Raw genomic sequence first — 57,671 nt, 5'->3', positions numbered from 1 at the left:
TCGTAGTGTAGGGCAAAACTATTGGGTAAAACGGCAGGGCAAACACCACGCGCACCCAACACCCAAACTCTTCACTCACTCAACTTCAAAAGGACTGAATCATGGCTACATGGCTCTACCGCATCGGTGAAGCCGCCGCCCGCCGTGCCTGGGCTGTCATCCTTGCCTGGGTACTCATCATTGCCGGTGTAGCGGGTGCCTACACCGCGTTCCACGGCAAGCTCAGCAACACCTTCACCATGCCCGGAACGCAGACCCAGCAGCTCTCCGACGAGCTCGCACAGCGCTTCCCGAGCGCCAACCGCGGCTCCGGCCAGATCATTATCACCACCGGCGACGGCACCGCCCTCACCGAAGAACAGAAGCAGGCATTCTCTACCGCGCTGAACAAGCTCACCACCGAGGTGCCCGCCGTGGACGCGGTCACCGACCCGTTCACCACCACCTCCAAGCTTGCCGAAGCGAAAACCCAGCTCGACGAGGCACACACCAAGCTTGGTGCTGCACCCGCCCAGATTGAGGACGGCAAAAAGCAGCTGAACGCCGCCGCCTCTCAGATTGAAGACGGCACCAAGCAGATTGCTGACAGTGAGAAGAAGCTCGACGACTCCCAGGCGCAGATTACCGCGGGCCGAAAGCAACTGGATGAGGCGCAGAATCAGCTCGATGACGCCCAGGTACAGCTGAAGGAGGGCTATGCCCAGGCGGAGGCGGCAGGCTCACCCGCCGCCATGATGGAGCAGCTCAATGCCCAGCAGGCGCAGCTGACCGAGCAGCAGAACGCACTCAATCAGCAGCACGATACCTTGATCGAGAGCCAGAAGCAGGTTGACGCGGGTCGCGCAGAAATCGCCTCCAAGAAGGATGAGCTGGCTGAGGGCAAGAAGAAGTTGGACGAGCAGCGCAACCAGCTGCAGAAGACCGAGAGTGAGTTACCGGCACAGCGTGAGCAGCTTGAGCGTCAGCAGAAGCTCTACGACTTTACCTCCGGCTACCGTATGGTCTCTGAGGATCAGTCCACGGCGATTGCGACTGTCTCGTTTAAGAAGAAGATTTACGAGGTGCCTTCCGCTGAATTGCAGAAGGTTATGTCCGATCTCGAGTCGGCGAACCTGCACGGGGCAACTGTCCAGTTCGACGCGAACCTGAGCGAATCTGCGCTTGGCGGCGGCTCGCACACCGGTGAGGTGGCGGGTATGGTCATCGCCTTCATCGTGCTGATGGTTATGCTCGGCACCCTCGTGGCTGCAGGCCTGCCGATCCTGATGTCTCTGGTAGGCGTGGTGGTGGGTGTGCTCGGCACGCTCTCGCTGTCTTCTGTTATCCAGATGAGCTCTACCGCCTACACCCTGGGCCTGATGCTCGGCCTGGCGGTCGGTATCGACTATTCGCTGTTCATTCTGAACCGCTACCGCACGAACCTGCTGAACGGCATGCCGAAGGTCCAGTCGATTGCCCTGGCGAACGGCACGAGCGGTAACGCCGTGATTTTTGCGGCGAGCACCGTGATTATTGCGCTTGTGGCGCTGAATGTGACCGGTATTCCCTTCCTGGGTGTGATGGGTAATGCCGCCGCGTTCTGCGTGGTTGTTGCCGCCCTGATCGCGGTGACTCTTACCCCGGCGGTGCTGTCCCTGGCGGGTACCAAGATTATGTCTAAGAAGCTGTGGGCTTCCATCGATACCCCGCAGAAGATTGCGGAACGCCGCGTGCAGGATGCCGAACGCACCGAGAAGCCGAACGGTTGGTTGCGCCTCGTGTTGGCGCGTCCGCTACTGACTCTGGTGGCCGGTACGCTGGCGCTGCTGGCGGTTGCCGCCCCCATGTCTCAGATGCGCCTGGGCCTGCCGGACGCCTCGAACTACCCCTCCGATAGCGCCGCGTACAAGTCGTACGCGCTGGTCAAGGACAAGTTCGGTGAGGGTATGAGCGCCCCGCTGGTCGCGGTCGCGCACACCCCCGCGAACATGAGTGAGGAGCAGGCTCAGCAGGCGCAGATTGATATCGCCTCTGCAGTCAAGGAACGCGGCGGCGCGAACGTGCAGGCTGTGGTTCCCGGCGGTATGACTGATGATCGTACCCTCATGATTTTCCAGGTGATTCCTGCCCACAGTGCAAGCTCCGTGGAGACTGAAGAGCTTGTCCACGAGCTGCGAGCCGTGACCGTTCCGGTTCAGGGCTCTGAGGTGTCTCTCGGTATTGCGGGTCAGACCAGCGGCAATATTGACGTCTCCGAGGTGCTCGCGCAGAAGCTGCCCCTGTACCTGGGCGTGGTGATGGGTCTGTCCTTCCTGGTGCTGATCCTGGTGTTCCGTTCGATTATGGTTCCGCTGGTTGCCTCAGTGGGCTTCCTCTTCTCGGTGCTGGCGAGCTTCGGTGCCGTGGTGTCGATTTACCAGTTGGGCTTCATGAGTTCCCTCTTTGGCGTTGATCACCCGGGTCCGGTGTTGTCGTTCTTGCCGACCCTGCTCATCGGTATTCTTTTTGGTCTTGCCATGGATTACCAGATGTTCCTGGTGACCGGCATGCGTGAAGCGTACGTGCACGGCAAGGACGCGGCGACCGCCATTGTGAGCGGCTACAACCATGCGATGCGTGTGGTGGTGGCTGCTGCGATCATCATGATTTCGGTGTTTGGCGGCTTCATCTTTGCTGATTCGACGATGATCCGTCCGATGGGCTTTGGTTTGGCGTTCGGTGTGCTCGTGGATGCGTTCATTGTGCGCATGACGCTGACCCCGGCGATAATGGCTCTGCTGGGGGATAGGGCGTGGTGGATGCCGAAGTGGCTGGATCGCCTCACTCCGAATATGGATGTTGAGGGCGCCGCTCTGAGCGAGAAGATGAGCGAGAAGATTCAGCACGAGCGTGAGTCTGCTGCCGCCGACTCGGGTAGCAAGCTCGGGTCAGAGTAAAGTATTAGTGTGCGTTTGTGCGCTACGGCGCACTCTGAAGACTAATACGAGACGAAAGGGCAGGTGCACGGCGATGAGGAACCGCGCGAGTATCCGACAGTGGATAGGAGGCGTTCTGAACCGTGTGCCTGCCCCTTTTCTTGTCTTTTTGGGAGGCGGCACGGGGGCGCTGTGCCGCGTGTACACTCCCGGTGGCGTGCTGGTGGCGAACCTGCTGGGTTCGTTTACGCTGGGCCTGCTAACGATGGTGTGGAACGCCTACGCGCGCCGTGACGGTGAGGAGCGGATTCATTCGTTCCGTCTGCTCTTTGGTGCCGGCATGATGGGTGGCTATACGACATATTCGTCGATTGCGGCGGTTTTGGCGCAGACGATTTTTCTGCCGTACACCATCAACTACACGTACATGATGCTGGCTGTGGCGGTGCTGCTGGTGGGTGGTTTGGTTGCCGCCGCGGCGGGCATGCTGACGGGTCGTTTTGTGGCGTCTCGCTTGGTGCCCGCCCGTGATGTTGAGGAGGGCCGCTAATGTTTTTTGCTCTGATGGTTTTCCTGTGCGGCGGTTTGGGTGCGATGACCCGTTTCTTCTTGGATAAGGCGATGTCGCCTCGCCTGCGTACGGAGTCGTCGATTATTAGCCCGGTGTTCGTGATTAACCTGGTGGGCTCGTTCCTGTACGGCCTGCTGATTATGCCGGTGTCTAATCCTCGCGCGCTGGGGGTGCACTATAACGCCACGGATCAGGTGGCGTTCTGGTGCACAGTGATTACGACCGGTCTGCTGGGTGGGTTTACGACGTTTTCGACCGCCATGGTGGAGGCGCTGACCGCCCGTTCTGAGGGCAAGATGGTGAAGTTTCTGATGCTGTGGCTGGTGCAGGTTGTGGGTGCGATGGTGGCAGCTCTGGCGGGTGCGTTGCTGTTTGTGTTGCTATTTGGTCGGTATATTGCGCCGGTGTTCCCGCCGGATGTTCTGTACTGACGGCACCGGCTGCGGTGGTTCTCATGGCGTGTTTGGGTGCGTGTACAGCTTTTTCACAGTTTCGCCTAGGGTGAGCCATAGAGCGGTCTTTTACACTGGTGGTGAACGATATGCGGCGGGCATGAACTGTAACCCGCTATGTACCACCAAGAATATATGTTAGAACAGGCATATATGCAGGTGGGGTTCATATAACTCACTCTCACGACCCAAGGAACACACGGCATGCAGGAACTGCTCAATAAACACATGATTGGCACCTTCGTCATCGAGATTGCGGCACTCACAGTCGCACTCTCCATCATTGGCTTCATTGGTATGCGCCTGCGCGCCAAGAAGACCGGTCGAGCGCACAGCATCCGCCAGTACTTGCTGACTGCGTCCTTTGCGCTGTTCCTTGCTTCTATTCTTTCTCTGACGCTGACCCCGATTGGCTCTTCCAATAGCGTCACGAACCCCGAACTCTACTACCCGCGCTTCTATGTGGGCTGGAGCTGGCAGCAGGCGTGGGATCTGACTGCCGGCATGGGTCTGCGCCGCTTCGCAACGACCGTGTATGCGCAGCTCTTTTTCAACGTCGCCATGTTCATCCCCCTGGGCTTCTTTACTGCGGGCTGCCTGCGCTGGGGTCTGCGCGCCACGGCGCTGAGTGGCTTCGCGCTGTCGACCTTCATTGAGCTGAGCCAGCTGACCGGTAACTGGGGCCTGGCAGGCTTCACCTACCGCACCTTCGACGTGGACGATATCGTGAACAACACCACCGGTGCGGTCCTTGGCGCGGTCTGCATCTGGACGGTGCGCGCAATTCAGAAGCACCGCGCGGCCAAGCATGAGCGGGCGTTGTCGGTGTCTGCCGCCTCGGCGTAGCAGATTCTTGGATTGCCAGACGTTTTCATAACATGATTGATATAATTCATGTTATGAAAACGTCTGCTCCTAGCCTCCTTCCCATCTTGCGTAGTGACCTGCAGGGTGAAGTGATGGCATTGCTGTTCTCTCACCCTGAGCAGCAATACACGGTGTCACAGATTGCTGATGCGACACGTGCATCGTTGCCGACTGTTTCCCGAGAGGTGAATCGTCTAGAACAGTCCGGTTTGGTGACTGTCCAGAATGTTGGTAGGACCCGTATGGTGCAAGCCAAGGTTGATAATCCGGTGGGCCAGGCGATGCGTCAGTTGATTCTGGTAACGTATGGCCCCGTTCCGGTGCTCCGGGATACATTGCAGGGCGTTTCCAATATTGAGGGTGCTGCTATTTATGGTTCGTGGGCTAGCCGTCGTTCTGGGGTGGCGGGGCACGTGCCGAATGATATTGATGTGCTGGTTGTGGGCTCCCCTTCACGGCAGAAGCTGTATGAGGCTATCGATGATGCTGAGCAGAAGCTTGGCTATGAGGTAAACGTGAAGCGGCTATCTCCTGAGGCTTGGAATTCGCAGGATGGCTTCGTGCAGACTGTGCGGTCGCGTCCTATGGAGGTTCTCTTTGGGCAGCTGGAGGTAAACGATGTCCACGCTGAAGCCTAAGCTGGGACCTTTTTAAGGTGCACTTCTCATCATCACCTCCGAAGCTTTTCCGTGAGGTAGACGCAACGAACCCCTCATTTTCATAACCTGACCGATATTGTGCAGGTTATGAAAATGAGGGGTTCGCCGTTTTTAGATGAAACCCTAGACAGGGAAGTTCTCGGGCGGGAAGACTAGTCGTCCTCAATCACCTGGTTGACGACGCGGGTGCTACGGTTGCCCTTCACCTCTTCGGGCAGCAGAATCGGCATGGAACCGGTCGGCGTGTAGGTTGCCGCGCGTGCCGCCGCGGTAGCGTGGGTGTCCTCAAACTCGGGGATGACCTCGGAGCTGGGTGCGCGGTACAGGTGGCTATTAGCCCACCACGCGAAGAGCAGAACCACAAGTGCCAGAGCACTGGAAACGAACAGCCACGGGCTGACCTGACCCTCGTAGTAGAGCTTGAAGAATGCGCCACCCATGAAACCGCCGGCAATCGGGCCGCAGATCGGAACCCACGCGTAGAACCAGCGCGAGGAGCCCTTATCGTGGATGGGCAGCAGGGCGTGCATGAGGCGCGGACCGAAGTCACGGGCGGGGTTCAGGGCGTAGCCGGTCTGACCGCCCAGGCCGATGACGAGTACGGTGACCATGAAGCCGAAGGCGAGGGGCTTGAGTACGTCGTTGAGGTTGAGAGAGAGTTCCACACCGCCGCTGATGGACGGCTTGAAGTTCACGCCGGTGTACAGTGCCGAGAAGACCAGCATGAACGTGCCGATCATTTCGGAGAGGGCGTTGGTGAAGTAGTTGTGAATAGCGGGGACGGTGCCGAAAACGCCGAGCTTAATCTTCTTGTCGGCGGTTGCTTTCCAATGCGGCAGGTAGTTGAGGTAGACCAGTCCGGCGCCGACCATTGCGCCGAGTACCTGGGCGATGATGTAGCCGGGGACCTTCTCCCAGGAGAACTCGCCGAACGCTGCCAGGCCGATAGACACGGCGGGGTTGAGGTGGCCGCCGGAGTAGGCGTGGGAGGCGTAGACGCCGAAGGTGACGGCGAAACCCCAGCCGAAGGCGATGGTGAAGAAGTTGTCGCCGTGGCCTTTGGATCGGCGAAGTTCGACGTTGGCGATGACGCCGCAGCCGATGGTGCACATGATGAGCGTGCCGAGGAATTCGGCGAGGTAGGGGCTGATGGTGTACACGGGGTGTCCTTCAGGTAGTGAACTGCGGGTGGTAAACCGGGATTCGGTCGGGTGCGCAGTGCCGAGCGTGAGGGAGGTGTGGTTTTGTGTGGGTTATGCCGCCCGAGTGGCGTGTTTAACCTTTGGCATCTATGGAACCCTGAATACCCTAGAAGGGCAATACTTTTGTGTTATTTCACCCTTAGACATAAGCGGTTTTTCGGGTTTTTCGTTTAAAAATAAATGTGGCGAATGAGGGGAAAATCGGTCATAGTCCACACCTTGGACTCATTCCATAAACTCGCGGTTGAACCCATGGAGAAACTCACGAATAAACCCGCGATCAAACCAACACTCACCCCCGCCATCAGCACCCGCCCACACCACTTGCCATCAGCATAGAATGCCCGGGCACCTCACGGGGTACCCGGGCAGTTTCTGTAATTTTTTATGCGGCTCTAACTGCGGCTCTTGCGAACCGCGGTGGACTGGCTGTTACGCCGCTACACGGCTACTACTTGGCGCTCGCCCAGTCGAGAATCGCCTCGAAGAAGCGCTCGCATTCGCTCAGCTGCTCCAGCTCAATCCACTCGTTCGGGGAGTGCGCCTGGGCAATATCGCCGGGGCCGCAAATGATGCTCTGCACGCCGGCGCGCTGGAACTGGCCCGCTTCGGTGCCGTAAGTGACCTTCTGCGGTGCGTCATTGGTGCCCAGCCACTCGTGGGCGAGGTGCACGATGGGTGCGTCGTCCTCGGTACCCAGGCCCGGCACGGCTGCGAGCAGTTCGTGCTTCACACCCACGCGGGAGGTGAGGCTACCGGGCTCCGCGCCGGTCAGCTTTTCGGCACGTGCGGCGCGCGCCTGCAGGTCGGGCAGGATGACCTCGGAAAGCTCGCGGTCAATGCGCTCCACGAAGGATTCGGTGGTCACCTGCGGTAGGGTGCGCACATCGTACTCTACGACCGCCTGCTCAGCGACGATGTTGTACTGCAGGCCGCCGGTTGCCAGGTTCACGCTGCCGGTGGAGTGGGGAATGATGAACGACTCGTCGAAGGGGCCTTCATCTTCCCACTGGTCCGCCATGTCGGTGAAGAAGGTGATGAACTCGCCTGCTGCGGCAACCGCGTTCACGCCATGGGTGGCGAGGGAGCCGTGCTTGGGCACGCCGGTGAAGGTGATGCGACCGCGGTGCGCACCCTTGTGCGCCGAGATAATGCGCATGCTGGAGGGCTCACCAACAATCGCGTAGTCGGGGGCGAGGTCGCGCGCCACGAACTCCTCAATGAGGGAGGGTGCACCGACGCAACCGATCTCTTCATCGTAGGAGAACGCGAAGTGCAGGGGAGTGCGCAGCTTCGCCTCGGCAACGCGCGGCAGCAGCCAGAGCGCGACGGCGAGGAAGCCCTTCATATCGCAGACACCGCGGCCGTAGGCGCGGGTACCCTCCACGCGCAGGGTGAACGGGTCGGCGTCCCACGCCTGACCGGCGACGGGTACGACGTCCGTGTGGCCGGAGAGGATAACGCCGCCTCGGGTGGTGCCGTCAGCGGCGGGGATGGTGACCAGCAGGTTGGCGCGGGTGCGGTCCTCGTTGTAGGTGCGCACGCCGCTGTAGCCGTAGCGGGCAAATTCGGCTTCGATGAGCTCAATAAGTTCCAGGTTGGAGGTTCCGGAGACGGTGGGGATCGCGATGAGCTTTTCGAGCCAGGGGAGGGATGCGGGCTGGGTGGTCTGAGCCGTCATAACTATTCCTTCTGCAATGTAATGCTGTGCGCTTTTATGTTCAGGGTACGCCGCGGGGCGGTATTCGTCGCCTCATGGTCGTCGAATACCGCCCCGTGACCCCTGCGCGGGGTTAGATGCTGTAGTTGTTCACGTTCGAGTGGTCGCCCAGCGCGTGGAAGTTACGCGAGTGGTAGACCAGCGGGGTGCCTTCGCAGTCGTTGCGGATGAACTCTTCAACCTGCGCGGTGAAGACGAGTGCGGGGCCTGCCTCAACGCGGCTGAGCGGGGTTGCGCGCAGTACACGGCGTACGCCGTGGACGAGGGGCTCGCCGGTGTGGACGAATTCCCAGGTGCTGGGGTCGTCGAAGCGGGGGTAGTCGTGGGTTGCGAAGTTCTTCGCGAGGGTGACATTCTCAGCGTCGAGCATGTGCACGAGGAAGGAGGAAGCAGCCGCGATCTTTGCTGCGGAGCCGCTGTTTGCCTTGAGGGAGAAGGCGATGATGGGCGGTTCTGCGGCGACGGAGGTCAGCGAGGAGGCGGTGAAGCCTGCGGGGTCGCCGTTTTCGTCGGTGGCGGTGATGATGGCGACGCCGGCGGGCTGGTGGCCGAAGGCGAGCTTGAACTGCTCGGTGGTGTCGGCGAGGGGTGCCGGTGCTGCAATGGTTTCGGTCATGATCGACCCTTTCTTCTGCGGCTGCGTTTGAGGGTTCGTCCTGATGTGTATGCGTTGGACGACCCTTTGTATAAGGGGAGATATGTTTCAGAGTAAAGCTAATGGGTGCTGAACACCTTATTTATTGCCCTATGTTTCTTAGGTGCACCTTTCATGACATAGGGCGCGAAATATTACGTCATATTCTTCGCCGTTCGGGGGCTTGCCGGAGGTGTTCTGCGGGATGTTCCGCGGGGTGCCCCGTGAAAGGCTCCGAACGGTCGGTTTTGGGTGCTGTCCCTCTCTATTCCGCGGGGTTTCGCGGGGGTGATGAGGGCTCTAGGGTATCCTTGCTTGGTACGCGAAAGCGCACCGCTCCCCGTATTTGAGGGGTTTTCGGGTGCGTGAACTGTGGGGAGAAGAGGGTTAATGAGCTGGTTGGCAACTATTCCGCTGCTACTTTTTGCGGTCGTGTTGGCTTTTGGCCCCGGCTATGCAATGGGCTGGGCGCTGCGTGTTCCCGCACGTCTGCGCGTCTTCCTCTCTCCGCTCCTGTCCTTTGCCCTGATTGCCGTCTCGGCAATTGTGCTGGGTAAGATCGGGATTGCGTGGAACCTGATTTCCTTCGTAGTGGTCGCGGTCGTGTTGGTGGCTACGGCAGCGGGCCTGATGTGGCTAGTGGGTCGCCGCTGGCCCGCTCTGACCTCCGCAGAGTGGCCGGGTAACGATGTTCCGGTGACCTGGCCCGTGATGGGTGCGGTGCTGGGCGGGTTCCTGGTGACGCATATGACCGAGGACATGGTGTATGGTCCGGAGGCGTTCTCGCAGAGCCTGGATAATTCCTTCCATATGAATGCGATTCGCTGGATTCAGGAGCACGGCGATGCCTCCAGCCTGACCCTTGGAGCAGTCGCTGCTGCGAACCAGGAGCCGACGTTTTACCCGGCGGGTTGGCACGATTTTGTGTCCCTGATTTATAGCACCACGGGTACGAGTATTGCGACCGCCACCATTGTGACCGTGCTACTGGCTTCCGGCATTTTGTGGCCCTGCTCGCTGGTGGCGCTGAGCCTGAGCATCCCGAAGCTGCGCCGCCTGCAGGCCCTAGCTATTCCGGCGATGATTTGCGGTTTTGCGGCTTTCCCGGGCCTGCTACTGCGCTGGGGTGTGCTTTTCCCGAACCTGCTGGGCTATGCCCTGCTACCTTCATTTGTGGCACTCATGGTGTACCTGGTACAGGTGATGGTACGCCGCGAGTATTCGGCATCCCTATCGCTGGGTTTAGCCTCCCTGGTGGGTCTTGCGGGTCTGGCGCTGGTGCATCCGAATGCGGTGGTTTCTGCCGCAGCCTTTGCTGTACCCCTGCTACTGGCTGGTGTGGCGCAGGTCCTGCGTTCGCATGAGTTGATTGCTCGACAGAAATGGGTGGGTTCCATCCTGCTACTGGCTTTCCTGGCTGGTTGTGTAGGGGCCTGGCGTGTATTACGTCCCGCTGAGTTTGCAAGTAATACTTGGTCGCCGATTCTGACCGAGGGTGAGGCCCTCTATCAGTTCCTCTTCCTGGGCCTGGAGAATGGTAATCAGCTGGGTGATAAGTTTAATCCCTCCTACTTGGCGGGTTTCCTGGTTCTGTGGGGTGTGGGGTACCTGCTGTACAAGCGCCGTAACCTGTGGCTGATTGCCAGCTGGGGGCTGATTGGTTACCTGTGGATTGTATCCGCCTCGGTGCCGCGCGGTGAGTTCCGCCTGCTGATGGTGGGCCCCTGGTACACCGACCACTTCCGCCTGGCGGCTCTGGTGGTATTCCCCTCAGTGATCCTAGCTGGTATCGGCTTGGGTGGCTTCGTAGAAGGTCTGCTTACCTGGGTTGCGCGCCGAGCACCACGCCCGGCACGCTTGAAGGTTGCGACCATCGGCATGGGTGTCGCGATGATCCTGGTACTGGTAGTTGCTGGTCTTTCTTCGCGTGTTCCTTCGGTGCAGGAGACGACCCAGGCGGTCTCTCGTGAATACCGCCTGACCCCGACCTCTGTGGTGTTGAATCAGGACGAGATGAACGTCATTAATGAAATCCCGAAGATCGTACCGAAGGACGATGTGATCGTGAATAACCCCTGGGACGGTAGCGCCTATATTTACGCGCTGGCGGATCGTCACCTGACGGGATACCACTTCGAGTTTGAGACCTCACCCAAGTACTCGGCGATTATGCACAACCTCAAGGACGCTCGTACAAACCCGGAGGTGTGCCGCGAAGTGAACGAGTACAAGGCCCACTGGTACGTTCACCTGGAGAACCAGCTGAACTTCGGCCCGGACGCCCAGAAAAACTACGACGACCTCGTGGCTGCTATCGATACGGATGTTCTGACTCCGGTGTACTCCTCGGGTCCGATGACTCTGTACCGTATTAGCGCGTGCGATAACTAATGCGATAACTAAACGGTGCCTCAGCGCTCCTACGGGGGTGCACGCATCTGCAGAAATTCGTGCAGTGGTCTGCATTCTGGCGCTAAATCTGAGATACTGCGGAACCACTGATATGATGAAAGTCGGTATGTCTACTAGGGCATGCCGGCTTTCACACGCACGGTAAGACACATTCGTTAGGAGGGGTAGCTGCCCTATGGGTTCTCCCACATCGCCTCTTACCCCCCACACGTATCCTCGTACGCTGGTGATTATGCCCGCCTGGAACGAGGAAGAAGCACTGCCCGGCACTATTACTGAGCTGCAGGAGACGGTGCCCTTCGTGGACCTGGTGGTGGTCAATGACGGCTCCACCGACAACACCTCCGCTGTGGCTCGTGAGGCGGGTGCTTTTGTGATTGACCTGCCCTACAACATGGGCGTGGGTGCCGCCATGCGCACCGGCTACAAGTACGCGCAGCGCATGGGTTACGACTACGCCATGCAGGTGGATTCGGATGGTCAGCACCACCCCGAAAGTATCCCCACGCTGATTGAGGCAATCAAGGACTACGATATTGTAATTGGTTCCCGCTTTGCGGAGGGGGCTGCCGACTATGAGGTGTCAGGTCCACGCAAGTGGGCGATGGGCCTGCTATCGTTCCTGTTCACCCGCTCGGCGGGCACCCCGTTCACGGACGTGACCAGCGGCTTTAAGATTGCTAACCGCCGCGGCATCGACTTCTACTGCCGCAACCTGCCCGCCGAATATTTGGGCGACACAATCGACATCACCGCCATGGCTATTAACAATGGCTTGAAGGTGCGTCAGGTGCCGGTGAATATGCGTGAACGTCAGGGAGGTACCCCCTCCTCCGGTCCGCTGAAGTCTGCTGTCTATCTGGTTCGTTCACTGTTTGCCTACGGCATTTCGGTGAGCCGCCGCCCCGAGGAGAAGTAATCATGAGCGCGAGTGTTTTTTTCCTCATTCTGTCCGTACTGGTGTGTGCCTTTGTGATTGTGCAGGTGCGTCACCAGCGCATGAAGGAGCGGTACGCCGCCCTGTGGCTGATTATCGGCGCGGTCATTATCGTGCTGGGCGCTTTCCCGAGTCTGCTAAACGGTGTGGCGGACTTTGTGGGTGTTGCCCTGCCGGTGAACCTGTTGTTCCTGCTGTCGATTCTTTTGCTCATGGGCGTCAGTATTCACCTGACCCTGGAGCTGTCGCGCCTGTCGGAGAAGACCCGTATCCTGGCTGAGGAAGTCGCCATTTTGAAGGCGCTTCAGGAGCAGCCGGAGGGTGCATCTGGCTTAGGCCGTAAATCCTCTGCACGGGGCGAGCAGTAGGAACCATAATTTTCTTTTAGTATTTTTTACCCCTTTGACCTGGAGTAATACCTTATGACCGTTGATATTCTGTTCCCCTACTACGGCGACGTCGCCATGATGAAGCAGGCTGTACTGTCTGTGGTCGGTCAGACCAACCCGGACTGGCGCCTGATTGTTGTCGATGATGGCTACCCGGACGACTCGATTCCCGGCTGGTTCGAGTCGCTGAAGGACGAGCGCATCACCTACATGCGTAATGAAACCAACCTGGGTGCGAACGCGAACTACCGCAAGTGCCTGACCTTCGTGGAGAACGAACTGGTCACCGTCATGGGTGCTGACGACGTCATGCTCCCCAACTACGTGCAGTGGCTCGTGGATGCAGCGGCTAAGCACCCCGAGGCGTCCATTTTCCAGCCCGGCGTGGTCGTGATTGATGAGAACAACGGCCTGTCGAACACTCTGGTGGAGCAGACTAAGGCGTTCTACCGTCCCAAGGGTGAGGCTGTTCTGCAGGGTGAGGAGCTGGCTACCTCCCTGCTACGCGGCGCGTGGTTCTACTTCCCGTCCCTGGGTTGGCGTAAGGACGCTATCGTGGGCACCGGCTTCCGTGAGGGCCTGAACGTTATCCAGGACATGGCGCTGATTCTCGACATTACGATGCGCGGCGGCTCCCTGTACTACGACCCGCAGATTGCGTTCATGTACCGCCGTCACGGTGGTTCTGACTCGTCTTGGCGGGCCCTTGAGGGTACCCGCTTTGAGGAGGAGCGCCGCTACTACAACACCATGGTTGAAGAGATGACTGCCCTGGGTTGGACGAAGGCTGCCCGCGTGGCTCGTATTCGCTTCTCTTCGCGTGCTCACGCGCTGACTCTGCTACCGAAGGCGGCTCTGGCGAAGAAGTGGCAGGGTGTTAAGAACCTTGCCGAGCACGTCGTAAAGTAAAGACTTCAATTCTATAGGTGCGACCAGTAGAGAACGGAGATAGCGTGGAATCATCGGCAGAGTCCCAGCCGAAGAAAATGACTCGTGGTCATTCGATGGCAATTTTGGGATCGTCCGGTTTAGCTGCACTATCTTCTCTAGGAATTACCGTTGTGGTGAAACGGTTTCTGGAGGGCGAAAGCCTGACGGAGTTCCTTCTCTTCTGGTCGCTTCTTTTTGCCCTCTACGGTGTGGTGGTAGGTATCCAGCAGGAAGCTACCCGCGCTGTGGGTACTGCACGCCGCGACGGTAAAACTGGTGCACGTATTGCACCCGTGGGTGCTCTAGTGGGTCTTGTTGTGGGCGGGTTGACCTTAGCGACGAGCCCTCTGTGGGCTCCTGACCAGATTCCTTTGAGTGGGTTTAGCGGTGTGCTGCTCCTGAGTGCCGGTGTGGCCCTCTACGCCATGCACATGACTCTCTATGGTGCGTCTGCTGGCCAGGAAAGCTGGTACCTCTTCGCGAGTGTGTCGGGGTTCGACGCTATTTGGCGTATCGTAGCTATCTGTGCGGTCGGTCTGGTCTCTGCACATCTCATCGGTCTTGAAGCCGCAGCGGTTTCTCCGGTACTTCTGTGGCTGCTGATGGTGCTTCTGCTTCCAGAAGCTCGGCGAGTTTTTAGCTCTCGTGCGGATGTTTCCTCGGGCCGTCTGCTGTATAACTACACGCTGTCGATGGGGTCGTCGACTGCTAATGCGGTTCTTATGATGGGCTTGCCGCTTCTGCTGAACGTTAGCATCGATTCAAACGACCCGCTACAACAGGTTATTTTGGCGGTTCTGATTCTGGCGATTTCGATTACGCGCTCGCCGATTATGATTCCTTTGCAGGCTTTTCAGGGCGTGGCGGTGTCTGCTTTCTTGAAGCAACAGAATCATCCGTTGCGTGCTTTTGCGAAGCCTGCTGGTGCACTGTTGGGTGTGGGTCTTGTGGGCGCTGCGGCGGCTTACGTGCTGGGGCCGTGGCTGTTTGGTCTGCTTTATCCGCCGAAGCCTTCAGAGGTTGAAGCATACGCTCAGGTGGTGACTTCTCCGGTGCTTGCACTTCTGGTGTTTGCTTCTGCTTTCCTGGCGCTTCTGGTGCTGTCAGGGTCGCTGGTGATTGCATTGAATATGCACCGTTCGTATGTGGCCGGTTGGGTGCTGGCGGCTGCGGTTGCTTGTGTGGTGGCGGTGTCGCCGTTGCCTCTTCTGACTCGCACTCTTCTTGCCCTGTATGCGGGGCCGACGCTTGGCCTGCTAGTACATGTGGTTGCGATGGTGTGGCGTGCGCGTTCTGTGTCGAGTAGCGGCAACGCTGAGATGGAGAATATTGATAAATAAATGATGAGGGGTTGAGCAAACAAATAGTTATGCTCAACCCCTCATTTCTAGTAGAGTGAAGAACCTCTAGGTCTCCGGGTTATACAAAGTAACCTTATGCTGTGGTGAATCGGCTGGATGCTTCATCCGTCGCGTAGGAGGGCATCTACTGTGGTCAGTATTCACCCATGCCATCCACAACCCCCAAAGGGCTATCGCGAGACCAGCCCACACACTAGCCTGCTCCTGCGATAGAATGCCGTAGGTTTGTAGAACAGCAGTGGCTGCTGGAATCACTGCATAGAGTTGCTTACGCCACCCCGGACGATGCCTAAGCACGACGCTTCGACTTCACGAGGTTCTCCAAATCCGCAATTTGCTTGTGAAGACGTAGCATATTCTCATCGAACCATTCCACGATAGCTCGAGTGCTGACTTTTGCCTGACCGAAGCGCTGTACGGCAGGGTCGCCTTCACGCACAAAAGGCGCATCATACACATCAGTCAGAGCTCGATGAGCTGCCTGGTATGCAGTGTTTTCAGAAATAGGTGCCATGATAATCTCCTTGGCGGTTGGGCAGCTATGATAGCTGCGGTTTAACAGAAAACCCCGCCAGGATAAACCTGACGGGGTGAACTACAGCAGATAAAGAACAGCTTCCTGCGGTAGCTTTATCTGCCTGGGAAAATGATGTAATCCTACTGGAACGGTTACCTATTTTCACAGGCAGAAGTTTAATACGGACGGTATCAGTCCTGGCTATGAAGTAATAGGGCTAAGGCCTTCATACCTTCCAACCCTTCCCACACAGCAGAGCAAGAACGACAAGACGCCCTTTCAGCGGTGTAATACAGTGCAGATCGGCGTATTGATGTTGAGCCGTCGCAGCTTGTTTTCATGACTTCCTGCTCCCCGCAGTTAGGACAAAATCCCTGCAAATCATGACTGGGATGGCGCAACGCAACAATGGCCCGAATCCAACTGGTCGTCGTTGCTAACGCCTCATCATGAAGCTCCTGATGTAGGTGATTGCGAATCCATGCAGAAACCTGATTTTTCAGCGGCGCACCTGGGAATGAGGGCATAACAACGGAACGAATAGACTCTTGAACTTCTAACGCATTAGCAGAAATAGGTATACGACATCCAAAACGGCTGGCGCTAGATGCTCCTCCGGTACGTGAACCACCGGCTACATAATCTGCCAGCTCATCCAATAATGCCTGATGGCGTGGAATACGGAACTTTGTGCGATGTAGACACTGACGGTCTGCGTCCTTCACTGGCGTGCCCACAGTTAGAGCGATTAGATGCTGCTGCAGTTGCTCGCCAGATGAAATGGTAGTCATATGATGTAGCCTCTCTGCTAAATGAGTGAATTATTGATATCCGCTACAGTGCGGAAGGTGTGTGAACCATAGTGTTGGCTCTACAAAGAGTTGCTCTGCTTCTGCTTCTTGGCAGGGAAGTTGAAGCATGTGACAGGCGTTTTCTCCGTGCGTGTAGGAATGATGCTAAACCAGCATCATGAACGGCCCATTCATCCTGTCCCCTCTTCTTGCCGATTGGAGCTTCAGTATCCTGGTGCGCATTCTGTCGCTTCATTTGCCGGTAGTGCTTGCGGCATAAGGGGTGCCCGGCATGTCGAGAATCCGCATCTATTGGTTTCTCGCAACGCGTGCAATGAGAAAGTGCAAGAAAAAGAACCGGATTTGCTCGCGAAGGGTAAATTCGTTGCTTTGAAGTTCGTCGAGCGCGGGGGTTGACAGGAAGATAGACCCGCGGTGAATCAAGAGGTACGGTACCCTCTGGCGCGTGGATACATGCACGGCAGATGGAATAGATGGGATTCCACTGATTCTCTATTGCGATGCGTTGTCCGTAATTTTCAGGGTGGATACTACAGGCTAGAAGAGAGATGCCAGCGGTTCTCCAACATCTAGGACAAATAGGTTGCCCTGATGTTATGCGGGGATTCTTGTGGAGGCGTATCGCCCTATGCCGCGCTTGGCATGTGCGGCAACCAGTGCGATATGTGTCTGTCGGCTCGTGGCATCCTTTGCATAGCCGGGATGGGTACTTCATGAGTCCTCCTTGGAATCAAAACCTAGCAGAAGATTAATCCGATGTTTATAAAAGACGTAAATCAGCCTTTAATATTCATCGGGGGGGGGTAATATTTAATAAATATTTTTTGTATTTAATTGAAATTCAACTCATAGAAGTTTATTTTTACTCAAATGATTCACTAAGTGAAAATATGCTGATACTTGAGTGTGTTATATATGAGAATTTAACTTGTTTTGGGTAGGGTCCATAGACCCTACCCAAAACAAGTTTTGATAGTTATATATCTATGAGGCTCTATGCATTAGAGAGCTCGGATTGCACTCTCCAGCTCCTTCAGACTGGTCTCCAGGCGGATCATAGAAGTATCAAACCAATGGATGACACCGCGCAAGCCGACAGTGGCATTGCCATAGCGAGCCTTAGCGAGGTCGCCCTGGCGAACAAAAGGCTCATCAAAAATTGCATTCATCGCATTCTTAGCCGCGCGGTAGATAACCTCTTCTTCGTTCACTTCTGCCGGGGGGCGATAAATCGTAATTGCCGGACCACCGTTGTACGACCAAATGGTGTCGTGCGGATTAATAGAAATACCATTATGGCCAGCGTTGCAATGGATAATCGTGTCGTGGTCATCATAGAAAATGCCGGTGTGACCAGCTGCACCGTTGGTGTATCCACGGCGACCCCAGATAAACACGTCACCACGTCGTGCCGGGTAATTACCCGATGCATCCGGTCGGACCTGAGTCCAGCCGTTACTCTCCAAATCGTGGAAGAGCGTTTCGGTATTACCAATAGCAATATTCTGCGGGAGCAGGCCAGCATCTCGCAGTGCAAAGTAAACCGCAGATGAGCAGTCATAAGAATGCGGGCCAGTTCGATAATTCATCGAATAGGTCACCTTGCCCTTACGCTGCTCCATCCATGCAATCGCCTGATCAATCTTGGACATAATAAAATCCTTTCGGAAAGGCAGTAGCCCCGCACTATGAACCTCCCGGGAAGTCCATAGTGCGGGGCTACCGCAAATGAATTGGACACTAAAAACGCCGACCAGCTTTATCTTGGTCGGCGTGACTGCTCGGTAGGCACACTCCTGCCGAGGTGATATTCACTTTACGTGGGTTGGGTGCGAAAGTCCTGTCGCGCATTTTTGAAATTACAAATTTCTTTATCGCTTATGAACTGACTGGGGTTGGTGCTGGAGGTGTCCGTCCGCTATTACTACTTCAAACCTTGGGAACTTAGGTAACCCTATGGAAAACAGGCGGTGCGCTCCCTACACTGGAAGGGCACATTGACAGACCGCGCGGGCCACCCACACCGCGGCCCCGCCCCTCCCAACGGGTATATTACCGAAGGAGCCACCCATGAGCCGACGCACCGACGCGCCCGCCCGATCACCACGACGAGCCGCCCTCGCCAGCTGGATAGGCTCCGCCCTCGAATACTACGACTTCGCTGTCTACGGCACCGCCGCGGCAATCGTGCTCAACCGCATCTTCTTCCCCGAAGACACTGCCGCCATCGGCATCCTCAAGTCCATGGTGGTTGTGGGCGTCGCCTACGTTGTGCGCCCCTTCGGCGCCATGATTGTTGGACCCCTCGGTGACCGCTACGGCCGCCGATTCGTCCTGATGCTCACGCTCTTCCTGATGGGCTTTGCCACTTTCGCAATCGGTTGCCTGCCGACCTACAGCGAGGCGGGTATCCTCGCCCCCACCCTGCTGGTCATCTGCCGCATGATTCAGGGTCTCTCCGCCGCCGGCGAGCAGGCAAGCTCCATTTCCATCTCCCTGGAGCACGCCAACGAGCATCAGCGCGCTTTCACGACCAGCTGGACCCTGCAGGGCACCCAGTTCGGCTCGCTGCTGGCAACCGCCGTGTTCATTCCCTTCGCCGCTCTGCCGGACGAGCACCTGCTCAGCTGGGGCTGGCGCGTACCCTTCTGGCTCTCCGCCTTCGTGGTGGTGACCGCCTGGCTGATTCGCCGCACCCTCTCCGAGCCGCCCGCATACCTGCAGCGCGAAAAGCTCACCGAATCCCCGCTCATGCTGGTCTTCAAGCACCACAAGCGCGCCGTGCTCACCATTGCCGTATGCGCCATGGTCAACACCGTGAACATGGTCTTCACGACCTTCGCGCTTTCCTTCGCCACCAAGGGTTACGGCCTTGACCGCAGCACCATGCTGCTGGTGCCGGTCGCCTCCAACACCCTCGGTCTGATTGCGATTCCGCTCGCCGCCATGCTTGCCGACCGGATTGGTCGTAAGCCCGTGTTCATTACCGGTGCGGTTGCTTCGTCCCTGGTGATGTTCCCGTACCTCGGCGCGATTACCGAGGGTAACTGGGTGGGTATCTTCGCCTACGGCGTGCTCATGCACGGCGCGCTCTACTCCATGGCGAACGGCGTGTGGCCCGCCTTCTATGCGGAGATGTTCCCGACCCGCGTGCGCGTGACCGGCCTGGCGCTGGGTACCCAGATTGGCTTCGCAATTTCTGGAGGCGTGGCGCCCGCCGTGGCGACGAGCCTCGCCGGTGCCGACCTGCATAACGCGGTGCTGCCCGCCGTGTTCACGGTCGCCATGTGTGTGCTCGTGGCGTTGGGCGCGCTGACGGCTCGTGAAGGGTACAAGAAGTCCCTGGCTGAGCTGGATGCATAGCCCACAGAATATATTCCGAATATAGAATAAATAAAGGTGGGATTGGATAGCTAGCTATCCAACCCCACCTGTATGTTTAACCTTCTAAGCCCCCTGCTGAGCCGCAATCAGCGCCTCAAAATGCGCCGCCATACGCTCAGCGTTCGGTTCCAACCCAGTGAAGAGACGGAACGCATCCACCGCCTGACCCACCGCCATGTAGCCGCCCGTCAGCACCTCGCATCCGGCGGCACGCGCCGCGCGCACCAGCTGCGTCTGTTGCGGCAGGTAGATGACATCCGCAACCCACAGGCCCTCGCGCAACACCCCGGCACTCAGTGCCGACTCGCTCAACGGCATACCCGGATGCACGTGCATGCCCACCGGGGTTGCGTTCACCAAACCCTGAGCCTCCAGTAGAGCTTCAATCAAGCGCTCATTGTCGCTCAGCACCTCGATTCGGGTCTGCGGGAAGAGCCCACCCAGCTGCTCCGCAAGCCCCTGCGCCTTCGCCGCGTCACGCTCAAAGAGACTCAGGCGGCGCACCCCCAGGCGGCACAGGGCGTACGCCGTGGCGCTACCGGCACCGCCAGCACCCAGCTGCACCACGTGCTCCAGGCGCGCCGGATTCTCCGCAACCTGCGGCAGGCCGCGCTTGAGGCCCGCAATGAACCCGGAGTAGTCCGTGTTATCGCCGTAGAAGCTGCCGTCCTCGCCAATCACCACGCAATTGACCGCGCCCAGGGCGCGTGCCGCATCCGAAAGCTCGTGCAGGTGCTCCATGACCGACTGCTTGCACGGGTGCGTGATGTTGAAAGCGTTAAAGCCGAGCAGTGCCGCCGCATCCAGAAGCGCCGGTGCGGAGGCGCCATCCAGGTTCAGGGCGTCCAGGTCGACGGGGCGGTACAGGTAGCGCACCCCGTGCGCGTCCGCCTCCGCCTCGTGCATGGGAGGGGTCAGTGAGGAGGTGATGCCGTCACCAATGAGACCCACCAGGAAAGATTCAGTACGCAAACTCATAGTTTCACTGTACGTGTCCACCCCTCAAGATGCACCTACTTTCTTGAACCCGTACCAAATGCGCGCTGGATTTGGGAAGAAGATAAAAATAATTTCTACGCCCACAAGAGCGATATGTCTGACAGAAACACCTCAAAGGTATAAGCTTGGTATAAGTGCTCGCGCGCCACGGCGCGCACATGAGACCACACAGACACCGTCACAGTGAAGTGATACCGATATTCGGAGGATAGATTGTCAATGACTGACAAGGCTATGGCACACTTCGCTGGCGCCGATGCATGGGTCGAGCAGTATTTCCTGAACAGCCCCGAAGATGAGCGTGAAGAGTTCACCCCGGCAGAGTTAGAGGATTTGGCTCGCACCCACCGTGCGCTGGCTCAAATCCGCCTGCCCAAGACCCCTGTCGTTGCCGCACGCAACGACGAGTACAACACCACCCTGTACGTCGCGACCGACGACATGCCGCACATCGTCAGCTCCCTGACCGCATGCCTTGCCGCGCACTTTGGTGGTTTCGTCACCATTCTTCACCCCACCTTCCTCGCTGAACGCGGCCCGGACGGTACCCTCCTGAGCCTGCGCGGCACCGGCATGCGCGGCAACCTCGCCAGTGGCGATACCGCCACTCTTGGCGTGCCCTCCCTCAAGCTCAGCGAGAACGCCCCGGCGGGTACCACTGTCGCTATTGAATCCTGGATTGCGGTTCGCCTGACCCGCTACCTCACTGAGGAAGAGCAGCGCCGCTGCGAGAAGGAAGTTGAACGCGTCCTCGCTGACGTTCGCGCCTGCCACGCCGACCTGGATGCCATGGTCACCCGCGTTTTCGACCTGGCGCAGTCCATGTACGACCTGCGCGGCGCAACCCTGGGTCACGGCGAGGAATCCTACGCCGCCAACCCGCGCGGTGTGGAGCCTGCATCCCGTGTGGAGGTGGCACAGGACTTCCTGCGCTGGCTGACCCGCGGCAACTTCGTGTTCATGGGTGTTAAGGAGCGTGTGCTGGATGGCACCTCCGGCGCTATTTCGCTGGTGGACCGCCCCGGTTCGGCGCTCGGTATTCTGCGCACCACGGAGGGTAGGAGCCGCATCCCCCTTTCGGGTGAGACCCTGGAGCGTGCCCTGTTCCCGCGCCCCCTGTACATCACGAAGGCGAATTCCCGCTCCACCGTCGCACGGAACGACTACCTGGACTACATTGGTGTGCGCCGCTTCGACCTGAATGGCCGCGTGATTGGTGAGTACGTCATTCTGGGCCTGTTCACCCGCCAGGCGTACGCACTGCCCGCTATTGAGACTCCGCTGGTGCGTGAGCGTATCGCGATGGTGCGCCGCCGCCTCGGCTACCACCCCGGTTCTTACTCTGACAAGGCGCTTCTGGGTGCCTTGGAGGATTACCCGCGCCTGGAGCTGCTGCACGCTTCCGCTAATGATCTGACCGATACGTTCGGCGGCATCATGGGCCTGGAGGAGCGCCGCAAGACCCGCCTGTTCCTGCGCGCTGACCGGTTCAACCGGTTTATTTCCGCCGTGGTGTACCTGCCTCGGGATCGTTACAACACGAACGTGTGCTCCCGTATCCAGCGGGTGTTCCAACAGGAATTTGATCTTAGTGCCATCGACCATGAGGTGTACCTGTCCTCCTCATCGTTGGCGCGTCTATTTTTCCGCATTCGGCTCACCAACCCCAACGATGTGCCGAAGACGGATCATCAAGCTCTCGAAAAGCGACTGCAAGAAGCCGCCCGCTCCTGGGTGGAAGCAACCGCAGCTGCTATTGAGGCATGGAAACCCGGAGCGGCAGGCCGCCGACTCGCATCAGCCTGGGCAGATGCGACTAGCGCAGCCTACCGAGCCGATTACACAGTAGAACAAGCAATCGAGGATATCGTGATTCTTGAATCTCTCTCGGGCCAGAAGCCCGCCGCAATCAAGGTTGAAGCCGGCGAAGCCAACACCACCCGACTGAAGACCTATCTGTCCGCACCTCACACCCTCACCGAGCTTCTGCCGGTTATGCAGAATATGGGCCTGGTCGTTGTTGATCAGAAGCCCTACGAGTTCAAGCCTGAGGATGGCGAAGACTACGGCTACCTCTACGACTTCGGAGTTGAATTCCCCGAGGGCGTGGACGCAAACGCTGTGGCTTCCCTTTACGAGGACGCCCTGAACGCCTACCTGCTCGGTGAGCGCGAGTCCGATACCCTGGACCGCCTGATCCTGGCTGAGGGCCTGACCTGGCAGGAAGTACGTCTGTTCCGTGCCCTGAACCACTACCTGATTCAGCTGGGCCTGGGCTACACCCCGTCCTTCATGTCGAACACCCTGCTCGCAAACCCGGCCATCACCAAGCACCTGGTCGAGTTCTTCGAGGTCAGCTTCGACCCGAACAACGGTCTCAACGATGAGCAGCGCAACGCACGCCGTGACGAAATCGAAGCAGCCCTGGTTGAGGAACTGAACCAGATTCCCACCCTGGACGCTGACCGCTACCTGCGCTCCCTCGGCAAGGTCATCCGCGCTATCCTGCGCACCAACGCATACCTTGCTGACCGCCCCGCACTCGCATTCAAGGTGGCACCGCAGGAGATTGACTTCGCACCCCTGCCCCGCCCCAAGTTCGAGATTTTCGTCTACTCCCCGCGCGTTGAGGGTGTTCACCTGCGCTTCGGTAGCGTCGCACGTGGTGGCCTGCGCTGGTCGGACCGCCGCGACGACTTCCGCACCGAGGTTCTGGGCCTGGTCAAGGCACAGATGGTGAAGAACGCCGTCATTATCCCCACCGGCGCGAAGGGTGGCTTCTACCCCAAGCAGCTGCCCGACCCCGCAGTGGATCGTGACGCATGGATCACCGAGGGCCGCGAGTCCTACAAGGTCTTCATCGGCTCCCTGCTGGACGTCACCGACAACCTTGCGGTGGGCACCGACGGCTCCGAGACCGTTGTCCGCCCCGAAGGTGTTGTAGCACGCGACGCTGACGACTACTACCTGGTGGTTGCAGCGGATAAGGGCACCGCAGCATTCTCCGACACCGCAAACGCAATCAGCCTGGAGCACGGCTTCTGGCTGGGCGACGCCTTCGCATCCGGCGGCTCCGTCGGTTACGACCACAAGGCTATGGGTATCACCGCACGTGGTGCATGGGAGTCCGTCAAGCGTCACTTCGCTGAGCTCGGCCACGACGCTCAGACCGAAGAGTTCACCGCAGTCGGCATTGGCGACATGTCCGGTGACGTGTTCGGTAACGGTCTGCTCCGCTCCAAGGCAACCCGCCTGGTCGCAGCATTCGACCACCGCGACATCTTCCTGGACCCGAACCCGAACGCGGCAGTGTCCTTCGACGAGCGTCAGCGCCTGTACAACCTGCCCCGTTCCTCCTGGCAGGACTACAACCGCGACCTGATTTCCGCCGGTGGTGGCGTGTACTCTCGCGGTCTGAAGTCCATCGAGATCACCCCCGAGGTGCGCGAGGTTCTGGGCCTGGATGAGTCCGTCACCGAGCTGGCACCGACCGAGCTGATTTCCGCAATCCTCAAGGCACCGGTCGACCTGATCTACAACGGCGGTATCGGTACCTACGTGAAGGCATCCACCGAGACCAACGCACAGGTAGGCGACAAGGCTAACGACGCACTGCGCGTCAACGGCAAGGACCTGCGCGCCAAGATTGTTGGCGAGGGCGGTAACCTCGGCTTCACCCAGCTGGGTCGTATTGAGGCTGCGCTCAACGGCGTTATCCTCAACACCGACGCAATCGACAACTCCGCAGGTGTGGAAACCAGTGACCGTGAGGTCAACATCAAGATTCTGGTGGACCGCCTCGTGGCACACGGCGAGCTGTCCAGCGAAGAGCGTGCTTCCTTCATCGAGTCCCTGCAGGACGAGGTCGGCGGCAAGGTCCTCGAGACCAACGTTGAACAGAACGTTCTGCTGCAGGGTGAGTTCCACGGTTCCTTCCTGGGCACCAACCTGTACAAGCGCCTCATGCACGACCTGGAGGAGCACGCCGGCCTGAACCGCGCCGTCGAGTTCCTGCCCACCGACGAGGAGCTGGATGCACGCCTGGAGAACACCGGCGAGCGTCTGACCCGCCCCGAGCTGTCCGTCCTGGCTGCGTACGTGAAGATTTACCTCACCCACGCACTGGAGCAGACTGACTTCGCGGACGACCCCTACCTGGAAGGCGTTCTGCGCAGCTACTTCCCGGCAGCACTGGTCGAGCGTTTCGGTCAGCACCTGGACTCGCACCCGCTGCGTAAGGAAATCATCTGCACCCGCGTCGCTAACGAGCTGGTCAACATCGGCGGTATCACCTTCGCATACCGCGTGATGGAGGAGTTCAACGTCGGTATCGATTCCGTCGCACGCGCCTTCATCGTCGCTCGTGAGCTCTTCGAGCTGGGCACCGCTGCTAAGCTGCACCGCGAACTGCCCCCGAAGACCCCGCTGGATGCATGGTTCACCGTTCTGCGCGACAACCAGCGCGTTCTGGACCGTGCAGTCCGCTGGTTCATCACCGAGCGCGGCGTCGTTGCTGGCACCAGCATCTCCGAGCTGCTGGAGACCTTCGGTTCCGTCGTCGAGATGCGCCACAACCTGCCCGAGTACCTCTCCGGCACCTCCCGCGAGCGTGTTCGTGCAAAGCGCGACGCAGGCGAGGCATGGGGCCTGCCCGAGGAACTCATCGTCATCTGGATCCGCGGTTTCGAGGGCTACGCCCTGCTGGACGTCATCCGTTCGGCACGCGACCACGACTTCGAGGCAACCTCGCTGGCACCGGTCTACTTCGCAACCTACGACCGCTTCAAGGTGGACGAACTGCTCGGCCTCATCTCCGACCTGCCCCGCAGCGACCGCTGGGAGATCCTGGCACGTCAGGCACTGCGCGGTAGCCTCTACGAGACCGCTGCAGGTCTGGCACTGTCTGTGGCAGAGGGCGCGAAGGGTGACTTCTCCACCGTGGACGGTGCGCAGAAGGCACTGGCTACCTGGATTGAAGAGCACCCGACCCGCGTGGGTAACATCGACCGCATCCTGAAGGAGATTGGCGAGGCCGCTCTGGACGTCACCGGTCACCCGCGTCTGGCTGTAGTGTCCGTGGCACTGCGTACTCTCTCGAGTGCATCCTAAATAGCTAAGGCCCGTTAGGGTCGCTTAGAGCATCCCGGTTCCCTCCCTGTGGGAGGGGCCGGGATGCTTTTGCGCAGGGACACATGGTGTGTGCACAGGTAGTGCGGGGGATCCTTGGTTGGGTGAACCTTGTGCCGGTGTGCCAGCGCGTCAGCACCTCGCGTGGAGCACCCAAATCAAGGTTGTTGCACCCCGCGTATATTGCATAGAATATTGCTCTCACTAGATGTTTTGCATTCTTGTGTGACACACATTATGCAGGTGTGTCCTAAATCCCTCCAAATATCAAGTAGAGGGTTAAGGAAACCAAAGGTTTTAGTTGATATATGCCGTATATTGATTCACGGCGGCATCAGCGCAAGCCATGGGGACCCGGCACTTCTCGGTACGACGACTCTTTCCCCTGGCGCGTCACACGGTGCTGTTCAAACACACTGCCCCTAATCTTTACGATTATTGACTGAAAGTCTGCAAGATTGTCTACCAACCACGGTACTGAGGAAAAAAGCAACAGCGCATGGCGCCTCCTCATTAACTTTCTGCTTTACGTCTCTCCGGTCGCACTGCTGACCACCATCTTCCCCATCGTCACCCCGACGATTAACCGGTACAACCTCGATGGTGTACCCCTGATTCAGGTGATCCTGGCAGCATCCATTACCGTTCCTTGGCTCAGCCAGGCAGCCTGCCTGCCCCTTTACCGTGCTATCCAGATGGAGCACAAGAAGATTGCGGACGCCCGCGAAGGCCTGCGTATTCATGCTGAAACCCTCGAGCACCAGCTCAAGCGTGCCGAAGCACGTGCCGTACGCGCACGCATGTCCGAACCGCAGTTCCAGGACATTACCGACCTGACCGCGTTCACCCGCAACTGGCTCTACCTCTTCTTCATGACCATGCCGCTGGTGCTGCTCTTCGCCGTGCCGGTCGCCCTCGTTCTTCACTGGAGCCCGACTGCATTTGGTGCGTTCTTCGTCCTGGGCGTTCTCAACATTGCGTTCGCGCAGCTGCTGGTCATCCCGAACCTCGCGAAGAACCGCATTATCTGGTTCATCGCATGGCTTGGCTACACTCTTGCCCTGTACTTCTTCCCCGTCATCTGGTTCCTGCCGCCGCTGGTTGGTTCGCTCATCCTGCTGGTGAGCCTCGGCAAGGACCTGGTGCACCTGCTGCACTTCGCACGCATCCCGATTAAGGACATTGCGCTCGACGCCTTGCGCGGCTTCTTCACCGGCTCCATCATCTGGGCTGATAAGTACATGCTCTTCCTGGTTACCGGCGGCGAGATCAACGTCGTGGCAATCTACCTGAGCCTGATTCCCTGCGTTATCGCCTACAACTACTTCTTCGTGGTGGAGGCAGACCGCGTCAACGCAAGCATCCAGCACCTGTGGACCATCTTCGACCGCCTGCCCTACAAGGGTGTTCAGGCGGAGTCATCCAAGGCTCTGCGCACCTCCAACCACGCTATCCGCAACTCCCTGCTGATTTACATCGCCAGTGCTATCGTCACCGGCATCCTGATGTTCATCTTCCTGCCGCAGTCCTACCCGCTGGCGCTCTCCGGCCTGGTCGTGGCGTTCCTCTTCGTTGCAGTGGCACTGCTGATTTACCAGATCGAGTACATGACCATGTACGTCACCGTGCAGCTGCTCTCCGCAGCGCACCTGGTGCTGCTCTTCATCTCCTTCATGATTCTGCCCAACGAGACCGGCTACCTGCCCATCATCGTGGGCGAGACAGTGCTCGCCTTCGCATGCTACCGCGTCTACCGTCAGGCGTGGGCTGCACCCGAGTACTCCCTCTTCTGGCGTCGAGCCCTCGCCTGGTAAGAACCGCACGGTCCGCGAAAGATACATACGACAATGACTGAACAGATGTACCGAAACCACTACGCGCCGCTGCAGCTTCCGGCTCCCGGCCCCCACTACAGCGACCCCGAATACCCGGACGTTGACGTCGCCATCATCATGGAATCCACCTACCCCTACCTCAAGGGTGGTGTGTCCGCGGTGGTGCACGATATTGTCTGCGAAAACCCGGATCTGACCTACGGCATTATTCACATCGCCTGGGATAAGAACTCCCCCCACGAAGACCTCTACGGCATGCCCGAGAACGTCAAGTGGGTCAAGGTGCTGTACCTGAGCCTGGAAGTCAACCGTGAGGCCTTCGCAGAAGCCTGCGATCCCTCCGCACTGCGCATGAACTTTGCGGAGCGTCAGGCACTCACCAACCGCCTCATGGACGGCTTCAGCGCCCTCATCGCCGGCGACGTGAACCCCCTCTGGAAGCTCTACGACGAGGGCATCAACCCCGCAACCCGCAGCTACAACCTCTTCGGCCTCTTCGGAACCCGCGAGTTCATGCAGGCGATTGCGGGTCTGGGATTCTTCTCCGAGGTGCCCTTCGGTGAGCTCTTCTGGAAGGTGCGCGACTTCGTCTCCATCCTCTTTGCGATCCTGCACGAGCGGATGCCGCACGCCCGCGTCTACCACGCCCACACCACCGGCTACGCTGCACTCATCGCCGCCGCAGCCGCACGTGACCACGGCACCAGTTTCCTGCTGACCGAGCACAACCTGTACATTCGCGACACCGTGAACACCAAGCTCGAACGCAACATGGCGAAGCCCGTCACCACCGACTACGCCTTCCTCAATGAGGAGCGTGAGCACCCCGGCCTGGGCCCGGTCACCCTCGACGAGCGTGCCTGGTCCGTCTGGTTCGTTGAAATGGGACGCTTCTGCTACCCCAGCGCCGACATGGCAACCTACCTGTACCCCAAGGCACTGGAAGAGGCACGCGGTATTGGCGCGCCCATCGACCAGATGAACGAGGGTGACAAGGACCGCGCAATCATTCTGCCTAACGGTATGCTCATCGAGTCCGTGGCGGAAGCCTACTACGCCCGCCAGGCGGCGCGTGCCCGCATCCTCGCTGAGGGCCGCGGCCACGTGTGGCGCTTCGTGTTCATCGCCCGCGTGGTGCCCATTAAGGGTCTGACCGACCTGATTCGCTCCCTCGCGGTGCTGCGCGATCAGGGTCTGGTGAACTTCCACCTGGACGTGCTCGGCCCCAAGGACCACCTGCCCGAGTACTACGAGCTGTGCCTGCGCACCATCGAAGAGCTCAACATGGGCGAGTACATCACCTTCCACGGCACCGTGAACGTGCGTGCGATGCTCGACCGCTTCGACCTGCTGCTCATGCCCAGCTACAATGAGGGTCAGCCGATTGTGGCGCTCGAGGCGATGGCCGCGTCCATCCCGCTGGTCAGCACCGACGTGGGCGGTATGTCCCAGCTCATTGATGATGTGCTGGTCGCCCCCGACGGCCACGAAATCGGTAACTGCGGTATCTTGACCATCCCCGGCGATATTCACGGCTTCGCGGCGGCGCTGCGCACCCTTATGGAGGAGCCCAGCATCTACGAACGCTACTGTGTGAACGCCTACGACCGTATCGTCAGCTTCTTCCAGCTGCGACTGGTCATGGACCGCTACAACACGATCTACCGCGAGCTGGGCAAGCTGCCCCCTCGCGCCCCCGAATTCGACCCGGAGTACGATGGCGAATAAACTCACCCGTTTGGGCGGACCCGGCAAGTTTGGTGCCTGGGTCCGCTACGGCGGTAAGCCCATTACCCAGCAGCAGCTCGATTTTGCGGTCAAGAACTACTCTGTCGCAATCCTGCAGCCCTGGGAACTGGACGCGGCACGCTACCTGAAGAAGCGTGCACCTCAAATGGTGGTGCTGGCGTATAAGTGCCTGTCTTCCACCCGCTCTTATGAGCCCGGCCCGATCTATTCTTCGGGTGTCTCTTACCCGCTGGCGCAGTCGATGGCGAACTCCGGTAAGGATTTCTTCGCGCACCGCCTCAACGGTGACCGTATCGAGTGGAAGGGCTACCCCAAGCACTTCCAGATGCAGGTGTGGAACGCCGACTATCGTTGGCACTGGGTGGACGCTGTGGTGCGCGAAATGCGCGACTCACCCTTTGACGGGGTCATGGCTGATAACGACGTGGAGAACGATTACTACGGTCTGGACCTGCCCATCCAGGGTGTGGAGTCTATGACGAAGATCCGTGAGCACCTGGATTTTCTGGTCGCGTACGCCGGTATTGAGCTGAATAAAATCGGCAAGATTCTGGTGCCCAATATTGCTGAGTCTCGTCTGCGTTACGGCAAGTGGGAGCGTCACAGCGCCTACGGTGGCGGCTTTGAGGAGGTGTGGCTCGGCTGGGGTCCGAACGACTACCTGTCTTCGCCTTACGCCGTGATGCAGGGTCGTGAGATTGCGAACGGCTCGACGGGCGACGTGAACCTGGGTACTACTTTTGCGGGTCTGGGTGGCCGTAGCGCCGCCTCGCAGAAGAAGGTGACGATTCTGCGTACCCCGCTCAGCGACCGCAAGGCTGCTATTACCGGTACGGATGAGAACTTCCTGTACGGTTTGGCGGGCTTCTGGGTGTTCGGTGGAGGCGCCTTCACCGGCATCAGTGCAACCCACCACGACGCCTACGACGAGATCCCGCACGCCCCGGAGCTTTCCTACGGTCTGGGGGATCCGGTCGGCGGCATTATTGCTCAGAAGACCGCTCAGACTCGTGCCTTTACGCACGGTTGGGCTGCCCTGAACACCGGCTCGAAGGATGTGACCGTGAAGGTTCCTTCCGGCCTGGTGGATGCGGCAAACCGCCCAGTGCCCTTGAGCTTCACGCTACGGGCGCATCAGGGTGTGGTGTACCGCCGTAAGGTTTAATTACCACTCGCATAGCTCTTCTGAGCTTCTGCGCGGCACCGCTTATCTGCGTAGATAACCTCATAAACAAACCCACCGGCAATATAGCCAAATGGCTATATGTACCGGTGGGTTTGCTATATGTGTGCTAGATGAGCTGGGGTAGCTTACTTAGTGGGGTAGGAGGGCACGTCGTAGCCGCCCATGCGCTCCAGAACGCGAATCACCTGGCAGGAGTAACCGAACTCGTTGTCGTACCAGACGTAGACAATTGCGGAGTCATCGGTCACCACGGTAGCCAGCGAGTCCACAACACCTGCGGTGCGGGAACCCACGAAGTCGGTGGAAACAGCCTCGGGGGAATCCGAGTAGCCCACCTGGCGGCGCAGCTCGCCGTCGATGGACTCGCGGCGGAACAGCTCGTTCAGTTCCTCAGCGGAACCTGCGGGCTTGGTCAGCTTCACGTTCAGGATTGCCATGGAGACGTCCGGGGTGGGAACGCGAATCGCGTTACCGGTCAGTTTGCCTTCCAGCTGCGGCAGAGCCTTAGAAACAGCCTTAGCTGCACCGGTCTCGGTGATGACCATGTTCAGCACAGCGGAGCGACCGCGGCGGTCACCCTTGTGGAAGTTGTCGATCAGGTTCTGATCGTTGGTGAATGCGTGAACGGTCTCAACGTGGCCGCGCTCAACACCGTATGCGTCATCCAGAACCTTCAGTGCCGGAGTAATCGCGTTGGTGGTGCAGGATGCTGCGGAGAGAATCTTGTCCTCATCGGTGATGACGTCATCGTTCACGCCGAACACGATGTTCTTCATGTCGCCCTTACCGGGAGCGGTCAGCAGAACACGAGAAATACCGGGGCGGTTCAGGTGCTGCTCGAGGCCCGGAACGTCGCGCCAGCGGCCGGTGTTGTCCACCAGCAGAGCGTCCTTGATGCCGTACTCGGTGTAGTCGACGGTGGTCGGGTCTGAGGAGTAAATGAAGCGAACCGGAACACCGTTAGCGATGATGGTGCTGTTCTCCTCATCCACCTCAATAACGCCCTTGAAGGGGCCGTGAACCGAGTCGCGCTCCAGCAGGGAGGCGCGCTTAACCAGGTCCTTATCACCGTTCTTACGCACCACCACGGCGCGCAGGTTCAGGCCGGAACCCAGCGGCGAGGAGGAACGCTCCAGCAGGATGCGGGCCAGCAGGCGACCAATACGACCGAAGCCGTACAGCACAACGTCCTGCTCCTTAGGCTGGTCGCCCTGGTGGTTCACGGAGGAACCCAGCTGCTCGGGCAGCCACATGGACAGCTCGGGGGAGCCAGCCTCACGGTGAGCCTTGTGCAGAGCAGCAATGTTAATCGAGCATGCACCCAGGTTCAGCTCAGCCAGAGCGCGAACCAGCTCCAGGGTGTGTGCGGGGTTCAGAGGTGCACCATCAATGTGAGATACAAAATCGTGCAGCTTCAGCAGCTCAATGACAGACTTGTTGACCAGGCTACGGCCGTGAATGCTCAGCACCACACCGTTCTCGCGGTGCAGCTTACCGATGAGGGGGATCAGCTCCTCTGCGGTAGCCTCACGGTTAACCCAGGTAGCGGTTGCAGTCGTCACGTATGACCTTCTTCCTAACTTCGTCGTTGGAGGGTAGGCGCGACGGTGCTGTCGCGTCAATACCGTGCCGGGCGTTAAAGACCCGGCGTCGGTTTAAGTCTAACCCGTACAAACCCTTCTAGAGCCTCAAAATTAGTGATATTGGGGCTAAAAGTCAGAAGAGGTAAAAGTCAGTTCCTGCACCCGCCCGGCAAGCCAACACAAGCCCTCAAAAGGAAAAGTAAAACCACTTCAAATACCCACAAAAACACACCCCACGACATGGGAAAACATAGGTAAAATTGAAACCATGTTGACTGTAATCGGTGAAGCACTCGTAGACGTCGTCCACCAGCACGACGGAGAAACCCGCGCCTACCCCGGCGGATCGCCCATGAACGTAGCCGTGGGCGCACGCCGCCTCGGCCACCCCACCAACTTCGTCGGCCACTACGGCCCCGACGCCTACGGCAAGAGCATTGACGCACACCTGGAAGCATCCCAGGTGACCCTGCCCTTCGAACACAGTGCTGAGCGCACCTCCGTCGCCCAGGCAACCATCGGTGCCGACGGCGCGGCAGAGTACGAATTCGACATCACCTGGTCCCTCGACTCCGTCGCTGAGAAGCTCACCGAACTGGCACGCAGCTCCGACGCAGTGCACACCGGCTCCATCGCAGCCATGCTCGAACCCGGCGCGCACGTGGTCGCAGCAGCCTTCGAAGCAGCCCGCGACAGCGCCCTGCTCAGCTACGACCCGAACTGCCGCCCCACCCTCATCCACAACGTCGACGAGGGCCGCGCATGGGCTGAAAAGTTCGTGTCCCTCTCCACCGTAGTGAAGGCATCCGACGAGGACCTGCAGTGGCTCTACCCCGACCGCTCCCTCGACGACACCGCACGCGCGTGGCTTGACCTCGGCGCCGAGCTGATGGTCATCACCCGTGGCGAGGACGGCCCCATCGCCTTCACCAAGAAGTACCCCGAGGGCATCAGCCAGCCCGCACACCGCGTTGAGGTTGCGGACACTGTTGGTGCCGGCGACTCCCTCATGGCGGCACTCATCGCGGGCCTGCTCGACCGCGGTATCGCCGGTGCTGAGGCGCGCGCCAAGGTCGCCGCACTGACCGCCGAAGACATCGCCGACCTGCTGCGTTTCTCCGCAACCGCAGCCGGCATCACCGTCTCCCGCGCGGGCGCTAACCCGCCCACCCGAGAAGAACTTGACGCCGTACTCAACGGCTAAATAATCTACGCCTCGCCGGCGGATAGCTCACTCTGTCCGCCGGCGTCGCCATATCCACCCGCACCCCAACGCTGAGGAGCACCATGACCAACATCGGCACCGCACCCCTGCCCCGCGAACCCTACGCGGGCCTGCCCGAACTGCCTGAATTCACCCTGACCTCCACCGACATTCAGGACGGCGGCGCCGCCCCCGAATGGATGCGCTCCGCCCTCTTCGGCGTGGCGGGCGGTCAGGACCGCTCCCCGCAACTGTCCTGGAGCGGCTTCCCCGAGGGCACCAAGTCTTTCGTGCTGACCTGCTTCGACCCGGATGCGCCGGTCCCCAGCGGCTTCTGGCACTGGACTGTCTCCAATATTCCTGCCAACGTGACCAGCATTGACACCGGCGCTGATGCACCCGCCGGCGCCCTGACGCACCGCAACGACGCCGGTGTGGCAGGCTTCCTGGGTGCTGCCCCTCCGGCTGGTCATGGCCCGCACCGCTACATCTTCTGCGTCACCGCCGTGGATGTGGAGAAGCTCGACATTGACGAGAACGCCAGCCCCGCCGTCGTGAACTTTAACCTGCTCGGCCACGGCCTGGGTCGCGCGTTCCTGACCGTCACCTACGCGGAACCGGCGGCATAGCGGCGTACCGGCACGCCGGCACAGTCTCACCAGACCCGCGCCCTGACCAGTACCGTACACTGACCAGCACCGATACACCCCACCATTGAAGGCATATCTGCATGATTAAACTCATCGCCAGCGACCTGGACGGCACCCTCATCGGGCACGATTTCCGATTCCGTCCACGGACCTTGCGCGCCCTTGAGGCCGCCCGCGCCGCCGGGATTGACATCGTCTTCGTCACCGGTCGCCCGAGCCGCTGGCTCACGCCCCTGCGCGAGCAGACCGACTTCGACTCCTACGCCATCTGTTCCAACGGTGCCGTGGTGTACCACCTGGGCGCGAACGAGGTGGAAGAAGTCAACGGCGCTGACCCTGCGGTGATTGCCCGTACTCACGAGCTGCTGGAGCCCATGTTCCCCGACGCCACCTACACCCTCGAAACCGTGGATACCGTCTACATTCAGGGCCCGCACGAGGGCGGTGAGGTGCTTGAGGGCGCCCGCGTGGTGGAGGCGAAAATCGCCGAGGCGCTCGAACGTATTGGTTCAACCCCGGTCATTAAGTACCTGATTCGTGTGCCCGGCATGGACCCGGATATTCTGCAGGCACGCGTGCATCAGGCGGTGGGTTCGCTGGTGTCGGTGACCCGAGGCGTGGTCGGTGAGCCGCTCATCGAGATGGGCTCTAAGACCGTGAATAAGGGGCGGATTCTGGAGAAGTTCGCGGCACGCCATGGCATTGAGGCGCACGAGGTGATGGCGTTTGGTGACATGCCGAATGACGCTGAGATGCTTTGCTGGGCGGGGGAGGGCTTCGCCATGGCGTCGGGTCAGCCGGCGCTCATTGCGAAGGTGGGGCGTACCTGCCCACCCTTCGATGAGGACGGTGTAGCGCAGACGATTGAGGCGATGCTCGCCGAACGGTCCTAGCCGCCTAGCACTAGCTATCCAGCACGAGCCATCCAGCGCTAGCGGCTAGGTGAGCCTCTGCAGACATAACGTAGACATAACTTAGACATAAACTTTTATGTCTACACATAAAAAATTTGAGTCTAGACATAAAAATTTATGTCTAGACTCAAATTTTTGTGTCTGATTTGTGTCTAGACTAAAATTTTTTGTATGAACAACGTGGAATGGACCCCCGAATGGCTTGCTGAAACCATCAAACTACTGCGCACCCACGGTAGCGATACGCAGTTTATTGAGGTTAAAAAAGCCCACGGAGGCTACCCGGGAAGCCTAGACGCAACCCTGAGTAGCTTCTCCAATAGTTCCACGGGCGGAATCATTATCTGCGGCCTCGACGAGAATAATGACTTTGCACCTGTAGGCGTATACGACCCTGCAGACCTAGAAAAAACCCTCGGCAACAAGCTCCGCAGGGGCCTCAAGCCGCCGAACACCATGGAATCCGGCACCATCCTCTACGAAGACGCCAAAATCTTTGTTGCCGCAGTCCCTCCGCTGCCTCCCTACGAACGCCCCGCCTACATTGGCGGTAAAGCGTACGTGCGTTCTGGCGACGGTGACCACGAAATGAGCCGCCACGAAACCGACCTGATGGTGGCTCAGCGGACACGCACCGGATTCGATGAGGAGCCGGTAGAATACACCTCCCTGGCTGACCTAGACGAAGGCCTCAAAACTGCTTATCTGCGAGACGTCCGCGCTAAATCACGCCGCCTCGCCGGAAGTTCCGATGAAGAAGTCCTCCGCCGCAAGGGAATTATTGCCCTCGGAACCGATAATCTTTCCCTTGCGGGCTTGTACGCCTTGGGTTCTTACCCCCAAGAGTTCAGGCCCTCGCTCAAAGTTACCGGAGTCGTCATCGACCCAAGCGGTAAAGCCCGCAACCTCGACAAATTCGAGGCGGACGGCCCCATCCCCGCCATGCTCGAAGAGACTCTGGCATGGGTCAAACGGAACCTGGCACACCCGGTTGTCGAGCTGTCTAACGGGCACCTCATCAACGGGCAGGAAGTACCCGATATTGCCCTTCGCGAGATTCTGTCGAATGCCCTCGTACACCGCAGCCTCAACCCCAAAGCAGATACCGAAGAGGTGCGCGTCAGAATTTTCCCTGACCGAATCTCTGTAGAGAACCCCGGCGGTCTATACGGAATCACTCTCCAGCGTCTGCAAGAGTACGGCGAACGCTCCCGCGTGAATGACCGCCTGTATGACGTCTGCACGCATGTAACAACCCCCGACGACGGATACCGAGTCATCGAGGGTGAGGGCAGTGGTATCTACACTGCACAGGAGGCGGTGCGTCAGGCAGGGCTGAAACCCATCCAATTCGTTGATGGGGTCATTCGTTTTACCGCGATTATCAGCAGGGAGCCTCTGGCTGGTGCTCGTATCGCCGATGTTGGTTCACCGCAGCAGAAGTCGGAAGTAGACCCGCGCCAATCGTCACCTACGGTTCCTAGTAACCGTCAGGAGGCGGTGCTCCTCGCCCTGCGCTCGCTACGCCACCCCGCCGGTATCGAGGACATCATGGGTGCTCTTCCTGAGCCTTTTGCTGAGCTGCAGAAACCGCAGGTCCGGTACGTCCTCACGAAGCTCCTTCAAGAGGGCGTGATCGTGCGTGAAGGTGGTAGAGGTAACCGCAATACGACATACCGCCTGACCTAACCGAATATCGGGCTAACATGCAAAAGCGGCCCGGATGGAAACCAATCCATCCGGGCCGCTTTTCTACAGCTTACGCCTCAGGAGCACTATTCCCAACGGGCGTAAGCGTGAGGAGCTAAAACCTAGTGTCCCTCAGTGCTCTTTTCAGGGTCGAAGGGCTCCAGAGGGTCGCCAGCAGCCTTCGTGTACTTCGCAATGAAGGTCATCAGGTGGAAGATAATCAGGGTCGCAGCGGTACCCAGAGCAATACCGGCGAAGGTCATCCCATCGAAGGTCCAGGTGTAGTCCGCAATACCCACGATCAGCGCCACAGCGGCGGTGGTCAGGTTGATCTGGTTCGAGAAGTTCACGCGGTTCTCGCTCCAAATACGAACGCCGAGCATACCAATCATGCCGTACAGTACGGTTGCGGCACCGCCCAGAACACCCGCGGGAACGGATGCAATAGCCGCGCCGAAGCCCGGGAAGAGAGACAGGACAATCGCGAAGATAGCCGCCACCCAGTACGCCGCGGTGGAGTACACCTTGGTCGCAGCCATCACGCCGATGTTCTCAGCGTAGGTGGTGGTACCCGAACCGCCACCCATGCCTGCGATGGTGGTTGCCAGGCCGTCCGCCATGAGGGCGCGGCCGGAGTAGTCGTCCAGGTTTTCGCCGCTCATCTGAGCCACCGACTTCACGTGACCGATGTTCTCAGCAACCAGCACCAGAATCACGGGGATGAACAGGCCGGCGAGCTCCCAGTGGAACTCGGGGGTCTGGAACTGCGGCAGACCAATGAAGCCCTGAGCTTCGACAGTTTTGTGAATCTTGTCGAATTTCACCTCGCCCCGAATCACAGCGGTGATGTAGCCGATACCCACACCCAGCAGGATGGACAGGCGACCAATGATGCCCTTGAACAGTACCGAAATCAGGATGATGGAGCACAGGGTCACCAGCGCGGTCACCGGTGCCACCATGAAGTTGTCCTTAGCGCTCTTCGCCAGGTTGAAGCCAATCAGCGCCACAATCGAACCGGTTACGACCGGGGGCATGAGCTTGGTCAGCCAGCCGGTGCCAGCGAACTGAACAATCAGACCGACCAGGAACAGCGCCACACCCGCCATGACGATACCGCCGAGGGCACCAGCCGGGCCGTGCGAGTTCATGGCAGCCGCCAGGGGCGCAATGAACGCAAACGAAGAACCCAGGTAGGAGGGGACGCGTCCGCGGGTAATCAGCAGGAACAGGACCGTGCCGAGACCCGAGAAGAACAGGGTGGTTGCCGGGGGGAAGCCGGTAATAATCGGCACGAGGAAGGTCGCGCCGAACATTGCGACCACGTGCTGCGCGCCGATGCCGATGGTAATCGGCCATGCGAGGCGCTCGTTCGGGGCAACGAAGGAACCGGGCTTGATGCTGCGGCCGTCGCCGTGGATCGACCAGTCGAAGCCGAGAAGCTTAGAGATGCTCAAAGGGAGCTCCTGAGGTGAATGTGGTGGTGTATAAAATTCCACATAATTCTACGCGCATATGGGTTTAGGTCTCGGCTAAACGGGTGTAAATATGAGCAGGGATACGTTGAACGGGGCATATATTCTCTTATGATGAGCCCCAAACCCCTAATATATAGCCCAGAATGCATTCATACCCCGTATATGCGGTTCAAGGCATATACGGGGTATTGATGCAAAGAGCGAATAAAAACACTCGCTACACGCAGTTCAATGGTTTAGAGAGCGTCACGCAGGTTATCCAGGTGATCGTAACGCGCCAGCTCATAACGCAGGTGACCCTCGGTCGGGGACTGAACCGGCAGGAACGACGCCTCACGCAGGCGACGAGCAGTCGGGGAATCAGCCACGTAACCGGCGCCTCCAACAACTTGCAGCTCAAAGTGAGTAGCAATGGTTGCAAAGTGAGACACACCCAGACGCAGGCTCAGCAGGTCACGACGCTCAGCACGCTCCGGCTCAGAAGCCAGGCGAACCAGTTCCTCACGCAGGCTCTGGTACTCCGCCAGAATCAGCGGGAACTCAGGGCGGAACACGCCCTGCGAGACGTCCAGGTGCTTAGCAGCCTCCTGTAGAGCACCAGCAGCAAGACCCAGGCAGAACGACGACTGAACCAACAGGAACGGCGCGGTCACATCGCGCAGGAACGCCTCAATGTTGTCGCTCAGAATGTCCTCGCTCGGAACGAAAACGTCCTCAAACTTCAAGGTGCCGGACTCGGTGCCGTTCAGCGCCAGCAGGTTGCGGTGGTAGTCAACGCTCAGACCCTCGACGTCCTGGCGGACCGTCACAATGTAGCGGTTCGGGTGGCTCTCCGGGGCGTTCTGCACAGCCACCGGAAGAACAATCACGCCGCCCGGGTACAGGTTCGACGCCCACGACACGGAACCGTTCAGCTTCAGACCGCCCTCAACGAGGGTACCCTCCACCTTGATCGGTGCCAGACCCGAAGCCTCCTTGTACGCTGCCGCCATGGCGGTGGTGCCGCTGACGGTTGCATCCGCCAGGCCGGCGGGCAGCTCGCGGCCCACAGCGTCAAAGAACGCAATGGTCGAGCGGTGAGCCCACAGGGAGAACGCCGTGGAGGCGTCCTCGGTGGCAAGGTCGAAAGCCACCGAAACCTGGGGTACCAGGGAACCGCCGTCGCGACCCAGGGTAATCAGGCCGTCCTTAGCGATTTCGCGCAGGTTTTCGAAGGGGGAACGCTCGCCGCGGTCAACAGCATCTGCGTGGGTTCGGGCGAGTGCGAGCACCTGCTCGCGCTGGGGGTAATCGTAGAGGGGTTCGAGAGTGAACTCGGACATAGGGGTTCTCCTAAGCGGGGAGCATCGCGTCTATGCGTGCAGCTTGAACAGTCGGTCAATGGGGGTGCTGACGGCCTTACGGGCGCGAACAACAGCTTCTTCGTCGGGTGCGTCGTAGAAGCAGAGGCACTTTGCAGTGTCCTCGCGAACGTAGGTGCGCAGGAAGGAAACCTCGGGTACTTCAGCGTACTTGGGGGCGTTTGCCTTCTTGCGGGTCAGGTACTGTTCCATAGTAATCTCTGCGGGGATGTCCCACTCAACCAGGTAGTCTGCGTCCTTCTTGAGCTTCTTGATGTCTTCGAGCTCTGCGCCGACCAGGCGGACTGCGTCGGGGCCTGCGACGGATGCGCGCTCACCGATTGCTGCGGCGAGGTCGGGGCCGAATGCGGTGTTCTCGGATTCGACGATGACGAAGACGATCTTGTGGTCTGCGGAGACCTGGGTTTCGATGAGCTCGGCGCCGTTGGTCAGGGACGAGTTGACGGTCTCGATGAGTACGGTTGCTTCGTCCTTGGACGGCTGTGCGGGGGTCAGTTCTACCAGGTAAAGTGCCATGATTTTCTCCTCGGCTAAGGGTTGAAGGGTCGTGCCGGAAGGTTTTCCGGCTCGTTCTGGATTCACCTTAGACCTGTGCTTGAGGGCTGTCTAGTAGATTTCTGTTCGTGGCTTAATGCGTCCCTTTTTGACCCTGTGTTTCGTCACGCGCGTTCATGCGGAGACATAAATCGTCACAGTTCCGCGTGCGGCAACCCGCCTGTCACAGAAGGGATGCTTATTGAGACAATTGCCCTCGATTTTCTTATTAAGGCGCTTAATAAGAAAATCCGCGCGGATTGTCTCATTAAGGAAAAGGCCCCGAACGCCCCTAAAGCCGCCCCTCCTGAACCTCCTCAACTTGCTGGCACTTCCGGATACCAGGGCGTGCAGCAAAGGCCCCGAACCCTTGGTAATTCAAGGATTCGGGGCCCCTAGCCTAATATACGCTCGCCTATACACGCTCACGCCGCCTGAAAACAGCGAGTCAGCAGTGCAGGCAAGTAACTTTGTGGCTACTTCACGCCGCGCATCATCTTCTGAACCGGCTTGTGCACCAGGAACAGCAGAATACCGGTCGCGATGGTGATAATACCCATCCAGGTGAAGTAGGGAACCTCGGTCTCCATGCTGTAGAACGGAGCCAGCCAACCGGAGAGCACGGTACCCATTGCCACGGAGGTGAAGTACAGCGCCATCATGTTCACGCGGTGCGCCTTCGGTGCGAGCTTGGTCGCCAGCGAAATACCCACCGGCGAAATAATCAGCTCAGCGATGGTGCAGACGAACAGAATCAGCACGATCCAGCCGACGTTCACGCTCTGAACGCCCGCCTGAGCGAGGAAGATCCAGAACGCCAGACCAATAATGATCAGCGCTGCGGAGAACTTCAGGGTGGTGACCGGCTGGCGGTCACCCCACTTGGTCCACAGGGCGGAGAACATCATGCCGAAGACGATGATGAAGATCGGGTTGATGGAGTTGACCAGGTTCGGGCTCAGCTCCATGCCCAGGATGTTCCAGTTGAGGCGCTCATCCGAGTACACCGCCATGACGGTGAACTGCTGCTGGTACAGTGCCCAGAACACGGCGTTTGCAATCCACAGGGGGATGAACGCGGTGACGCGGGAACGCTCATCGGAGGTTACGTCCTTGGCGCTCAGCAGCTGAGCGAACAGGGCGATAGCGCCGATGAAGATGAAGCCCATGACCCAGTTCTTGAGGTTGTCTGCGGTCATCAGACCGGTCGCCAGCAGGATGCCGAGAACGACGACGATACCGACCAGTGCCAGGAAGAAGTTACGCTTCTGGGCGCCGGTGAAGGGGGTACCCACGTGGTGCACAGAGGCGGGCAGGTTCTTGCGGGTCAGCGAGTACTGAATCAGGCCGGCAGCCATACCGATTGCGGCAAGGCCGAAGCCGAGGTGGAAGCCGCCGGTCTGCCAGCCCCAACCGGTCAGGATCGGGCCGAGCAGTGCACCGGTGTTCACACCGATGTAGAAGATGGTGAAGCCTGCGTCGCGGCGGGAGTCGTTGTCACTGTAGAGCGAACCGACCAGCACGGATGCGTTACTCTTCAGACCGCCGGAGCCGATAGCGACCAGCAGCAGACCAATCACCACGCCGGGGACGCCGGGGATGAGGGAGAGGGAGACGTGACCCGCCATGATGCCTATGGCGGAGTAGAATAGGGTACGCTCGGGGCCGAGGATGCGGTCACCGAGGATACCGCCGAGGATTGCCATGAGGTACACGACTGCACCGTACGCGCCGATAACGCCGGTGGCGAGGTCCTTGTCGAGGCCCAGGCCGCCCTTGTCGGCGGTGTAGTACAGGTAGTAGATCATGATGCCCTGCATGCCGTAGAAGGAGAAGCGCTCCCACATTTCTACGGTGAACAGGTTCGCGAGCATGCTCGGGTGGCCGAAGAAGGTCTTGGTGTCCTTGGGTTCGGCACCTGTGATGGTGTTGGACATGGTGGTAATTCTTTTCTGTGCAAGCCCGGGGTTCTGTGTGACCCGGGCAATATGTGTTTAAGTCTATACCCTTGTGGGTGCATATGTATACATATTTTGTTCATATATTTCAAAGATTGAACTATCAATCAGTGCATGAAAAATCATTTCGATTTTTTCGTATGCATCATTTCCGAGTCTCACAAACCCCCAAATACCGGGCTAGATGCGCCGCACACCCCCAACGCGATAGAGTGGAACCACAATTATGCCCACCCGGCACCCCACCGTGCCGACCGGCCCGTCCTCATTCAATTCAAAGGAGAACCCCATGACTGCTGTACCCCAGATTGACCCCCGCGACGTTCCCGCAGGCGCAACCATCATCGACGTGCGTGAAGACTACGAATGGGAGGGCGGCCACGCCACCGGCGCCAAGCACATCACCCTCGGTACCATCGCTGAGCGTCTGGCTGAACTGCCCGCACCCGGCGAAGACTTCTACGTCATCTGCCACGGTGGCGGCCGTTCGAACCGCGCTGCAACCTTCCTGCGCGAGCACGGCTACGCCGCACACAACATTGCGGGCGGCACCAGCGCATGGTTCGCTGCCGGTCTGCCGATGACCAGCGAAAACGGCGAAGCACCCGCAGTCGTTCACTAAACCGCCAGTTCGCCTGCACACCATACAGCCATACAATGGAGTCCGTGACTGAAACTTCCGCGGACCGTATTTTTTCTACCTCGAACGCTCCCGCTTCTGCGTCCCCTCATGCCCTGCCGAGTATTCTGCAGAGCATCCCGTGGGATGCGCAGACGCGGGAGCTTATCGTGCGCCCGCTTCCTTTCGCGGTGAACTGCGAGGAGGCGTACCCGCTGCTGACCGGTGGTGCCGAGTATTCCTTCTGGCTGGATTCCGCGCGCGAGGAGTCGCCCATGTCGGTTGCCTCGTATGTGGGCGTGGTCCCGCCGCAGCTGTCGCCCCTGCGCGTGGATTCGGCGCGTGCGGCGGCTGAGTCTGGCGGGAAAGACCCCTTCGCCCAGCTGGAGGCGGCGCTCGCCTGCGCACCGCGCGTGCACCCGGATACCGCGGCGGCAACCGGTCTGCCCGCGGGTTTGCGTGGCGGTTACGTGGGCTATTTCGGCTATGAGGCGCGTGCCGCCATGGGCATGGAGCACGGCCACCCGGTGCCGGGCTACCTGCCGGCGCATGAGGCGCCGACCCCGGATTCTCTGTGGTTGCCGGCGGTTCGCTACCTGGTGCATGAGCATGCCCGCCCGGGGGTTGCAGCGCGTAGCTGGCTGGTGGGCGATGAGTCGTGGTGTGAGGCGGCGGAGCGGCTGCTGAGTGCGGCGCTGACCCCGGTGCTGAATGCGGTACTGAATACGGCGGGGGAGTGCGCCTCCGAAAATGCTCCCGTCAACGCCCCCGTCAATGCCCCTGAGCTTGCCGAGCTTCTGCTCTTCCCGGCACCCGCCGCGGAAGCCTACATGGACGCCGTCCGCGCTAGTCAGCACGAAATCTACGAGGGTAACAGCTACGAGGTGTGCCTGACCGCGCAGACGAACGCGCGCATCCCCAACCCGAGCCCGGAGCTTTTCTTTGAACTGTACCGCCGCCAGCGCGCCCACAATTCGGCGCCGTATGCGGCGTATCTGCGGTGCGGTGATTTTTCGGTGCTTTCTTCTTCGCCGGAGCGTTTTTTAAGCGTGGATACGCACCGCAACGCGCAAACCAAGCCGATTAAGGGCACGGTGCCGCGCGGTGCCACCCCGGAAGAAGATGCCGCGGCCGCAGCTTGGTTGCGTACCGATGAGAAGACCCGTGCCGAGAACCTCATGATCGTGGACCTACTGCGTAACGACCTGTCGCTGGTTTCCGAACCGCACACGGTGCGCGTGCCCGTGCTCATGGGCGTGGAGAGCTATTCGACGGTGCATCAGCTGGTGTCTACGGTCAGTTCGCGTCTGCGTGAGGGCGTGAGTGCGGTGGCTGCCGCGCGGGCGTGCTTCCCGGGCGGTTCGATGACGGGTGCCCCGAAGCCTTCGACCATGCAGATTATTGAGGGCCTGGAGGGTCGCGCTCGCGGTGTGTATTCGGGTGCTCTGGGTTTTGTGTCGGCGGATGGTTCGGCGAACCTGTCGATTGTGATTCGCACGCTCGTGGCGCACGATGACGGCACGGTGACTCTTGCCGCGGGTGGCGCTATCGTAGCTGATTCCGACCCGGCCGCCGAGTATGAGGAGATGCTGACGAAGTTGCGTGCCGCGTTGCCGCCGTCGGTGGGTCGCGTGGTGGAATAGCCTAGCGCTGGAATAGCACAGGGAATAGCCTGCGCCGCCTGCACGTGAGCCGCTACACTTGAACTATGACTAAGCTTTCTGAAAACCTCCCCATTGAAGAAGCCCGTGAACGCCTGCGCCAGCTGATTATGGAGCTGGCTGTGGTGCGCGGGCACGTGGTCCTCGCCTCCGGCAAGGAAGCCGACTACTACGTTGACCTGCGCCGCATCACCCTGCACCACGAGGCTTCTCGCCTGGTCGGTCAGGTCATGCTGGACCTGCTGGATAAGAACGGCATCGAGTTTGAGGCTGCTGGCGGCCTGACCATGGGTGCTGACCCGGTGGGTACCGCGATTATGCGTGCCGCTGGCGATCAGGACCGTGCGATTGACGCGTTTGTGGTGCGTAAGGCTCAGAAGTCTTACGGCATGGGCCGTCAGGTGGAGGGCCCGAGCGTTGAGGGCCGCCGCGTGGTTGCTGTTGAGGACACCTCCACGACCGGTGGTTCGGCACTAACTGCTGTTGAGGCGCTGCGTAAGGCTGGCGCTGAGGTTGTGGCGGTTGCTGTGATTGTTGACCGTGCGACCGGCGCTAAGGAGCATGTGGAAGAGGTTGCGGGCGTTCCGTGCCTGTACGCGTACTCGAAGGATGAGCTGGGCCTGGACTAGTCTCTACTGGTTTGGACTAGGACCTCGTGAATTTTTAAGACGTTCCGCTGCGGCGGGTGAACCCGTGCTGCTGGCTGCTGTGTGTGGCTGGTGGCGCGGGTTTTTGTCTGTAATATGGCTCTGTGGGCGCCGGAGTGGCGCTGGTTGTTGGCGTGAAGGTGGTTGTGATGGTTGAGAATCGTGAGGCGGCTGAGGCTGTACCTGCTGAGGCGGCTGTAGCTGAGGCTGTTGAGGGTACTGAGCAGGGTACTGCCCGTTTTGAGGTGGGTGTGGGCCCGTGGGAGGGCCCGTGGCCTGAGGGTGACTATTGGGATGAGGAGCTGCTGCGTGAGGGCGACCGCCGTAACGTGGTGGATAAGTATCGTTACTGGTCGATGGACGCGATTATTGCTGACCTGGATACGCGCCGCCATGATTTTCATGTGGCGATTGAGAATTGGCAGCATGATTTGAATATTGGCACGGTGGTGCGCACTGCGAATGCGATGTTGGCGAAGGAGGTCCATATTATTGGGCGTCGCCGTTGGAATCGTCGTGGTGCGATGGTGACGGATCGTTATCAGCATGTGCGTCATCATCCGACGATTGAGGATTTTGTGGCGTGGGCGCAGGGTGAGGGTCTGGAGATTATTGGTATTGATATTTTTCCGGATTCGGTGCCGCTGGAGACGTATGATCTGCCGAAGAAGTGTGTGCTGGTTTTTGGCCAGGAGGGCCCGGGTTTGTCGGAGGAGTTGCATGCGGCGGCTAGGGATACTCTGTCGATTGAGCAGTTTGGGTCGACGCGTTCGATGAATGCGGCGACGGCTGCGGGTATTGCGATGCATGCGTGGGTTCGCCGCCATGTGTTTGGCCAGATTCCGTCGTAGTTTGGCGGCTGTTTATGAGGTGTTTAAAGGTTCCGATGCGTTGTGTGCGCGTCGGAACCTTTTTCGTTGTGGTTTGGGCGGCTTAAACCACGCATGAAATTATCTAGGCGTGTTAGTGTTAACGCAAGTCACAGAGGATATGAGAATTGTACGCTCGATTTCTGCCGGAGCGTACGATGGATTTCCTGGCTTCGGCTCGCCAATGGTTGCGGGTTGTGGATATGAATGACCGCGGCGTCATTCCCCTGAAAGGAGTCGGTAACAATGAAGAAATCTGCTGCTCTGTTCGCCTGCTTTGCTTTAGCTTTAAGTTCCTGTGCCGCTGCGCCTAAAGATACTAGCCTCAAAGCCCAGCTGGATTTTGAAAATAACTATATTACTCTTCCGCTCGACGAATATGACATGAGTGACCAGGCCCTAGATATAACATATAGAGCGTATTTGTTGATTCTTAAAGAGTGCTATGCGAAAAAGGGATACGATTTTGAAATTCTAGAAAACGGCTGGGTTTCTAGCGGCGCCTCCCAGTACGGCTCCTGGAACGTGAAGCATGCGGCGAATCATTTTACGTCCAGCAAAGTCAGAGAAGAGCAGGAAAGGATTTATGAGAGCATCCCTGAAGACGTCAGGGTCAGCTGCCGCGAAGAGCATCGGGAAGAACTGGATATGCTCTATTTTGATGAGGATGATGAGAAAAAGTACCGCCCTGTCGGTCGTATCCGTAGTGAAGCGTACCAGCGTGCGCAGGGTGACCCTGAATGGAAGAAAGCCCGCTCAGATTGGTGGGACTGCCAGCGTGAGAAAGGGTTGACGCCTCGCACCGGGGACGGTGAATGGACGAGCCAAGAAACGGCCAATCTGAATGCTGATGATCCCAAAGTGTTGGAGGAGGTTATCCGCCTGGCAACCATTGAAGCTCAATGTAGTGAGAAGGTGGGTATGGCTCAGCGTTTGGGTGATGTTGAGGCGTCCTATCAGGGGCCTCTCATCGAAAAGAATCAGGCGAAGCTCAACCAGCTGAAAGAAGAGAAAGAAAAGCGTGTGGCGAGGGCGCGCGAAATTATCGCCACCCGCCAGTAGCCACACCCGCTGAAGGGCAGAACGGGCGAACCAGCCGCGGATAGCCTCCAAGAAAATCCGTGCATACGAAAATTTCACAAGAAGGAGCCGGGGAGTGTCACCACTCCCCGGCCCTCACTTTATTCACTCTCAACCTCGCAGCCTCCGCTGGCGCACCTTACAGGCCCACCAGCTCAAGGCTACTCAGCGTCAGGTTACTTAGCCCTTTAGCCCACCGGAACGTTAACGTTCACCAGCGAGTACAGATCCTTCGGATCATCCGGGCTAGCAACCAGGTCAATGAACTGCTGCAGGTCGGTGTCCTGCGTAGCCGCACGGGCATAACGCAGACCCGAGAAGTCAGCAATCGCGAAGCCCACCGAATCAAACAGGGTAATCTGCTCATCCGACACGCGGCCCGGCTCCTCACCGGTCAGAACCTTCCAGAACTCCACCACGGGGAAGTCCGGGTCCTTCTGCTGAATCTCGCCCTCAATGCGGGTCTGCGGCGGGAACTCAACAAACACGGTGGAGCGGTCCAGAATTTCGCTTTCCAGCTCAGTCTTGCCGGGGCAGTCGCCACCAATAGCGTTCAGGTGCACGCCGGGCTTCACCTGGCGGTCCAGCAGAACCTTCGCCTGCTGCTTATCGGCGGTGCAGGTGGTAATAATGTCGGCACCCTCAACAGCCTCGTCCACGTCCTTAGCCAGGTGGATGCGGAAGCCCAGCGGCTCCAGGTTACGGCGGAACTTCTCCATCGCGTGCGGGTCAACGTCGTAGACGGACAGGTCCTCAATGCCGAGCACCGCGCGCATACCCAGCGCCTGGAACTCAGACTGCGAGCCGGTACCGATCATCGCCATCTTCTTCGAATCCTTGCGTGCCAGGTGCTTAGCAACCATGGCGGACACACCGGCGGTACGTAGCGCGGTCAGCAGGGTCATCTCAGCCAGGAACACGGGGTAGCCGTTATCCACGTCAGCGAGCAGACCGAACGCGGTCACGGTCTGGAAGCCGCGTGCCGGGTTCGACGGGTGGCCGTTCACGTACTTGAAGGAGTAGGTGATGTTGTCGGAGGTGGGCATCAGCTCAATCACACCGAAGGGGGTGTGGGAGGCGACGCGCGGAATCTTGTCGAAGCTCTGCCACTTCTTGAAGTCTTCTTCGAGGAAGTCGACCATGCCGGCAATGATGTTGCCTACGCCGTCCTTCTGAATCCACTTCGCCATCGAGGCGACGTCAACAAATTCCACCGCGTGTGCGCTAGGACGTTCAGTCATGATTTTCTCCTTTGAATATCTGCACAAAACTTCTTTGTGCATCTGGTGGTCACTGCGGATATCTATTATCTCAAAATATATTGCAGGACACACCGTATTAGAAATGCTGTAGATATGTACTTTGCTTTATGTATTACACGGATGTAATACGGAAGCGAACACGGAAAGACGTGCAGGGAGGGGGCCCTAGAGCTCCTGGAACCTACGGGCTAGGGTCTAGAACCCCCTCATCGCCTTCACCGGGATATTACCGGGATTACAGGCAACCGGTCGGGTTAGCTACCCTTCGGGTTGTCCTCGTCCTCAAGGTCACCCAGGTCAATGTGGGTACGAGGCTCCGAAACGAGCTTCTTCACCACGGGGCGGGCAGCAATCACGGGCACGGAACCGGTGTAGCCTTCACGGACGCGAGCAATCTCGTTGACGCGGTCACGAACCGTGTACCAGCCGATAATCAGCAGCGGGATAACCAGCAACAGCGATGCCAGGGTGTAGGTGCCGACCGGGTAATCCAGTGCCATCAGCACCAGCACAACAGCCAGGAAGACCATCACAGCCCAGTCGCTGAAACGACCGCCGGGTGCACGGTAGTTGGGGCGCTTGTACTTGCCCTCGCCGACCAGCTTCAGGTACTTCTGGTGCGACATTGCGATAGCCGCCCAGCTAGCCATGGTGCCCACCGAGGCGATGTTCAGCACGACCTCGAACGCCTGCTCGGGAACGAAGAAGTTCAGCACAACACCGAAGAGGCCAATCACACCGGTCAGCAGAATACCTGCCACCGGAACGCCGGAGCGGGACACCTTAGTGGTGAACTTCGGTGCCGAACCTGCAACACCCATCGAGTGGAGGATACGACCGGTGGAGTACAGGCCAGCGTTCAGCGAGGAAGCAGCCGCGGTAATAACGACCAGCTGCATAATCGGTGCGGTGCCTTGAATACCGATAGCGTCGAAGAAGGTCACGAACGGCGACTCTGCGTCCTTGTATGCGGTGTAGGGCATGAGCAGGCAGAGCAGAACCACGGAGCCAACGTAGAAGATCGCGATACGCCAGATCACGGTGTTGATAGCGCGAGGGATAACCTTCTCAACGTTCTTGGTTTCACCACTGGTGGTGCCGACCAGCTCAATACCGGCGTAGGCGAACACAACGCCCTGAACCACGATAAGAGCGGGAAGAATGCCGTTGGGGAAGAAGCCGTCATTGGCTGCAATAAGGCTCAGGCCGGGGGTGACGCCGTTGATGGGCTCACCGAAGACCAGGTACCAGATACCTACCGCCATGAAGGACAGCAGGGCAAGAATCTTAATGAGTGCGAACCAGAATTCCAGCTCACCGAAGAGCTTCACGGAGATGAGGTTTAGAGCCACGGTGATGATAACGACGATGAATGCGCTAAGCCACTGGGGAATGTCTGCGAAGAACTGGTTGTATCGACCGAACCAGCTGATGTAGATGGCGATAGCGGTGGCGTCTGCAACGGCGGTCATTGCCCAGTTCAGCCAGTACAGCCATCCGGATACGAATGCGGCCTTTTCGCCGTAGAATTCGCGGGTGTAGGAGACGAAGGAGCCCGAGGAGGGGCGGTGAAGGATCAGCTCGCCGAGGGCTCGAAGGATCAGGTAGCCGAAGAAGCCGATGACGGCGTAGATGACGGCGAGCATGGGGCCTGCGTCCTGCAGGCGGCTACCGGTGCCCAGGAACAGGCCGGTACCAATAGCGGAACCGATGGCAATCATCTGGAGCTGACGTGCGCCAAGCCCCTTGTGGAAGCCTTCCTGCTCGTGTGCGAACGGGTCATCTGTGGGGGGCTTAGTGTACTGATCCGCTGCAGAAGTCTGCGGGTTCTTGTTCGGTGAGGTGCTCACGCTATACCTCCTTGGATAGTTACGTCTAAAGCACGTGCTACACGAAATGTGGTTGGGAACACGTCTATGGGTTGTAACGACTATAGCACGGTAATTTAGGTAAATATAACTCACATCACGTAATAATTTATATACATATAATGCATATCTTATGAATATATTTGGTTCATGTTGTATTGTGTGGTTTTCATTGTTTTGTGAAATAGATTAATTGAACTCTGAGTCCAAAAAATCAATTCCCCCACCAGTACACAGCACAAGAGCACCCACAACGGGGTGCTCTCACAACCTATTCAAAACGGGGGCCTAGCCCTCCATCAGGCGATCAATCTTCGCCCGCAACGCACGCTCGCGACGATTCAACCACCACCAGCTTGGCCAACGCATCAACGACTTACGGCCCACCTGCACCACCGAGGGGAGCTTCGCCTCCGCAAGCGCCACATCAATCTCGTGGTCACTCGCACCCTCATCACGCATTTTCTCCATCAACTCAAGGGATTTCGCCATATCGCCATGCCCCAAAACATGCCGACTCTTACGCTCCAGAATCTCATCCAACTGGGCGCGCACCGGGGCAATAGCCGCCGCATTCGGATGCTCACGCTCAGCACGACGCTGCGCCTGGCGGGCACGCTTCTCACGTTTCGCGTCGAGCTGTTTTGGATTATTTTTAGCGCTCGCCTTGCTCATGGGAGGTTCCTTTCATCGCGTCCGGGTGATGTGTACGCTGCCCTGCACGCACAGAAGACATCAAGTCATTAACACCTCTACTTTACCGCGGTAATTCGCGGAAATTTCGCTGCAGTAAACCCAAAAAAACCCACAAAAAATTAACGATAAATAAGTCGTATCTTGGTAAAATAGTGCGAGTAGGAGGCGTCTCGCGCGCCAACAAAATATGGTGAACCGGCCCAGCATCGGTAACCGGTCGCATCTATCCAAGGAGTCAGCATATGGCTATTGCAACCCCCGAAGTTTACGCAGAAATGCTGCAGACCGCGAAGGAAAAGGGCTTCGCGTACCCCGCAGTGAACGTGACCTCCTCCCAGACCCTGAATGCTGCAATCCGCGGCTTCGCAGAGGCTGGCTCGGACGGCATCATCCAGGCATCCACCGGTGGTGCAGCATACTGGTCCGGCGCTTCCAAGAAGGACATGGTCGTTGGCTCCCTGGCCTTCGCAGCATACGCACGCGAAGTTGCTAAGCAGTACGACGTGAACATTGCACTGCACACCGACCACTGCCCCAAGGACAAGCTGGAAGGCTTCGTCCTGCCCCTGCTGGCAGAGTCCGAGAAGGCTGTTGCTCGCGGTGAAGACCCCATCTTCAACTCCCACATGTGGGACGGCTCCGCAATCGACCTGGACGAGAACCTGAAGATTGCTGCTGAGCTGATCGAGCGTACCTCCAAGGCAAAGCTCGTTCTCGAGGTTGAGATTGGTGCCGTTGGTGGCGAGGAAGACGGCGTTGAAGGCGCTATCGACGACTCCCTGTACACCACCGTTGCAGACGCAATCAAGACCGTTGAGGCAATCGGCCTGGGCGAGAAGGGCACCTACATGGCTGCTCTGACCTTCGGTAACGTTCACGGCGTGTACAAGCCCGGTAACGTTCACCTGCGCCCCGAGCTGCTCAAGGAAATCCAGACCGAGGTCGGCGCTAAGTACGGCAAGGGCGACAAGCCCTTCTACCTGGTCTTCCACGGTGGCTCCGGCTCCACCGAGCAGGAGATTGCAGACGCAGTGTCCTACGGTGTTATCAAGATGAACATCGACACCGACACCCAGTACGCATTCACCCGCCCCGTTGCTGGCCACATGTTCAGCAACTACGACGGTGTGCTGAAGGTTGACGGCGAGGTCGGCAACAAGAAGACCTACGACCCCCGCGTTTGGGGTGCAGCTGCAGAGGCAGGCATGGCCGCACGCGTGGTCGAGGCTTGCCAGCAGCTCGGTTCCGTCGGTACCTCCATCAAGTAAGGTGCTGTTCGCCCGCCGCAGCTCCCGTAGGTGCTGCCGGGTGTGAACCTAAGCTTCGTTAAGCGAAAGCGGTGCCCGCTTCCTCATCACGAGGAGGCGGGCACCGCTCTTTGCTTATGTAGTTTTAGAACCGGGCGAGTTAGAACCGGGTGAGCCAGGCGCTCGTTGCCGACAGGGGCGGGTTTACTTGCCGCCGCAGCCGCAACCACCGCATCCGCAGCCACCGGACTTCACAGCCACCGAACCGGAGGTGGGGATACCGTCGCCGGTGTCGCCACCCATGAGGTTCACGCGGTTACCAATCTCGGGGCCGCCGACCGGCTGGGGTGCCTTACCCGCCAGGGTTGCCGCGAAACCGGCGGGTTCGCCGCTCAGGTTCGGAATCATCGACGCCGCCGGGGAACCGGACGGGCCGCACGCAGCCGCTGCCGCGTTCGCCTTCGGCTGGGCGACCAGGTGGGCGCGGGAGAAACGCTTAATCTGCTCGGCGGTCGGGTACGCGAAGGACACCTTCACCTCGCCGTTGACCAGCATGAGCGGCAGAACCTCGATGCCGTTCATCTCAATCTGCTCCGCCACCGGTGCGCACTCTTCGAAGGCGGAAGGGTAGGAGTCGGTGGAGTACACCTCAATGTCCACGCCCGAATCCAGAGCCTCCTGTGCGGCGCCCAGGAATTCGGAGCGCTCCATATCCTGCGGATCCTCCGGGTTCTCACCGGGGCCCGGAATAAATACTTCAAGAACGGTTTCAGCCGCTTCAGTCATCAGTTTTTAGCCTTTTCTCTCTTATGGGCACCGGCTCGGAGGAGGGGTGCCAGTCCTTCACTAAGTGTACTCGCGACCTCAAGAGTGCAGAAGTGTGAGTTGAAGTTCCAGATTTGCGGAATATTTGCAGAATTCGAGTCGAATGACCCTCAGCTCGTGAGCTACGGGTTTAGGTGTTGTATTCTGAGTGCATATGCACCGGAGTGTGCGAACCCTGCAATTCAGGCAGGCGCCGCCCGGTGTGAAACCAAGAAGGCAACGACGCCCGCATCCGACGCGGACGCATCAGCGCTACAAATACACGCTATTCATAGCGCAACACGACCAGAAGGAGCATACATGTTCGGTTTCGGCAAGAAGAAGAAGGAAGCTGCCGCACAGGAAGCATCGTCCGCAGACGTCTACGTCGCACCTGCTACCGGCGAGTACCTGCCGCTGAGCGAAGTCTCCGACCCCGTTTTCTCTCAGGGCGTTATGGGCGACGGCTACGCAGTGAACCCCACCGCAGGCACCATCGTCGCACCCGTTGCAGGCACCATCGCACTGATTCAGGACACCCTGCACGCATTCATGCTCCGCACCGAAAACGGCGGCGAGGTACTGGTCCATATCGGTATCGACACCGTTGAGCTCGGTGGCGACGGCTTCACCAAGATTGCTAACGTAGGTGACAAGGTTGAGGCAGGCGCACCCATCATCGAGGTCGACTGGGCAGCTATCGAGGGTCGCATCCCCTCCAAGGAAACCATGGTGATGATTACCAACACCGCAAAGTTCAACATCTCCAAGGACTCTGAGTCCCGCCGCCCCGTCGCAGCCGGTGACCGCGTCGCTCAGGCATCCAAGAAGTAAGCTGAACCAGCGAAAATAGCTCAGCTTCAACAGCGGTGAAAACCCGCGAAAATACTTAACGCAAAAGGTCGCGTCCTGCAGGCTCAATCGGGCTACAGGCGCGGCTTTTTTCGTTACACGAGAAATTTTTTAACGCCGCATGAAATGCCGCTATTAAAAGCGGCGGAAAAGGAGGAACACATTCACCCGCATTGCACAGCGGGTAAGAATGAGGCGCACATAATACCCTATTTGCTTGTGAACGCAGTGAATCACCGATAAAAAATCGTTATCCTACATAGAAGTTGTAGTTTGAGTTGAGAGAATCCGGACCCTCAGCTATAAACCAAAACTTCAATGACCAACCACACACATTACGCTCAACTCATAAACGAAAAAAGGACCACTACGGTGACTGCATTCCCGAAGACCTCTAAGAATCTGAGCCGCCGCGGCTTCATTGGCGCCTCCACTCTGGCGCCCGCCGCCCTCATGCTCCAGGCAGGCGAAGCCCACGCCGCAGCCAACACCCGCGCACAGCTCGCGGCAGTACACAGCGGCTCCCCCGCACATCAGCTGCTCTACAAGACCGATGAATTCTTCATCGCCCACCGCGGCGCCGGCAACATCAGCCCCGAACACACCGCCTACGCGTACGCAGAATCTGTACGCCGAGGCGCCCTCGCCGTCGAAATTTCCGTACGCACCACCAGCGACGGCCAGTTCGTCTGCATGCACGACACCAACATCAAGCGCACCACCGGTGCGTCCATGGACGTGCGCGGCCACACCCTCGCCGAACTGCGCCGGTACAAGGTCAACATGCGCAAGAACCTGGGCGAAAAGACCGACCTGTACAACATCCCCACCCTCGAAGAAGCCATCGCAGCCGTTGACGCCGTACCCGCAGGCGGCGAATATGCCTCCGTCGGCGGCAAGAAGGTCGTACTGTTCCTCGAAGCGAAGGACGGCCCCGCACAGGCAGGCCTCGTCAAGTTCATCACCGAACGCGGCCTGCAGCGCCGCACCGTCATCAAGATGTACCGTGACGGCAGCGGCGGCTTCAAGCCCACCTCCCGCTACCTGAAGCTTGCCAACTCCGCAGGCTGCGCCACCTGGTGCTACTTCGACGGCGGCGACCCCATCGACAAGATTTCCGCAATGGCACGCCACGAAAACGTGGACGCCATCGGCGTACCCTACTACGAGAAGCCGACCGGCGCTTCCCAGGGCTCCATGAGCGAGGAGAACGTACGCGCCCTCACCGGCCTCGGCAAGGCAGTCATCGTCTGGGAAATCCACCGCCGCTCCGCCTACGAAAAGTACAAGGCACTGGGCGTGAAGGGCTTCATGTGCCCCGACCCCTACTGGGTAATCGGTGACCCCTTCGACTCCAGCGTCAAGATCAAGACCGGCAAGCGCCCCCACGGCATGTTGCCCGCCGACCCCTCCGTCGCAGCGGACATGCCCGACCTGACCGGCACCGCCATCGTGCACAACCAGCGCTACGACGAATCCGTGCTGCTCGGCCCCCTGGCGAACTACACCACTCGCGACAAGTACACCCTCGACTTCTCCATGAAGTGGACCAGTGCAGTGCCGAAGCAGGATGGTCACTACGGCTACATTGCGTTCGGTCGCGAACACGACGGCGCCTTCGGCATCGGCAAGAAGTTCGCTGCAAAGCAGGAAGACGGCACCTACGTGCTCGCCATCCGCCCCAACTACCGCGGCGGCTCCGTAGCGCAGATTCTCTGCTTCGAACCCAACCAGGCAAGCCCGCGCGTGCTGCACACCATGAAGCTACGCCAGAAGGTCACCACCGGCCAGGCACTGAACTGCAAGATCGTGCTGAACAAGAACAGCTTCTACTACACGGTCAACGGCCAGTACTCCAGCCCCATCAACCACAGCGCCTACCGCGGCCCGTACGTACACTTCGGCCGCTTCCACGGCACCAACGATGGCGGTCCTCTGGAGCTGACCCGAATCGAAGCACGTCAGTCCTGGATTTGAGAGAACAGGTGGGCCTAGTCCACCTGGGTGCCCGCCTCACCGCCCGCTAAGTGGTGAAGGTGCGGGTATCGGGCAGAGCGGATGCAACACCGAGCATCCCTTCCGGGCAATGCCTTCCATAATCCCCAGCTAGGATTCTCGCGCGCTGAGCGAGAATCCACCTGAAGGGGGTCGCATCCAACGCGGGTGCGGCCCCCTTCGGCGTGCCTGCGGGGGAGAGGGCGCGCAAGGGCATGTAGGCGCGTGGGGCAGGTTCGAAGGGTCGGTTCGAAGGGTAGGGGAGCGTGCAGGACTAGAATTAAAAGCGTCAGAGTCGACCGCACCGGCCGCCCCAACCCGAAAGGCACGCCATGACCACCTCACCCGAAAGCTCCGCCGAGAGTCCCGCCGCAAAGCCCGCCGCGAAATCCGCCCAGCTACGAGGCCGCACCGAACCGCACATGCAAAGCATCAACATGCCGCAGCGCGAACCCATCGACCCCTACGAGCGGCCCTCCTACCCCTTCTTCTACGTGCCCACCGACCTGCTTATCGGCGGCAGCTGGGTCACCGGCGACAACGGCTCCTTCCCCGTGCACAACCCCTCCTGCGGCCAAATCCTCGCGCACGTCGCCGACGCCAGCGTCGAACAGGGCATCGAAGCACTCGACGCCGCCTGCGACGCCCGCACCTCATGGGCGGCAACCAGCGTGCGCGAACGCGCCGATATCCTCAACCGCGCCTACACGCTCATGACGCAGCGCACCGAAGTCATCGCCCGGCTCATGACCCTCGAAATGGGCAAGCCCCTCGACCAGTCCCGCGGCGAGGTCGCCTACGCGGCAAACTACCTGCGCTGGTACGCCGAAGAAGCCGCCCGCAACTTCGGCCGCACCGCGGTCGCCCCCGAATCCGGCCTGCAGATCACCACCGTACGCCGCCCCGTGGGCCCCTGCCTGCTGATTACCCCCTGGAACTTCCCGCTCGCCATGGCGGCACGCAAGGTCGCCCCGGCGCTCGCTGCGGGCTGCACCGCGGTGCTCAAGCCCGCCTCCCTGACTCCGCTCAGCTCCCTGTACTTCGCCTCCCTGATGCGTGAGGCGGGCCTGCCGGACGGCGTGCTGAACATCGTAACCACCAGCCGAACCAGCGAGGTGGTCTCAGCGCTGATGGCTGATGAGCGCCTGCGGAAGGTATCGTTCACCGGCTCCACCGCCGTGGGCCGCACCCTGCTCGCGCAGGCCTCGCAGAACGTTCTGCGCACCTCCATGGAGCTGGGTGGCAACGCCCCGTTCATCGTCTTTGAGGACGCGGACATCCCCGCCGCTGTGGAGGGTGCCTACGCGGCGAAGATGAGGAACATGGGCGAGGCGTGTACCGCCGCCAACCGATTCATTGTGCACGAGGACATTGCTGAAGAGTTCACCCGCGCCTTCGTGGAGCGCATGGAGGCGACCGTCGTGGGTGACGGAGCCATCGACGGAACCGAATGCGGCCCGCTAATTCAACCTTCAGCGGTTGAATCCATGCTTTTTATGGTCGAAGACGCCCTGGGCAAGGGCGCGCTCCTCGCCTGCGGCGGGTACATTCCCGAGCTTGAGGAGAACGTTCCGAGCGATACCGGCGGCATGCCCAGGAACCTCAACAAGGGCAACTTCATTCGCCCCACCGTGGTGACCGGCGTGACCGATTCGATGCGCGTGTGGCGTGAGGAAATCTTCGGCCCCGTCGCCCCGATCGCCACGTTCAGCGGCTACGGCGAGGAGGGCGAACGCACCGCCCTGAAGCTCGCCAACGACACCGAGTACGGCCTGGCGGCGTATGTGTACACGAGCAACCACCCGCGCTTTACGCGCATGGCTGCTGGGCTGGAATTCGGCCTGATCGGTTACAACTCCGGCGTGATCTCGAATGCGGCGGCACCCTTCGGTGGCGTGAAGCAGTCCGGCATGGGCCGCGAGGGCGGCCCCGAGGGACTGGAGGAGTACACCGAGCTGCAGTACATCGGCACGCCGAACCCGTTCGCCGGATAGGCCTGAATACAGCGAAGCCCCGGAGGGTACCCGAGAAGGTGAACTGCGCCCCGAAACTTGGACGCTATA

At 59.3% G+C, this 57,671-nt stretch carries 44 protein-coding genes; 28 read left to right on the top strand and 16 right to left on the bottom strand.

The features are described 5' to 3' along the window. Window positions 1-101: 101 nt before the first annotated feature. The 5 genes from HMPREF2765_RS08245 (at window position 102) to HMPREF2765_RS08225 (ending at window position 5,422) form a co-directional block, all read left to right on the top strand. Complete coding sequence (locus HMPREF2765_RS08245) at window positions 102-2,915, top strand: MMPL family transporter (protein WP_070605260.1); 2,814 nt, start codon at window positions 102-104, stop codon at window positions 2,913-2,915. A 124-nt stretch (window positions 2,916-3,039) separates the two neighbouring features. Further along, window positions 3,040-3,444: a fluoride efflux transporter FluC gene (locus tag HMPREF2765_RS08240; protein WP_231840273.1), complete on the top strand. Its 405-nt coding sequence runs from the start codon at window positions 3,040-3,042 to the stop codon at window positions 3,442-3,444. Next, window positions 3,444-3,896: a fluoride efflux transporter FluC gene (locus HMPREF2765_RS08235; protein ID WP_005504159.1), complete on the top strand. Its 453-nt coding sequence runs from the start codon at window positions 3,444-3,446 to the stop codon at window positions 3,894-3,896. The genes HMPREF2765_RS08240 and HMPREF2765_RS08235 overlap by 1 nt, the downstream gene beginning before the upstream one ends. 225 nt (window positions 3,897-4,121) lie before the next feature. Then, window positions 4,122-4,763 carry a VanZ family protein gene (locus HMPREF2765_RS08230; RefSeq protein WP_070605257.1) on the top strand — a complete coding sequence of 214 codons (642 nt, stop codon included), beginning with the start codon at window positions 4,122-4,124 and terminating at the stop codon, window positions 4,761-4,763. A gap of 113 nt (window positions 4,764-4,876) precedes the next feature. Continuing rightward, entirely contained in the window at window positions 4,877-5,422 is a 546-nt protein-coding gene (locus HMPREF2765_RS08225) for an ArsR family transcriptional regulator (RefSeq protein ID WP_161800089.1), read from the top strand. Window positions 5,423-5,595: 173 nt separating this feature from the next. Here HMPREF2765_RS08225 and HMPREF2765_RS08220 read toward each other — a convergent pair whose 3' ends face one another. The 3 genes from HMPREF2765_RS08220 to HMPREF2765_RS08210 all read right to left on the bottom strand — a co-directional run bounded on the left by HMPREF2765_RS08220 (window position 5,596) and on the right by HMPREF2765_RS08210 (window position 8,981). Then, complete coding sequence (locus HMPREF2765_RS08220; RefSeq protein ID WP_070599537.1) at window positions 5,596-6,603, bottom strand: MIP/aquaporin family protein; 1,008 nt, start codon at window positions 6,601-6,603, stop codon at window positions 5,596-5,598. Between the two features lie 493 nt (window positions 6,604-7,096). Then, window positions 7,097-8,326: an acetylornithine deacetylase gene (gene argE, locus HMPREF2765_RS08215; protein ID WP_070605250.1), complete on the bottom strand. Its 1,230-nt coding sequence runs from the start codon at window positions 8,324-8,326 to the stop codon at window positions 7,097-7,099. 112 nt (window positions 8,327-8,438) lie between these two features. After that, window positions 8,439-8,981, bottom strand: coding sequence for a flavin reductase family protein (locus HMPREF2765_RS08210; protein ID WP_049354111.1), 543 nt, complete (start codon window positions 8,979-8,981; stop codon window positions 8,439-8,441). A 408-nt stretch (window positions 8,982-9,389) separates the two neighbouring features. Here HMPREF2765_RS08210 and HMPREF2765_RS08205 point away from each other — a divergent pair, with 408 nt between their 5' ends. The 5 genes from HMPREF2765_RS08205 to HMPREF2765_RS08185 all read left to right on the top strand — a co-directional run bounded on the left by HMPREF2765_RS08205 (window position 9,390) and on the right by HMPREF2765_RS08185 (window position 15,007). Next, window positions 9,390-11,390, top strand: a complete 2,001-nt coding sequence (locus HMPREF2765_RS08205) for a DUF6541 family protein (protein ID WP_070605246.1) — start codon at window positions 9,390-9,392, stop codon at window positions 11,388-11,390. Window positions 11,391-11,586: 196 nt separating this feature from the next. After that, on the top strand, window positions 11,587-12,330 hold the full coding sequence (locus HMPREF2765_RS08200; RefSeq protein ID WP_049345957.1) for a glycosyltransferase family 2 protein: 744 nt from the start codon (window positions 11,587-11,589) through the stop codon (window positions 12,328-12,330). A gap of 2 nt (window positions 12,331-12,332) precedes the next feature. Further along, a complete protein-coding gene (locus HMPREF2765_RS08195; protein ID WP_049345954.1) occupies window positions 12,333-12,716 on the top strand; it encodes a DUF2304 domain-containing protein in 384 nt (127 codons plus the stop codon). A 54-nt stretch (window positions 12,717-12,770) separates the two neighbouring features. Further along, on the top strand, window positions 12,771-13,646 hold the full coding sequence (locus tag HMPREF2765_RS08190; protein ID WP_049352287.1) for a glycosyltransferase family 2 protein: 876 nt from the start codon (window positions 12,771-12,773) through the stop codon (window positions 13,644-13,646). Between the two features lie 152 nt (window positions 13,647-13,798). Further along, window positions 13,799-15,007, top strand: coding sequence for a hypothetical protein (locus HMPREF2765_RS08185; protein WP_246824948.1), 1,209 nt, complete (start codon window positions 13,799-13,801; stop codon window positions 15,005-15,007). Window positions 15,008-15,317: 310 nt separating this feature from the next. On the opposite strand, the gene HMPREF2765_RS08180 is transcribed toward HMPREF2765_RS08185, so the two are convergent. The 3 genes from HMPREF2765_RS08180 to HMPREF2765_RS08175 all read right to left on the bottom strand — a co-directional run bounded on the left by HMPREF2765_RS08180 (window position 15,318) and on the right by HMPREF2765_RS08175 (window position 18,009). Continuing rightward, window positions 15,318-15,542, bottom strand: a complete 225-nt coding sequence (locus tag HMPREF2765_RS08180; protein WP_005504194.1) for a hypothetical protein — start codon at window positions 15,540-15,542, stop codon at window positions 15,318-15,320. 194 nt (window positions 15,543-15,736) lie between these two features. Beyond that, a complete protein-coding gene (locus tag HMPREF2765_RS09220) occupies window positions 15,737-16,336 on the bottom strand; it encodes a DUF7340 domain-containing protein (RefSeq protein WP_141749103.1) in 600 nt (199 codons plus the stop codon). A 1,022-nt stretch (window positions 16,337-17,358) separates the two neighbouring features. Next, window positions 17,359-18,009 (bottom strand): peptidoglycan amidohydrolase family protein, encoded by a 651-nt coding sequence (locus HMPREF2765_RS08175; RefSeq protein ID WP_070542336.1) that lies wholly within the window; start codon window positions 18,007-18,009, stop codon window positions 17,359-17,361. A 418-nt stretch (window positions 18,010-18,427) separates the two neighbouring features. Here HMPREF2765_RS08175 and HMPREF2765_RS08170 point away from each other — a divergent pair, with 418 nt between their 5' ends. Next, window positions 18,428-19,720 (top strand): MFS transporter, encoded by a 1,293-nt coding sequence (locus HMPREF2765_RS08170; protein ID WP_049350236.1) that lies wholly within the window; start codon window positions 18,428-18,430, stop codon window positions 19,718-19,720. 84 nt (window positions 19,721-19,804) lie between these two features. On the opposite strand, the gene HMPREF2765_RS08165 is transcribed toward HMPREF2765_RS08170, so the two are convergent. After that, window positions 19,805-20,719, bottom strand: coding sequence for a shikimate dehydrogenase (locus tag HMPREF2765_RS08165; protein WP_070605240.1), 915 nt, complete (start codon window positions 20,717-20,719; stop codon window positions 19,805-19,807). A 240-nt stretch (window positions 20,720-20,959) separates the two neighbouring features. Here HMPREF2765_RS08165 and HMPREF2765_RS08160 point away from each other — a divergent pair, with 240 nt between their 5' ends. The 4 genes from HMPREF2765_RS08160 (at window position 20,960) to HMPREF2765_RS08145 (ending at window position 30,616) form a co-directional block, all read left to right on the top strand. After that, window positions 20,960-25,849, top strand: a complete 4,890-nt coding sequence (locus HMPREF2765_RS08160) for an NAD-glutamate dehydrogenase (protein WP_070605237.1) — start codon at window positions 20,960-20,962, stop codon at window positions 25,847-25,849. A gap of 476 nt (window positions 25,850-26,325) precedes the next feature. After that, window positions 26,326-27,681, top strand: a complete 1,356-nt coding sequence (locus tag HMPREF2765_RS08155; protein ID WP_070605234.1) for a hypothetical protein — start codon at window positions 26,326-26,328, stop codon at window positions 27,679-27,681. Between the two features lie 33 nt (window positions 27,682-27,714). Continuing rightward, window positions 27,715-29,430, top strand: a complete 1,716-nt coding sequence (gene pelF, locus HMPREF2765_RS08150) for a GT4 family glycosyltransferase PelF (RefSeq protein ID WP_070605231.1) — start codon at window positions 27,715-27,717, stop codon at window positions 29,428-29,430. Next, the gene (locus HMPREF2765_RS08145; protein ID WP_070605228.1) at window positions 29,420-30,616 is read left to right on the top strand and encodes a putative glycoside hydrolase family 15 protein; all 1,197 of its coding nucleotides are present in this window, start codon (window positions 29,420-29,422) and stop codon (window positions 30,614-30,616) included. Before pelF ends, HMPREF2765_RS08145 begins: the two co-directional genes overlap by 11 nt. A 146-nt stretch (window positions 30,617-30,762) precedes the next feature. Here HMPREF2765_RS08145 and HMPREF2765_RS08140 read toward each other — a convergent pair whose 3' ends face one another. Next, entirely contained in the window at window positions 30,763-32,199 is a 1,437-nt protein-coding gene (locus tag HMPREF2765_RS08140; protein WP_070605225.1) for a glyceraldehyde-3-phosphate dehydrogenase, read from the bottom strand. 289 nt (window positions 32,200-32,488) lie between these two features. Between HMPREF2765_RS08140 and HMPREF2765_RS08135 the strand changes: the two genes are divergently transcribed. The 4 genes from HMPREF2765_RS08135 to HMPREF2765_RS08120 all read left to right on the top strand — a co-directional run bounded on the left by HMPREF2765_RS08135 (window position 32,489) and on the right by HMPREF2765_RS08120 (window position 36,677). Next, window positions 32,489-33,424 (top strand): carbohydrate kinase family protein, encoded by a 936-nt coding sequence (locus HMPREF2765_RS08135; protein WP_070605222.1) that lies wholly within the window; start codon window positions 32,489-32,491, stop codon window positions 33,422-33,424. An 83-nt stretch (window positions 33,425-33,507) separates the two neighbouring features. Further along, window positions 33,508-34,053 carry a YbhB/YbcL family Raf kinase inhibitor-like protein gene (locus tag HMPREF2765_RS08130; protein ID WP_070605219.1) on the top strand — a complete coding sequence of 182 codons (546 nt, stop codon included), beginning with the start codon at window positions 33,508-33,510 and terminating at the stop codon, window positions 34,051-34,053. Window positions 34,054-34,154: 101 nt separating this feature from the next. Continuing rightward, complete coding sequence (locus HMPREF2765_RS08125; protein WP_049340113.1) at window positions 34,155-34,967, top strand: HAD-IIB family hydrolase; 813 nt, start codon at window positions 34,155-34,157, stop codon at window positions 34,965-34,967. A 192-nt stretch (window positions 34,968-35,159) separates the two neighbouring features. Then, window positions 35,160-36,677, top strand: a complete 1,518-nt coding sequence (locus HMPREF2765_RS08120) for an ATP-binding protein (RefSeq protein WP_049345931.1) — start codon at window positions 35,160-35,162, stop codon at window positions 36,675-36,677. Between the two features lie 122 nt (window positions 36,678-36,799). Here HMPREF2765_RS08120 and HMPREF2765_RS08115 read toward each other — a convergent pair whose 3' ends face one another. From HMPREF2765_RS08115 to HMPREF2765_RS08100, 4 genes are all read right to left on the bottom strand, one after another. Then, window positions 36,800-38,134 (bottom strand): uracil-xanthine permease family protein, encoded by a 1,335-nt coding sequence (locus HMPREF2765_RS08115; RefSeq protein ID WP_049345930.1) that lies wholly within the window; start codon window positions 38,132-38,134, stop codon window positions 36,800-36,802. Window positions 38,135-38,391: 257 nt separating this feature from the next. Further along, the gene (locus HMPREF2765_RS08110; RefSeq protein WP_049345928.1) at window positions 38,392-39,477 is read right to left on the bottom strand and encodes an acyl-CoA dehydrogenase family protein; all 1,086 of its coding nucleotides are present in this window, start codon (window positions 39,475-39,477) and stop codon (window positions 38,392-38,394) included. Between the two features lie 30 nt (window positions 39,478-39,507). After that, window positions 39,508-40,032: a DUF4242 domain-containing protein gene (locus HMPREF2765_RS08105; RefSeq protein ID WP_049340119.1), complete on the bottom strand. Its 525-nt coding sequence runs from the start codon at window positions 40,030-40,032 to the stop codon at window positions 39,508-39,510. 494 nt (window positions 40,033-40,526) lie between these two features. Continuing rightward, window positions 40,527-41,987 carry a peptide MFS transporter gene (locus tag HMPREF2765_RS08100; RefSeq protein WP_049338608.1) on the bottom strand — a complete coding sequence of 487 codons (1,461 nt, stop codon included), beginning with the start codon at window positions 41,985-41,987 and terminating at the stop codon, window positions 40,527-40,529. 310 nt (window positions 41,988-42,297) lie between these two features. Between HMPREF2765_RS08100 and HMPREF2765_RS08095 the strand changes: the two genes are divergently transcribed. From HMPREF2765_RS08095 to HMPREF2765_RS08075, 5 genes are all read left to right on the top strand, one after another. Continuing rightward, window positions 42,298-42,630, top strand: a complete 333-nt coding sequence (locus HMPREF2765_RS08095; protein WP_070507406.1) for a rhodanese-like domain-containing protein — start codon at window positions 42,298-42,300, stop codon at window positions 42,628-42,630. A 35-nt stretch (window positions 42,631-42,665) separates the two neighbouring features. Then, entirely contained in the window at window positions 42,666-44,270 is a 1,605-nt protein-coding gene (locus tag HMPREF2765_RS08090) for an anthranilate synthase component I family protein (RefSeq protein ID WP_070605216.1), read from the top strand. Between the two features lie 65 nt (window positions 44,271-44,335). Then, window positions 44,336-44,917 carry an orotate phosphoribosyltransferase gene (gene pyrE, locus HMPREF2765_RS08085; RefSeq protein WP_005504234.1) on the top strand — a complete coding sequence of 194 codons (582 nt, stop codon included), beginning with the start codon at window positions 44,336-44,338 and terminating at the stop codon, window positions 44,915-44,917. 122 nt (window positions 44,918-45,039) lie between these two features. Continuing rightward, window positions 45,040-45,786, top strand: coding sequence for a TrmH family RNA methyltransferase (locus tag HMPREF2765_RS08080; RefSeq protein WP_141749102.1), 747 nt, complete (start codon window positions 45,040-45,042; stop codon window positions 45,784-45,786). Window positions 45,787-46,050: 264 nt separating this feature from the next. Continuing rightward, window positions 46,051-46,866, top strand: coding sequence for a hypothetical protein (locus tag HMPREF2765_RS08075; RefSeq protein ID WP_070605213.1), 816 nt, complete (start codon window positions 46,051-46,053; stop codon window positions 46,864-46,866). Window positions 46,867-47,072: 206 nt separating this feature from the next. Here the strand turns inward: HMPREF2765_RS08075 and HMPREF2765_RS08070 are convergent, their stop codons facing one another. The 3 genes from HMPREF2765_RS08070 to HMPREF2765_RS08060 all read right to left on the bottom strand — a co-directional run bounded on the left by HMPREF2765_RS08070 (window position 47,073) and on the right by HMPREF2765_RS08060 (window position 50,689). Beyond that, window positions 47,073-48,125 (bottom strand): ornithine cyclodeaminase, encoded by a 1,053-nt coding sequence (locus HMPREF2765_RS08070; RefSeq protein WP_005504242.1) that lies wholly within the window; start codon window positions 48,123-48,125, stop codon window positions 47,073-47,075. Between the two features lie 275 nt (window positions 48,126-48,400). Continuing rightward, complete coding sequence (locus tag HMPREF2765_RS08065; protein ID WP_049338603.1) at window positions 48,401-49,996, bottom strand: amino acid permease; 1,596 nt, start codon at window positions 49,994-49,996, stop codon at window positions 48,401-48,403. A 306-nt stretch (window positions 49,997-50,302) separates the two neighbouring features. Beyond that, window positions 50,303-50,689: a hypothetical protein gene (locus tag HMPREF2765_RS08060; protein ID WP_012902700.1), complete on the bottom strand. Its 387-nt coding sequence runs from the start codon at window positions 50,687-50,689 to the stop codon at window positions 50,303-50,305. A 263-nt stretch (window positions 50,690-50,952) separates the two neighbouring features. Between HMPREF2765_RS08060 and fbaA the strand changes: the two genes are divergently transcribed. Beyond that, entirely contained in the window at window positions 50,953-51,978 is a 1,026-nt protein-coding gene (fbaA, locus tag HMPREF2765_RS08055) for a class II fructose-bisphosphate aldolase (protein ID WP_012902702.1), read from the top strand. A 183-nt stretch (window positions 51,979-52,161) separates the two neighbouring features. Here fbaA and HMPREF2765_RS08050 read toward each other — a convergent pair whose 3' ends face one another. Continuing rightward, window positions 52,162-52,743: an arsenic metallochaperone ArsD family protein gene (locus HMPREF2765_RS08050; protein ID WP_070605210.1), complete on the bottom strand. Its 582-nt coding sequence runs from the start codon at window positions 52,741-52,743 to the stop codon at window positions 52,162-52,164. Between the two features lie 339 nt (window positions 52,744-53,082). Between HMPREF2765_RS08050 and HMPREF2765_RS08045 the strand changes: the two genes are divergently transcribed. From HMPREF2765_RS08045 to HMPREF2765_RS08035, 3 genes are all read left to right on the top strand, one after another. After that, window positions 53,083-53,595, top strand: coding sequence for a PTS sugar transporter subunit IIA (locus tag HMPREF2765_RS08045; RefSeq protein WP_049346193.1), 513 nt, complete (start codon window positions 53,083-53,085; stop codon window positions 53,593-53,595). Between the two features lie 390 nt (window positions 53,596-53,985). Then, window positions 53,986-55,590 carry a glycerophosphodiester phosphodiesterase gene (locus HMPREF2765_RS08040; protein ID WP_049346195.1) on the top strand — a complete coding sequence of 535 codons (1,605 nt, stop codon included), beginning with the start codon at window positions 53,986-53,988 and terminating at the stop codon, window positions 55,588-55,590. A 350-nt stretch (window positions 55,591-55,940) separates the two neighbouring features. Beyond that, the gene (locus HMPREF2765_RS08035) at window positions 55,941-57,602 is read left to right on the top strand and encodes an NAD-dependent succinate-semialdehyde dehydrogenase (protein WP_070605207.1); all 1,662 of its coding nucleotides are present in this window, start codon (window positions 55,941-55,943) and stop codon (window positions 57,600-57,602) included. The last annotated feature ends 69 nt before the right edge of the window (window positions 57,603-57,671 follow it).

This window comes from Rothia sp. HMSC062H08 (assembly GCF_001810775.1).
Lineage (GTDB): Bacteria > Actinomycetota > Actinomycetes > Actinomycetales > Micrococcaceae > Rothia.
Note: the sequence above shows the minus strand (reverse complement) of the source record. Positions and strands in the feature narration are given on the sequence as shown.

Coding starts and splice junctions, on each gene's coding strand:
- HMPREF2765_RS08105 (WP_049340119.1), bottom strand. CDS start 40,032: ATGGCACTTTACCTGGTAGAACTGACCCCCGCACAGCCGTCCAAGGAC.
- HMPREF2765_RS09220 (WP_141749103.1), bottom strand. CDS start 16,336: ATGACTACCATTTCATCTGGCGAGCAACTGCAGCAGCATCTAATCGCT.
- HMPREF2765_RS08180 (WP_005504194.1), bottom strand. CDS start 15,542: ATGGCACCTATTTCTGAAAACACTGCATACCAGGCAGCTCATCGAGCT.
- HMPREF2765_RS08210 (WP_049354111.1), bottom strand. CDS start 8,981: ATGACCGAAACCATTGCAGCACCGGCACCCCTCGCCGACACCACCGAG.
- HMPREF2765_RS08035 (WP_070605207.1), top strand. CDS start 55,941: ATGACCACCTCACCCGAAAGCTCCGCCGAGAGTCCCGCCGCAAAGCCC.
- HMPREF2765_RS08120 (WP_049345931.1), top strand. CDS start 35,160: ATGAACAACGTGGAATGGACCCCCGAATGGCTTGCTGAAACCATCAAA.
- HMPREF2765_RS08175 (WP_070542336.1), bottom strand. CDS start 18,009: ATGTCCAAGATTGATCAGGCGATTGCATGGATGGAGCAGCGTAAGGGC.
- HMPREF2765_RS08095 (WP_070507406.1), top strand. CDS start 42,298: ATGACTGCTGTACCCCAGATTGACCCCCGCGACGTTCCCGCAGGCGCA.
- HMPREF2765_RS08130 (WP_070605219.1), top strand. CDS start 33,508: ATGACCAACATCGGCACCGCACCCCTGCCCCGCGAACCCTACGCGGGC.
- HMPREF2765_RS08070 (WP_005504242.1), bottom strand. CDS start 48,125: ATGACTGAACGTCCTAGCGCACACGCGGTGGAATTTGTTGACGTCGCC.
- HMPREF2765_RS08225 (WP_161800089.1), top strand. CDS start 4,877: ATGGCATTGCTGTTCTCTCACCCTGAGCAGCAATACACGGTGTCACAG.
- HMPREF2765_RS08100 (WP_049338608.1), bottom strand. CDS start 41,987: ATGTCCAACACCATCACAGGTGCCGAACCCAAGGACACCAAGACCTTC.
- HMPREF2765_RS08190 (WP_049352287.1), top strand. CDS start 12,771: ATGACCGTTGATATTCTGTTCCCCTACTACGGCGACGTCGCCATGATG.
- pelF (WP_070605231.1), top strand. CDS start 27,715: ATGACTGAACAGATGTACCGAAACCACTACGCGCCGCTGCAGCTTCCG.
- HMPREF2765_RS08060 (WP_012902700.1), bottom strand. CDS start 50,689: ATGAGCAAGGCGAGCGCTAAAAATAATCCAAAACAGCTCGACGCGAAA.
- HMPREF2765_RS08245 (WP_070605260.1), top strand. CDS start 102: ATGGCTACATGGCTCTACCGCATCGGTGAAGCCGCCGCCCGCCGTGCC.
- HMPREF2765_RS08075 (WP_070605213.1), top strand. CDS start 46,051: ATGAAGAAATCTGCTGCTCTGTTCGCCTGCTTTGCTTTAGCTTTAAGT.
- HMPREF2765_RS08125 (WP_049340113.1), top strand. CDS start 34,155: ATGATTAAACTCATCGCCAGCGACCTGGACGGCACCCTCATCGGGCAC.
- HMPREF2765_RS08135 (WP_070605222.1), top strand. CDS start 32,489: ATGTTGACTGTAATCGGTGAAGCACTCGTAGACGTCGTCCACCAGCAC.
- fbaA (WP_012902702.1), top strand. CDS start 50,953: ATGGCTATTGCAACCCCCGAAGTTTACGCAGAAATGCTGCAGACCGCG.
- HMPREF2765_RS08200 (WP_049345957.1), top strand. CDS start 11,587: ATGGGTTCTCCCACATCGCCTCTTACCCCCCACACGTATCCTCGTACG.
- HMPREF2765_RS08195 (WP_049345954.1), top strand. CDS start 12,333: ATGAGCGCGAGTGTTTTTTTCCTCATTCTGTCCGTACTGGTGTGTGCC.
- HMPREF2765_RS08145 (WP_070605228.1), top strand. CDS start 29,420: ATGGCGAATAAACTCACCCGTTTGGGCGGACCCGGCAAGTTTGGTGCC.
- HMPREF2765_RS08170 (WP_049350236.1), top strand. CDS start 18,428: ATGAGCCGACGCACCGACGCGCCCGCCCGATCACCACGACGAGCCGCC.
- HMPREF2765_RS08160 (WP_070605237.1), top strand. CDS start 20,960: ATGACTGACAAGGCTATGGCACACTTCGCTGGCGCCGATGCATGGGTC.
- pyrE (WP_005504234.1), top strand. CDS start 44,336: ATGACTAAGCTTTCTGAAAACCTCCCCATTGAAGAAGCCCGTGAACGC.
- argE (WP_070605250.1), bottom strand. CDS start 8,326: ATGACGGCTCAGACCACCCAGCCCGCATCCCTCCCCTGGCTCGAAAAG.
- HMPREF2765_RS08090 (WP_070605216.1), top strand. CDS start 42,666: ATGGAGTCCGTGACTGAAACTTCCGCGGACCGTATTTTTTCTACCTCG.
- HMPREF2765_RS08050 (WP_070605210.1), bottom strand. CDS start 52,743: ATGACTGAAGCGGCTGAAACCGTTCTTGAAGTATTTATTCCGGGCCCC.
- HMPREF2765_RS08235 (WP_005504159.1), top strand. CDS start 3,444: ATGTTTTTTGCTCTGATGGTTTTCCTGTGCGGCGGTTTGGGTGCGATG.
- HMPREF2765_RS08045 (WP_049346193.1), top strand. CDS start 53,083: ATGTTCGGTTTCGGCAAGAAGAAGAAGGAAGCTGCCGCACAGGAAGCA.
- HMPREF2765_RS08165 (WP_070605240.1), bottom strand. CDS start 20,719: ATGAGTTTGCGTACTGAATCTTTCCTGGTGGGTCTCATTGGTGACGGC.
- HMPREF2765_RS08205 (WP_070605246.1), top strand. CDS start 9,390: ATGAGCTGGTTGGCAACTATTCCGCTGCTACTTTTTGCGGTCGTGTTG.
- HMPREF2765_RS08110 (WP_049345928.1), bottom strand. CDS start 39,477: ATGTCCGAGTTCACTCTCGAACCCCTCTACGATTACCCCCAGCGCGAG.
- HMPREF2765_RS08230 (WP_070605257.1), top strand. CDS start 4,122: ATGCAGGAACTGCTCAATAAACACATGATTGGCACCTTCGTCATCGAG.